Here is a 46,156-nt window from a genome sequence, read left to right as displayed (position 1 = left end):
CCGGTGATCAGCGTAATGCTATTTTTAGTATTACTGAAGATGCCCGCATCACGGGCAATGCCCATTTCTGCAATCTTAACCGGCCTAGCCGCTGTGTTTGTCTGGCAGATGGATACGACCTTTTTGGCAGCATCTGTCGTCGAAGGATTGCTTGCTGCATTGACACCATTGAGTATCATCTTTGGTGCCGTGTTCTTACTTAATACCCTGAAATATTCAGGCGCGATGGATACCATTCGCGCAGGTTTCACCAATATTAGTGCCGATGCCCGCGTCCAGGTCATCATTATCTGTTGGTTGTTTGGCTCATTCATCGAAGGCAGTGCGGGCTTTGGTACACCGGCGGCTATCGGCGCGCCTTTACTGGTGTTATTGGGTATTCCCCCTATTGCCGCTGCGGTTGTTGCCCTGATTGCTGACTCTGCGTCCGTATCCTTCGGCGCAATTGGTCTACCAGTACTGTTTGGTATGGAACAGGGTCTGACTTCTGGTGGCGTTAACATGGCGGCCGAACAGATTGCTCAGCATGGTGGCAGCTTTGCCGATTATGCTCAGTTTATTGCCATGCACATGATCACCATAGATCTAGTTACCGGTACCCTAATTCCTCTGGTCATGGTGTCTTTACTGACCGGCTTCTTCGGTCGTAACAAATCATTCGCCGAAGGCTTTGCCATCTGGAAGTTTGCGCTGTTTGCCGGACTGGCCTTCACGGTTCCGGCTTGGATCATTAACTTCGTCGCCGGTCCCGAGTTCCCATCGGTTATCGGTGCCCTTGTGGGTATGGCTATTGTTATCCCAGTTGCTAAAAAAGGCATTATGCTGCCTAAAACTCCCTGGAATGATTTTGCCGAAAACGACGGCCAGAAAGAATCTAAAGTGGCTTCTACGGCTAAGTTCTCACAAATTGCTGCCTGGACTCCCTATATCATCATGGCGGCCTTGTTGGTGCTGTCTCGTGTTATTGGCCCGCTAAAATCATGGTTGCTGAGTTTTAACGTCAAGTGGACCGGCTTGCTAGGTACCGAACTGGGTGCTGGGTTCAAGACACTGTATGCACCAGGCGCCTTCTTCATCGCCGTGTGTATCCTAGGTTTCTTCCTGTTCAAAATGAACAAGAAAGCCATCAAAGAGTCTATTACGGTATCGTGCCGCTCTATGATTCCAACCATCATTTCGCTAGGCGCTTCTGTGCCTATGGTGAAGATTTTCCTTAACTCCGGTGAAAATGCTGCGGGTCTGACATCTATGCCTGTTGCCCTAGCTGATACTTTGGCTGGCAGCATGGGAGCGGTATGGTCTTGGGTTGCCCCTATCGTCGGTATTTTCGGTGCCTTCTTATCAGGTAGCGCCACCTTCTCCAACATGATGTTCTCCGGCCTACAGTACAGCGTCGCCGACAGCATTGGCATGAACCACGCGATGGTACTCGCACTGCAGGGCATTGGCGCCAACGCCGGTAACATGATGTGTGTGATGAACGTCGTTGCCGCCGCTACGGTAGTCGGTATGGCGGGTCGTGAATCAGAAATTATTCGTAAGACAATGCCGGTAGCGCTAGGTTACGCCATGATCGCAGGCAGCATAGCCTTCGTGTGGGGCGGATTCTAAACATAATACTCAAATAATCAGAGCGCAAATTCCGGCTCTGATTGCTCTTAATAATAGCAAGTAAAGAGATATGTCCATGTCGATAAATTATAAAGCTGTAATAAGTGATTTACGTAAGCAACTAGGTGAAAAACCTGTGACGGATGAGTATGTTCGTCGATTCGCTTGGTCAACCGATGCCAGCTACTTCAGAATTGTTCCAGAAGTCGTTGTTCACGCCGAAAACATGGAACAAGTTAAGCACACTCTAGCCGTTGCCCGTGAGCATAATGCGCCGGTAACTTTCCGTGCAGCGGGTACCAGCTTGGCTGGTCAAGCTCTTGGTGAAGGGATTTTGCTTATTCTGGGCCATGATGGCTTCAGAAAGATTGAAGTCAGCGATGATGCTAAACAGATCACCCTTGGCTCCGCTGTCATAGGTTCCGATGCCAACGCAGCGTTAGCCCCGCTTAACCGTAAAATAGGCCCAGATCCAGCGACAATTGCCTCGGCCATGGTGGGTGGCATTGTCGCTAACAATGCCTCAGGCATGTGCTGCGGCACTGCACAAAATAGTTACCAGACTATAGCGTCAGCCAAGTTGCTGTTCGCCGACGGTACCGAGCTCGACACGGGTTGTAAAAAATCTAAAGTCGCCTTTGCCAAGTCTCATGGAAAAATGCTTGAAGATGTGTTTGAACTGGCACATAAGACGCGCCATAACATTGTACTTGCAGACAAAATTCGTAAAAAATATTCTATCAAAAATACTACAGGTTATGGCATTAATGCCTTAGTCGATTTCAGCGACCCATTTGACATTATCAACCACCTAATGGTCGGCATGGAAGGCACATTGGCCTTCATCAACGAAGTCACCTACCACACGGTCAATGAAGCCAAATTTAAAGCATCGGCGCTAGCCGTTTTTCATAATATGGAAGATGCAGCTCGCTCAATCCCATTGATCAATGGCGAAAGTGTCGCAGCGGCCGAGCTACTCGACTGGCCATCCATCAAGGCCGTTACGGGCAAACCTGGTATGCCAGATTGGTTATCCGACTTGCCACCGCTGTCAGCTATCCTGCTGATCGAATCCCGAGCCGATGATGCCGATACCTTAGATACCCACACCAAGGATGTGATTACCAAGCTCGAAGGATTTGAGTTTTTACGTCCGATCAGCTTTACCAGCGATGCTGCGATATATGGCGAGTACTGGGCTATGCGTAAAGGCTTATTCCCTATCGTTGCCGGTGAACGTCCCAAAGGCACGTCGGTTATTATCGAAGACGTGGCGTTCGAGCTTGAACACTTAGCCACGGCCGCAAGTGATATTACCGCACTAATGCACAAATTCGGCTATCCCGAAGGCTGCATCTATGGCCATGCATTGGCCGGTAACTTCCACTTCATCATTACGCCAACGTTCTCTACTCAGGATGATATTGACAATTTCCATGCCTTTATGGATGAAATTGCCGACATGGTGATCAACAAGTACGACGGTTCGATGAAAGCCGAACATGGCACCGGTCGCGCTGTCGCGCCTTATGTTGAGATGGAGTGGGGACAAGATGCCTATGCGCTGATGAAGAACATCAAGCAGCTATTCGATCCCCAAGGGATCCTGAACCCTGGAGTCATCTTAAACGATGATCCCAAAGTCCACGTCAAGAACATCAAGCCTTGCCCGGTAGTCGATGACTTTGTCGACAAATGTCTTGAGTGTGGTTTCTGTGAGAAAACCTGCCCAACATCGGCACTGAACCTTACTCCGCGTCAGCGTATTGCAACCTTACGCGAGATTGCTCGTCTGGAGCAAAGCGGTGATCAGCAGGCCGCCGATACCATGCGTGCAGCCGCTAAGTACGATGTTATCGATACTTGCGCCGCTTGTCAGATGTGTACTATCGCCTGCCCTGTAGATAATAAAATGGGGCAACTGGTACGTAAATTGAGAACCCCATCCATCAGCAGTGGCCAACAAAAGTTCCTCGATTTTCAAGCTAAGCACTTTGGCTTGGTCAACGGCGTGATCAGTACTGGTTTCGATATGTTGGGCGTTATCCACAAGATCACTGGCGACGGCATCACCGGCACTATGATGAAGGCCGGACGATTGCTCAGCAGTGAGGTTCCCTACTGGAATCCTTCTTTCGCTAAAGGCGGCAAACTCCCCAAAGTTTCTGCCCCTAAGCCTGGACAGGAAACGGTAGTTTACTTCCCTGCTTGTGGTGGTCGCACCTTCGGCCCTACACCGGTCGATACCGATAAGCGACCGCTGCCGGAAGTAGTGGTCACGTTACTCGAACGAGCGGGTTATAACGTTATCACTCCAGAGAAGACACGAGATCTGTGCTGTGGGCAGATGTGGGAGTCTAAGGGAGACTTTAAAAATGCCGATGCTAAACGTCTCGAATTAATTCACGCTGTTTCAGCCATGACACAAGGCGGAAAGCTGCCAGTGATCGTCGATGCGTTGTCATGTACTAAGCGAACTTTAGGTGGCGATGCGGCTTTAATAGAGAAAGTAGAGATAGTTGATCTGGTTGAGTTTATGCATGACCAATTGTTGCCTAAACTGACCATTGAGAAGAAATCTCATGCTGCATTGCATCTTGGTTGTAGTGCTAAAACGATGAAGGTTGAACCTAAGATGACTGCAATAGCGGATGCCTGTTGTCATCAGGTTATTCGTCCAGCGGGGATCGAATGCTGTGGTTATTCAGGTGAAAAAGGTCTCTATAAGCCTGAGATAAATGCCAGTGCTCTGCGTAATATTAAGAAGCTGATCCCGGTTGATGTGAAAGAGGGGTATTACGCTAACCGTATGTGTGAAGTCGGTCTTACTCAGCACAGCGGCATCTCTTATCGTCATCTGGCCTATCTGCTAGAAGAGTGTACTCGTGGCTAAACGTCACTAAACTGCACTTATCAATAAGGGGCTGAAATCAGCCCCTTTTTTTATCTATTTTAGCTAGAGATATAACACATTGATGCGTTACTTTTTCAATAAGCTTGCACACCGTTTAACGAAGTCTGATGAGGTAACAATCCCTTCAACCTCACCTTGAGCCCCAACCACTAGACAAAAGGATTGGAGCCCATTAAGTATGGTTGAACAGCTCAAGATATTTTTTCTTATGCTCAAAAATTATCTTAGCTATAGTCACCCATTAATAGTTGATAGTGTACTCAAGCGCTAAACGGCGGCCGTAACCAGAGAACTGATTACGATATTGCTCCCAAACAACCTCTTTGTTCATTTGTGACACTAACGGCTGGTAATCTTCATTTAACAGATTATCAATACCCAAGGTTAAACGCCCGTAGTCAGTATCAAATGTAGTGACCAAATCGACCAAGGTGTAGCCATCATAAGGCGATTCGTAATAGCTGTAACCCGCATCACTCTCAGGGCTGTTCTTATCCCTATCGCCGACGTAATTAGCCTGTAAACGCAGAGACGCCATATCGTTAAAGCGATAGTCGCCATAAATAGATGCTTTAATCGGAGTGATTCTGGTGCCATTCATCCAATAATCAACGCCTGTTTCACTATTAGTACGTTTCCCTTCAGACATAGACACACTAGTGCCTAACTTAACGGCTTGGCTAATCTTATAGTCCAATGTCGCTTCAAATCCCCAAACCTTTTCATCAGCCACAATAACGGCTGCTACTTTCTTCAACAATTCAGCATTAACATTATAGTCGTATGCGTAACCATCTGTAATATCTGAGTAGAAGAAAGACAGGCTCGCTTGCAGTGAATCAGCACCGTAGCGCAAACCGGTTTCATAGTAATTGGTTTGAGTTGCCGGAATATCATCTGCAAACTCACTAACACTATCAACCGGCATATCTCTGAGCATACGCATATCAGCGTGAGAATAACCCTGCGAGAAACTCGCAAAGAGATCTGTGTTATCAGCGACCCGATATACTAAGCCTAGATTGACCAGTGGTTTATCATATTTTAACGTATCACCCTGTTTCTCTGACAATACCCCTTTTTTATAACGCTGGTAATCTGGTACCTCTATTTCAAAATTTTCATACCGCAAACCAATTTGTAAGGTGAGGTCATCAGTGAGTTGATTCCAGTATTGCGCAAATGGGCTTAACTTGGTTTCAGTTAAATCGCAAACAGAGCAGATATACTGCGACTGTTTTTCAAGATTACCACCTACATCTTGACCCACGATCACATCTCGCATTCTGCCTTGTTCTGTATTATCTCGCCCATATTCAACACCATAAGCCAACCGGCTAGTGTCATTGATGGTCCACTGCAGCGCGGCTTTAAATCCACTGCGCTTAGACACAATTTCAGAGTCCGACTCATAGCCAACATTCACTTTGCTGTAGTAAGTAGACAGACTTAATTGCTGGTTAAGGACATCGTCATTGCCATAGGTAAGCTGAATCGTGCTGAGCTTGGTTTTAGGATTAGAGCCGGTATATGGCGCGCTTTTGTCAATTTCAACTAAGCCATTTTCATCATTAACAGTGCGCTTATAGTGCAGTTTATTCTCAATATTGTAGTGATGTGCGAGCAGTGCAAAACGACCGTTATCCATCTCTTGCTCTAATTTGAATAGCACATCATATTCATCAGCATCGCCCATGCCACCTTGGCTATTAGGTGCTCCTGGCAGTTGGTTACCATTCGAATCATACAAATTGCCGCGGTCTTTACCAGACAAATTCAGCAAATAGCCTAAATCAAAGTCAGTGGTACCCGAAAAGCTCTGTGACACACTGTAGCCTGCATCAGACAATTCATCCGAAAAAGCTTCAACGCCAACTCGCGTCTGCATTTCAAAATTAACAGTAGGCTTCTTAGTAATCACATTGATAATGGCTCCGGCTTCACCGTTGCCATACATGGCGCTTGCCCCCTTGATCACCTCAATGCTCTGAATGACATCGACTGAGATTGACTGTAGATCACGCCCACCGGCGCGCAACGTCGTTGAAATCAACACACCATCAATCATCACTATCGCTTTACCACCACGAAAGTTTTGGCCAAAGGTCGACATCGTTTCAGTACTCGGGGAAAAACCTGGAACCAGATTAGAGATCATTTCAGAAAGGTTACGCGCGACGACACGTTGAAGATCGAGATCCTCCTCTGAGACAATAAAAACTGAATTGGGAGTATCACTTAACTTTTGCGCAAATGGGGAAGCGGTTATCAGAATATGCTCTACGCCATCATCTTCCACTGTCGGCAGTGTATTTTCCTTTGCTTGAGTCGATGTCACTGCCAAAGCACTTAATACCGCCAATCCTAAAATACTTAATTTCACTTGTCTTTCCATATGCGAATGAGAGCGACTATTATTTACATTTAAATAGAAAAAGCAACTTACTTACACAACCTTTACACACCTACCCTGCACTTGCATCCCCCAGCCTTGGCTAAAATAAATACATTACAACGAACTTAATCCTTCAATTGGATTACGCTTCCTTAGTGTTAGTCGCTAAATTTAGTCGATTTGCTTCAAGTAACCATGAAGCACCGCATAACCCGCGTTACAAAATGCAGTCTCTAAGATAAAAATCATTGTTTTCTCAGCTGATTTGGCATTATATAAACAACACTCCAAATGCATGTCCTTAGACTCAAAGAGAGACCGATGAAGAATATTATTTGCGATATCGATGGTGTGTTACTGCATGACAATAAATTAATCCCCGGCAGTGATACCTTTATTCATCGAGTATTAGAACAAGGTAATCCTCTGGTTGTGTTGACAAACTACCCCGTCCAAACTGGCAAGGACTTACAAAACAGATTAGGGGCAGCAGGCATTAACATTCCCGAAGAGTGCTTTTACACCTCGGCGATGGCGACAGCTGATTTTCTCAAACATCAAACAGGCACTAAAGCCTTTGTGATTGGCGAAGGTGCGCTGACTCATGAACTATATAAAGCCGGCTTTACCATCACCGATATAAATCCTGATTTTGTCATCGTGGGCGAGACGCGCTCATATAACTGGGAGATGATCCATAAAGCAGCCAAATTTATCAGCGCTGGGGCGCGATTTATTGCCACCAATCCAGACACTCATGGCCCCGCTTTTAGCCCTGCATGTGGTGCTCTTTGCGCACCGATAGAGCGTATTACCGGCAAGATGCCCTTTTATGTAGGTAAGCCAAGCTCATGGATTATCCGCTCAGCACTCAACCATATTGATGGCCATTCTGAAGATACCATTATCATTGGCGATAACATGCGCACCGATATACTCGCGGGTTTTCAAGCTGGACTCGAAACCATATTAGTCACCAGTGGCGTGAGCTCTTTGGAAGATATAGAGAAAGAGCCCTTTAGGCCAAATCATGTCTTTAGCTGCGCTGGTGATATTGACGTGGTTTAAACTAAAACTCCGGATAACGTTAGCGGAAAAAACTGAGTTACCCCTATATCGCCAAGTTCAATGCTATCAAACATGACGATGGTTATTTACTTGGCGATATTAATAACCAAAATGCAATATTAAGTAACACTTTCAAGCCCTCGCCCTCTTGTCATCATGGGCTACTTTCCGCCATTATTGTCACCTAAAGTTCTCAACAAACAACCAAATACAACAAAAAAGTCTAAAACAACAATAATAGGACCTATTAATGCGCACTATACTCCCAGTCTGTGCACTCGCCTTACTCAGCGCGTGCAGCCAACATACGACAGACGTAGTCACCCCAGAAAAAGTCTCTTTTGATGAATCTCGTTTCCGCCAAGATATAAAAGTGCTCGCTTCAGATAAATTTGAAGGACGTGCGCCAACCACCAAGGGCGAACAGCTAACACTGGACTACCTTAGCAAGGCGTTTGCTGAAATGGGCTTAGCTAAACCCAATGGCAAAGATTACCTTCAAGCAGTGCCAATGGTGACCTATACCGCATCTGAGCAGCAGTCTATCCGTTTCGGTGATATGCAATTGCAGCATCGTCAAGATGTGGTTGTAGGCAGCCGTCATGATATCAGTAAGGTTGATATCGCCAATGCGCCGCTAGTCTTTGTTGGTTATGGGATCAACGCTCCAGAGTATCAATGGAACGATTACCAAGATCTTGACATGACGGGCAAAATTGCAGTGATTTTAGTCAATGATCCAGGATTTGCTCTACCAACATCTGGAAAGTTCAACGGTAAAGCAATGACCTACTACGGTCGCTGGACCTATAAGTACGAAGAAGCCAGCCGCCAAGGTGCTCTAGGTGCCATTATCATTCATGATACCGAGCCAGCCTCTTACCCTTGGTCAGTGGTTGAAAACAGTTGGACTGGTGCACAGCAAGATCTTGTTCGTACTCAAGAAGAGCAAGATAAGTGGATTGAAGTTGAAGGTTGGATGACGCTTGATGTCGCCACTCAGTTATTCGAAAAAGCCGGTCTTTCTCTTAGCACTGTGTCGGATCGCGCCGCGAGCAGTGCCATTAACATACCACTTAACCAAACGGCCTCTATCGCGTTCGAGAATAAAGCAGAATACGCCAACAGCTATAATGTGGTTGCTACCCTTGCAGGAAAAAGCCGTCCAGATGAGCAGATCCTATTCACCGCTCACTGGGATCATCTCGGCCTTGACCCAACAAAAGACGGCGATCAGATCTACAACGGTGCACTCGACAATGCCTCTGGCACAGCCGGTATATTAGAAATTGCACGTCAATTTGCCAAGCAAGATAAGAATGGTAACCCACTTGCCCGTTCAGTCACCTTTGTGGCAACAACAGGGGAAGAGCAAGGCTTACTCGGTTCTCGTTATTATGCATCAAATCCGGTATACCCATTGGATAAAACCGTTGCCGTGTTTAACTTAGACAGCACCAACATTTATGGTCGCACTGCAGATTACACCATCGTCGGTAAAGGTAAGTCGGAGTTAGAGAATTATCTGATTACGGCGGTTACAGCACAAAATCGTACTGCAACCAGTGAAAAGCACCCTGAATCGGGTGGATTCTTCCGTTCTGATCATTTCAGTTTTGCAAAGCAAGGCGTACCCGCCGTCTTCGCTGGTGGCGGCAGTGAACCCATTGATGAGGCCACAGCACAGTACAAAACAATGATGAAGCAAAAGATGAAAGGCTGTTATCACAATCTCTGTGACGAGTACCGCGAAGACTGGGACTTAAGTGGCGCGTTAGAAGATTTAGCCATCTACTACCATGCAGCAACAGTATTGGGTAATAATAGCGACTGGCCGGGCTATTTTAACGGCACAGAGTTTCATTCACTCAGACCGGCAAAAGCTGAATAGAATTAATCACAGCCTGAGTCACGACTAATTATGGTAATTAACGCTCGATAGCTATCCGCTTTCGAGCGTTTTTTATACATTTCCTTGTACTTATTGATCAGGGGCTGTTGATCTTTCGAGCTTGTTTTTTGTTCGTCTCTCTCCCGTAAAGAATGATGATTTTAGTACAAGGCTTGAGCGATGATGCTTAGCAGTCTAAGCGAAAAGCGCGTAACCCATTCTAGTCATAAAAGAATAAAAGCATTGAAACGAACCCTAAGGGCCACGCTTCTTGGCTATTTTTACGCTGTTGTAAGCTATTTGTGGAGAATGACTAAACGACATAGCCTCCGCCTTGTTAAAATAGCCAATAAACGGCGGCAAAAACAACCGTGAAAGATCTACAGCCCCTAGTTCGCGACGGTCATTAAACCAAGTTAGTCGAGATTTTGCGCCAGACGTCACTTAATTAACCGAAGCACGCTAATTATTGTCATTATCTGCTGTGCATTATCATATATTGAGTAGAAGCCAGACCACGCACAGCAAAATGAGCATTAGTCAGTAAATAACGCTAATTTTTAAACTTTCTTCATTTTATTAATTAAAAAGCTACATATAATAATGCCTAATAGCGTGTTTTATAGATAAAACATCAAAAACTAATTTGTACTTATTCATTTTCAATGGCAGAGTAATACTCAATTGAGATTAAGACTGACATTTTTTGGAGTGACCTATGTGTTCAATTTTCGCTATTTTAGATATTCAATCTGACGCAGTGCCACTGCGTCAAGTTGCACTTGAAATGTCAAAACTGTTACGCCATCGTGGACCGGACTGGTCTGGAATTTACAGCAGTGATAAGGCTATTCTGGCCCATGAACGTTTAGCCATTGTCGATATTGAACATGGCGCGCAGCCATTACTAAGCCAAGATGAAAGTATTGTTCTGGCAGTAAATGGTGAGATCTATAACCACAAAGAGCTTAAAGCAGAACTTGGCGATAAGTATAGCTACCAAACAAACTCTGACTGTGAAGTCATTCTGGCTTTATACCAGGAATACGGCACTGAGTTTTTAGATAAACTCAACGGTATATTTGCCTTCGTTTTATACGACAAAGCTAAAGATACTTATTTAATCGGTCGCGACCATATGGGCATTATTCCGCTGTATACCGGTCGAGATAGCGAAGGCAACTTTTATGTGGCTTCAGAAATGAAAGCGCTGATGCCTGTATGTAAAACAGTTGAAACCTTTACACCGGGTCACTATCTATCAAGTGAAATAGGCGAGCAGACTCAATACTACCAGCGTGATTGGCGTGATTTTGCCGCGGTTCAAAGCAACCCAGCCAGCAGTGAAGAGGTGCGAGATGCACTCGAAGCTGCCGTTAAACGTCAATTGATGTCTGACGTGCCTTACGGCGTATTACTTTCTGGTGGCTTAGACTCATCAGTCATTTCAGCGATTACCCAGACATTTGCTAAACGACGCATTGAAGATGATGGCGAAACCAGCGCATGGTGGCCACAGTTGCACTCTTTTGCCGTAGGCCTTGCGGGCGCTCCCGATCTGATTGCTGCAAAAAAAGTAGCGGATGCCATTGGTACTATTCACCATGAAATCACCTTTACTTTCCAAGACGGCATCGATGCGATTAAAGATGTGATTTATCATCTTGAAACCTATGATGTGACCACGATTCGTTCCGCAACACCTATGTACCTAATGGCTCGTAAGATTAAAGCCATGGGCATTAAAATGGTGTTATCTGGAGAAGGGGCTGATGAGTTATTTGGTGGCTACCTGTACTTCCATAAAGCCCCCAATGCACAAGCCTTCCATGAAGAATTAGTGCGTAAGCTCGATAAGTTGCACCTGTTTGATTGCTTACGCGCAAACAAAGCCATGGCGGCATGGGGATTAGAAGCGCGCGTCCCTTTCTTAGACAAAGAGTTTATGGACGTAGCAATGCGTATTAACCCAGAAGCTAAAATGTCAAAAGATGGCAAGATTGAAAAGCACATTTTACGTAAGGCGTTTGAGCATAAGTTACCAAAAGAGGTGACTTGGCGCCAAAAGGAACAGTTCAGTGATGGCGTTGGTTACTCTTGGATAGACGGCCTAAAAGAGCATGCGGCAGTTAAAGTTGATGATCTGCAGCTGGCAAATGCAAAATTTAGGTTCCCATACAACACACCTGAAACGAAAGAAGCCTACTTCTATCGCACCTTCTTTGAAGAGTTGTTCCCGCTTGCCAGCGCAGCTGAAACAGTACCCGGTGGAAAGTCGGTAGCATGCTCGACCCCAGAAGCATTGGCGTGGGATGAAAGTCTACAAGGGATCATCGACCCATCAGGACGAGCTGTGCAATCTGTCCACGACAGTGCTTACTAAGCCAAACTGATAATGGTCTCAGTAAAAAGCCACTCGATTGAGTGGCTTTTCTTTGCTTAAGAAAAAGCTAAAAGTGATTTAGTTAATCACTTTTAAATAATGCTGTTTGTTAATGTCGACGATTTCCATAGTAACGCTGCTAACCACATTGGTGATCAGCGAAATAGACTCAAATACCCGTTCAAGCAATAACGCTTTTTGCTCGTCGGTGCGCCCAGGCATAATGGCCATATGAATATGAACAAAGGTATTGGCTTCATCTTCGCCTATTCGAAAATGCTCAACGCCATGAGCGCGGGTTTTAATCGCCTGCGGTTCAAATAAACCGGTATCAATCAAAGCTTGATGTGTGGCTTCAACTAATGCTTCTACCGATATGATGTGCTTTAACGGTTTAGCGTATTCAATGACACAATGTGGCATGTTCAGCCCTTCTTATTTTAAGTTTGCTTTACTATTCAGACCATACAGCAAATTCATTACCATTAGGATCAAGAAAGTGAAACCGACGCCCGCCTGGAAATGAAAAAATGTCCTTACTCACTTGTCCACCAGCCGCGGTCACATTTTGCATTGATAGGCCTAGATCATTTGAATAGAGCACCACTAATGGTGAGCCTTTGCTTAAAGTGAAATTTTGCTTCGAAAGGTAAAATCCACCGGTGATCCCTGCGTTCAAAAAACAGCTATATTCAGGTCCGTAATCAACAAACTCCCAAGCAAACACTTGGCTAAAAAAGTCTTTGGTTGCCTGAATATTACTCACGGGCATTTCCAAATAGTTAATCGTATTATGCTGGCTCATCAGTTGCTCCCTGTAACGAAAAAACTTATATGGCTAAAACCATATCACGTTCAGCCTTAAGGCTATATAGCCAAACGACCTCAAAATGCAGGATTCAGTATGCCGAAAAGTAACTGGGTTCTAGGTCGTTTATTGCCACTTACATTGACCACATTCTCTCCCGGTGTGGTGGTCTTCATGTCATAGCAATACTGGCTATTGCCATTCAGTATTTATTCTTATCAATAAAGAATGCAGAAAAATATAGCTTGGTGTAAAAAACAGGCCACAAAAAAGGGAGCCTAAGCTCCCTTTCATAATCTATGACTTGCCATCAACCCAAGTTAAATTAACTTTGAAGCAACGCTGCAGCTAAGCCGATTAAACCACCGAAAATACCGCCCCAAACAACGAGCCAACCTAGGTGCTTCTTAATCATATCTTGCACTATCTCTTTTACGAGTTGAGGTGTTAACTCATTTAAACGCTGCGTGACAATCTCTTCGACTTTAACGCGCATGTCATCAATCATGTTGCTCTGCTCTAGCTCAGCTTTTAATAATTCATAAAACTGGTCTGATTGTGATATATCACTCAGCGACGCTTTCATTTTTTCAATAAATGGCTCACGCAGTGGTTGTATTGCCTCCGTCCCGCCAAACATCGCTAACATTCCCCCGAATGAAGACTGTGAAATAGTGCTAACCAGTGCGTCAAATGCAGGCGAAAGATCGAGTTTTTCAATGACGGGTGCCAAATTTATGTGCTTCTCAGCATCGCCTTGCTGTGACAAAAATCGTTCAATATTTTCTTCGGTAAAAAACTGCTTCATCATTAGATGAGAGATACCCTCTTTAAACTCTTCAAAACGCGAAGGCACCACGCCAGAACCATAAAGGCCAGGCACTTTCTCAAAAAGCATATAAACAGCAAGCCAGTTAGTCACCGCACCAGACAATGCAAACAGCCCTACCGTCAATAAAATAGGCGAAGCTAGAAGGTAGCCGGCGAGCACTGCTATCGCAGCGATTAAATTGGTAACAACACTTTTATTCAAGCTAATTCCCCATGAGCATGATTGAAAACGGGCTATGTTACCTCCCGTTAAAGACACTAAGCAACACAATAATGTGTTCGTTACTCCAATTCGCGGCAGACAACGCAGAGTAAGCCATTGTTGGATAGCATGGTCTTGGATTGACTTGCTTCATTCATCAGTCTCTTTAGAAGGTAAGATTACCGATATCGCTCAATGACAGTGAGCTGCCACCTTCTAGGAGGCTAATAGGGACTATAAACCGCAGTGAAATAGCCGCCACCTCGGTTTATTTCCCCCTTACGGCAATGTTGAGGCTACACTTATTTCAGCAATACCTATCAAGGAACACTGATGATCCCCACATCAAACAGTTCAGGCTCATTGAGTTGGCATGAATTAACCGCCAGCAGCAGTAAAGAAGCAATGGTATTTTATAGTCAAGTCTTTGGTTGGCAATTTAAGACCATTGTTGTTGCCGATGCGCCTTACCATATCATTATCAATAATGGCGTCGATATCGGCGGCATAGCGCAAAGCCCTGCACCGGCAATGCCAAGTAATTGGACTGGTTATATCACAGTGAAAAATGTCGATGAGGTCGCTGACAAAGCCCATGAACTCGGCGCAAATATTTTATTTGGCCCAGAAGATATTATTGGTATTGGGCGTTTTTGTTGGTTAAAAGACCCACAAGGGGCCATTATCGCCGCTATTAGCTACATTGATGCCGATAAATGATCAACACCAGATTCAAATCAAGCTCGTTTAACCGTGCGTAAATCTTTATATTCAAATGGTAATACGTGAATTTTTGCGTATTCAAATCCATCTAAAAATGCTTGCTGCTGCGCTTTAACCACGGCTTCAGGTTCCCCGCAAAGAAACACTCTGTTATGACGATTAATGGGGTGCTCCTTGGCAGCAAGCTCAAAGGGTTGTATTTGCAGGCAACGTTTATCAACCAAATCAACCGGGGCCGTAGCGGTAATACATGCACGATAGTGGACATTCTTGTGCGCCAACATCAAAGATAAGCATTTTTTATGCAGGTAAAGTTCCTCTACTGTGCGAGCACCATGATAGAGATAGATATCAGCTTGATGCGACATGTCTAGTGCCTGCTCAACAATGCCCATCACGGCTCCGATACCTGCGCCATGGCCGATTAAGATAAGCTTATCCTGATGATATTCCGCTTTATAAATACATTGGCCTAAAGGCCCTTGAATGAGGAGTTGCTCACCGATACTGGCGGTACTAAATAGCCAGCCGCTAAATTGACCGTTATATTTTCGGGTAATATGCAGCTCGATAACATTGTCGTCAAACACCTTAGCAATGGCGTAACTGCGTGTCAGTCCATCAAATCGTCTGAGATTGATATATTGCCCAGCATAACAATCAAGGTTTTCAGACAATTTAATCACCACTTTCATCACACTTTCGGTCATGAAAATGCGCTCAACCAATTGCGCAGACACAAACAAATCTTGCTCAATCACAGTTTTGAGTTTGAGTCCTTCTGTGGGTTGGCACTGACAAGTACAAAGGTAATGATTGGCTTTGAGCCGAGCACTTAAGCCACGTTGCGAACCAGGGGACAGTTCTCCCCCCACATGCTGCACCAAGCACGTTTTACAAGCGCCTTTTTTACAGGAATAGTTTATTGAGTTACCACTACGTATTAGGGTCTCTAGTACTGATTCATCTTCTGCGGAATCAAAAGCTTGGCCATCTAAAAAGAAAGTTGTCATTGGCGAACGTTTATTCTCAATTAATAATGAAAAATATTATGATCTCTGGCGCACTTCCTTAATAATGTAGCTAAAATTATGGAAGCCCACTTTTGCTTTGTAACGGTCTTGTGGCTAATCAGCACAAACCGAGTACCAACCATCAGCAGCAGAAACCAGTGCTCATTCATCTAAACGAAGTTAAGGTCAGTATGTCTATTGCCTCAAAAACACTCATTGGATTTAGAGATAAATACCGCCAACGACCACGCTACCAGCGCCTGCTCGCGATCGCGGTTACCCTTTATCTTATTTTTACCGCTATTTTAGGGTTATTAATACCCTATATTGCCGTTAAACAAGTGCCGAAGCAATTATCAAATATGCTACAGCGCACCGTTACATTAAGCGATGTCAGCATAAACCCTTTCACTTTGAAAGTGGCTATCGATCAATTTCAAATACAAGAGGCTAAGACTAACCTAAACAGCAATGAATTTGTTGGATTTGAACAGCTTACTTTTGAATTTCGTTTTTGGCATTCTATTTTCAATGCCGCTTTTAGCATTGCCGATGTCACACTATTAAAACCTTCTATTCGTGTTGAACGACTCAAAGCTGATAACGCTCTGACATTCAACTTCAGTGATATTATCGATACTCTGGCACAAAATAGCGCATCAACCCCAGAGCCGACGTCAGCACCATCGACCGGCCTGCCACACTTTATGGTCAAGAACTTGGCTATCGTTAATGCTAACTTGCGCTTTATCGACAACATCACACAAGGGCAGCTACTCTACCCGCAAGTAAATCTAAATATTAAGTCCTTTGATTCTCAAAATGCCCTTTCCGCGGTAATGCAAAATAAAGAGGGTGAGAAGAGCAATCACTATGCAATCCATCTTGTAGGCAATAACGGCGGAGAAATTACGACGCAGGGTATTGTTCAATTAGAACCGCTATCCATTGTCGGTGATATTCAATTAACGAATATCCAACTGCCGCAGTTTTGGTCATTTGTTGATAAACTATTTATAGCCAACCTAGCCACCGGTAAACTCAGTGTCGATAGCCAATATCGCCTTGAGGAAAAGAGTGACTACTTTCAAGTTACGGCTAACAATGGCGTGGTGAAGCTCGAAGATATTACCCTCAAAAATAGCAATGACATCGTTGCAAGCTTGCCCATTTTTGCAGTTGAAGGTATTAACTTTGATTTACATGAGCAAAAAGTAACCGTCGATAAGATACGCTCTCAAGGCTTGCTTGTTAACACCACGCTCGACAAAAAAGGCAGCAACCTACAAAGACTATTACAGCCAAAACTCGCAGAAATATCAACGGCGACGAAGCAGCAAACAACACCAACTAATATCGATAACACCACAGAGAGCTTGCCTTGGAAAGCGGTTTTAAATGGCGTTGAGCTAGAGAATTACCAGGTTAATCTTACCGAGAAAATAGTCACCCAAGGAACGCTTTGGCAGATCACTGACATCAAGTTACTCACCGAAAAAATTAATGCCGATCTATCAACGCCTATCGACTACCAACTCTCGCTTAATATTAATCAACAAGGTTCACTTTCATCAACGGGTAGTATTGATATTCGACAGCAAAAATCGATTAATCAATTAACACTGTCAAAGCTAAGCTTAAATCAGTTCCAGAACTATCTTAGCCCTTACCTCAATATTGATTTAAAACAGGGCAAACTCTCTACCCAAGGGACGCTAGCGTTAAACAATGAAGCAGAGCAACTTAGTTATAATGGTGCGATCAACATTAACGATCTGCTCGTTAAAGATACCGTGCAAAAAAAGACACTGCTAAAATGGAAAAGTGTCGATATAAATCAATTTGGCTTCGATAAAGCCGCCAATAGCATTGAAATTGATCATATAGCACTAAAGCAGCCCTATGGCCGTATCATTATCGCTGAAGATAAAAGCACCAACTTTGGCGAATTAATGGTGAGCAACAATAACCAAGTGGCTGCGAGTGATGAGTCAAAAGAGGCGCAAGCAGAACAAAAAACATCAGCACCGATAACGAGCACAAATAGCGATGAAACGCCCACTGCTATGGCGATTAGCATTAACAAAATTAGTATTGAAGACGGCTCTACTTTCTTCGCTGATAGCTCACTAACGCCTAATTTTGCCGCCAGCATCGAACAACTTAATGGGGAGATCACTAAGTTATCATCATCGAGTGAACAGGCTGCATCAGTTGACATAAAGGGTAAAATTGATCGCTATGCCCCCGTCACCTTAAAAGGCGATATCAACCCATTACTTGAACAACCTTTTTTAGATTTAGCACTCGGTTTCAAACATGTAGAGCTCACCTCCGTAAACCCATATTCGGGCACTTACGCAGGTTACTATATTGATAAAGGCCAATTATCGTTAGATCTTAATTACCGCCTCGAGAACAATCAATTAGTAGGTGACAACCACTTAGTGGTCGATCAACTTCAACTGGGTAAACCAAGTGACAGTAGTCTCGCGACAACGCTGCCTGTCACACTGGCAATTGCCCTATTGCAAGATAGGCATGGCGTTATTGATTTAGGCTTGCAAGTATCCGGTGATTTAGACGAGCCAAGTTTCAGTATCGGCAGTATTGTGATGACCGCATTTACTAACATCATCACTAAAGCCGTTACCGCGCCCTTTTCGCTTCTAGCTGGCTTATTAGGTGGCGAGGACGATGAACTCGATAAAGTGAACTTCGCTGCTGGTACCGCTGATCTCGACGAACAGGCCAAAAAGACCTTAGCCATGCTCGCCAAAGGCTTAGCCGATAGACCCATGCTAAAACTGAATGTTGAAGGCGCCGTTAATGTTGCTGAAGACAACCGTGCATTGGCCGAAGCACAATTGCGACAAAAACTAGCCCAGCTAGCTCAATTAGAAATCGAACAGATGCCAGCGGATTTAACCGCCAGTACCTACCCAACATCAGGCGCTTTATCTGATGCACTTAAATTACTTTATGAGACTGAAATTGCCAGTCCAGCCATTGATGTAAAAAAAGCTATAGAAGCCGATCATCAAGGCGATAATGCACTTACGGCTGAAGACTTGGCTATCCGTTGGCATATTGCGTTATACAATTTCAGCCTCGGTGACCAGCGGATCTCCAATGATGCATTAGGTGACTTGGCACAGCAACGAGCCAGCGCAGTGAAGAACTTCTTAGCAGACAATAAAACCGTGGCACCAGAAAGAGTCTTTTTGCTCGATAGCAAAGTCAATTTAAATACGGGCGCCAGCCAAGCGTTACTGACATTAACGGCGAACTAAAACGGCTGTAGATTTAAGCACATCCCACACGATATAAGGCACCTTAACTTAGGTGCCTTTTTATTACGTTTATTTAGTTAACACACCGCTAAACCTCGGCTTAATCGACTCACTCCCATAGATAACCCTTTCTTAATTTATTTCGCTAAGGTAATGTTTTAAGCTGTGTTTAATGCTGTGTTTAATGCAGTGATTTTTAATAGCACTTTATTTGAATGTCGCTTTAATGGAATCGTTATCATCAATCTCGCCCTTATCAGCCAGCCCACAGCGGCCAATGCACAATTAGCCATCAGTAAGCTCCTCTCGATACTAAAGACTACTACGCCGAAAATTGGTTATATCGCTTCAGCGCCGGATCCACAACGGGAATATTTCAGACAAACCCAACAAATCTACTCAGCCCTTAACGCTGAGATGGATGTTTATTTGGAACTTGAATCCGAGTTTTCCCAGCAAGCGCTTGATGCACTATTAACTTGTGACCTGATCCATCTTTCAGGCGGCGATACCCAGCGATTTTTACTGGCGATAAAACAGCGGCAGCTCATTGCACCTCTCACAAAATTTGCAATGAATGGCGGCGCAATAGTGGGGGTAAGCGCAGGCGCTATGTTGTTAACGCCCTCAATCGACAGCGCAGTACTTTGTGGTGATCACATTACAGCGTCACCAGAAGCACTGAGTGCATTAAACCTCGTTCCTTTCCAATTCGTGCCGCATTTTGAAACCACTCAATTGAGTGATGACTCATTTAACCAACAGCTTAACTCACTCAACCAATCAGTTTACTTGTGTGGTGACAATGACGCACTATTACTGACTGGCAATAAATTAACACTCTATGGCTCACCTCAGCTGGTTAAAAAATAGTGTTATACCAACGATTTCTAATCAAGGCTGTTATCCCTGTATCGCATGGGGTAAAATCCCCGCGAATCAAAACACATTAAGGGCAGTAAATGTTTGTTATTCGTTGGGTGCTAGGCCGGATCATTTTGTTTTTTAACTTTATTTTTACTCCAAAAAAGCTCAAGCGTCCTATCGCTGAACAGCAAAAAGTGGATGATGCCACTAAAAGCATGACCATCTACGAGTACAAAGCTTGTCCTTTCTGTGTGAAAGTGCGTCGCTCATTGCGCCGTCAAGGTCTTAACATTGTGACCCTTGATGCGAAGCAAGAACCACATAAAAGCACTTTGCTTACCGAAGGTGGTAAGTTGCAGGTACCTTGCATGAAAGTTGAAGAAGCTGGCCAAGCCACTTGGATGTATGAGTCATCAGAGATCATCGGCTTCTTAGATAAGAAATTTGCTTAAGCAGCAAATTATTGAACACAGCAAAAGGCAGCATTAATATGCTGCCTTTTTTGTCTAAGTAATATGACTTTTTAGCTATAGCTGCTCATCTTTACTTCAAACTGTCTTTCTCATTTTCGCTTATGAAATAGGGCGGATAACCACACCCGGTGGGAGTAGTAGGCATGGCTACCCTAAATTAGTGATTAAAATTTATAATCAACACCCAGCATAACGGCATCAAGCTTATAGGCGTCATGTGATGAAATGCGTGTAGCTTCAAGGCTCACACCAAGGCTATCGGTAATAGAATATCTAACACCGGCACCAAAACTAGCGCTACTCTCAGAACTATTTTTATCATCCAATATCATTCCTGGTAAATTTGCAGAAGTCGCACCTGCTAAACCATATACTGTGAATGACTCACTTACAGGAAGTTGTGCTTTGGCATAAACAGACGTAAAGCTATTCAGTTCGATATCAGAAGAACTTGAATTGACACCACCGTAACGGACTTCAGCACCGAAATAATCATTAAAATCATAACCAGCCTTGATAGAACCTACGTTTGTAGTTGTTGCTTTATCCATGAGCTGGTTACTCTGTTGACCAGAACCTGCATTCGCCCCTAAATAAAAGCCTGTTGCATTCGCTGCCATTGGCGCTACAAGTGATACTGCTAAAGTCGTTGCTAAAGCGAAAAGTTTCATGTTTTTCATCGTCATTTCCTAATTAGTAAAGTTATTTTCAATCCAAGGTTCTCCTTGGTTGAGGTAATAATCTCATCGTTTAGAAAATATCATGAGTTAGAATCTATAGAGTAATCGAATACGTTGTCGTTAATAGGAGCAGAGGCACCCACTAATACTATGGGTGATCTATTGAAGTTAAGCGTGGAGATTGGGCGGCTCTGCTCATTAGTCCCATAGGAAAGTGGCAAGTGGCAAGTGGGTCATTATGATGCTGGGAGCCTCATTGACCACGGCATTCCTGAACCCATTCACATGAGACGCACAGCTTTTTTGCTCGACTCTTTTTATTAGAAAATGGCCGAGGTGCCACGATGTTGGCCAAGCATAGCTTGATTAAATTCAATAATCCGAACTTGTGCAACTTGTTATACACAGTCCCACTCCGCAAAGTCTCGACTTAATATTTGTGTCTCCGATAGCTTCGACTTATTACTAGGCATAAAGGTGTCTCTAGCCCCTGCACCTAAAGCAGCCTCACGAAATGCTCGAATTTCTACATTTGTATAGCCACCCTCTACAGACTCTAGGAGATGCACAACAGCAATAGGGGCTTGAAGCAAAAAGCGTCGCGGAGCTAGTTCTTTAGCAATACTTTTAAAGCAATCTTCAATTTCCATGAAGTTACCCATAAGGGTCCGAGGATGATTAAGGGCACTACAAGCCCTCGTTATGGATTTACCATCTTCAAGCGAAGTGACAGTAACTTCGCCTTTTTTGACTTGATAATACAAATGACGTTTAATCCAAAACACGAATAGTCCCTCTAAGTGTATAACGGCTGTTAACAGGCAGAATTTAGCTGGCAAAATAGCGACAAAGGAGCAAAACCCAACTGTATTTTGTCCTAATTAGCAGCTTGCTAGTTATTTTATTTAATCAACCCTACTAGCTGACTCTTTGTTAATGAACCACTTTTTCTAATTGTCTCATCGCCATTTCTAAATACTATGACTGTTGGTAAGCCTCTTACTGCGTATAACTTGCTTAGGGTTGAGTTTAATGACACATCGACTTTAACAACGCACACTTTCCCTGCATATTCTTGTGCTAACTTACTAATAGTATTATCCATTAGTAGGCAAGGTCCGCACCACTCAGCCCAAAAATCTACTAACACCGTACCTTGTTGAGAGACTATTTTTTGAAGCTCATCGTCAGAAGTTATATTAATTGGATCTCCTAAAGCTAATTCTTTTTTATTGAGCTTTTTGGATATAGCAGAAATTGGCCATTTACCTATTGCTATAAAATTAGTAATAATCAAGGCTAAAAGAAGCACTATCCAGCCTAATACCTTAACCGGAAATAACAAGGTTGAAGAGTTCTCAATGAAATTCTCTATGCTATTTAGTTTACCTGTTATTTGATTGCCGAGACTCAACTGATATTCCTTATAGTGCTAACGCCGCGTTCACCGGCTAATCCGGTGCAACGCTTTGTAATGTGCTGCTTTGGCAGCCTTATATTTCAAGTCTATTTCACTGGTGTCGGATCAGGGAATTTCCAGCTGCCATCTATAACAGCTTCTTTGGGTTGATACATACGCACGATGTAGTTCCAGCCATCAGTCACTGGAATACAGTTAATGCGACCATCCTCACAACCGCCGAAGTGAACAGTGGCTCCACCATCTTTATTTGGTTTTGCAGTTAAGTTGTTAAGCGAGTTGATGCCCAGCTCGTTTTTTTCCATAAATCCCTTGGCATTGTAAACCGTGATGGAGGCAAACCCGTCAACGGGTACATCTTTAATAGTCAAAGCATAATTAGTTTTACCATCATTTTGTTCAGGAACCACATTGACATAAATGGCATCTTTTTTAGGGTTTCCCCCCCACCCCATTGCCGTTCCCATTAGATGGTGAATTGGGTTAAGTTTTGATTTATCGCCCAGCATTCCTGAAGTATCACTTAACGTAGCGGCTAATACATTAATAGCGTCTCTAACTTTAGTCAGAGACGCTTCATCCCATTCTGGAATATCAAGTGAACCAGCGTTTTCCTGCTTAACCGTTATCTGATCCTGAATCGCATTTGCCAGTTTGATGTCATTTTCATCATTGGCATTAACAAGGGTTCGAAATACGACCGTTAGATAACGTGTACCAATTTCTTTTTGTGTAAAAGTATACGAACCAGCTTTATAAATAGCAGCAGGGATAGAATGGTCCTGGTTAACTAGCATCAATGACTGCCAACGGTCAGTTTTTGGTTTAGTGATCGTGACCGGTGTTGTTAAATCAAAAATCCCAATAGAATAGAGGGTATCTTGATTCATCCGAATAACATCTTGTTTATCTAAGGGTGTCGGCTGACGTATATGGAACATTTTACCGAATCCGCCAGCAGCTTCGTAGCGCTTCATTGTCATGTCGGTCTCAGCTCGGACAAAATTATCGACAGTCACAGTTTCACTTGCACACACGTTTGTAACTGAGCTAAAAACACCCGCAGCTAATGTACCAAAAATCCAACTTTTAATTCTCATTGTAATACCTATATTAGTTGTTTTTTAATGTTAACAAACTAAATTACAATCCCCGTAAAAGCGCGGATAAATTCAGGATGTGGCACATAACATGTGCATAAACGCTTGCGCGTTTATCAGGTTCAGCCAGTCAAAACGTGTATCAATAACCATCTAATTTATAACTGTTTTTAACGTTCATTCCAAATACAGTTTCTGGTAAAACGAGAATAGAGGATTAACTTGCCTCGTATCTGCTGCAAAGCGCGCATGCACGCTTTTAGTGACTTGAATTTACGCTGCTTTTATTTGTACTCAATAGCAACTCGAGCACTGAACCCGCATAATTTTATGCGATATTCGAAAAAACCTAATAATACTGTATAGCACAACATGCCGGCGCCAGCTCGTTTTAGAGAGAAGTGAGTGACCTTTGGGCTTATGTGGTTCCAATGACCAGTGATCAGCGTATGTGCAGATACTCCTGAGGCTCGCTGTAAACTCACCGAAACGTCCATTTTTCGACGGTTTCAGCCGCAACATAACCGTAATTACCCTCTGTTAATCATCCCTTTCAGCACGATATCGTGGTAACTCACGAGTCCGACAATTTTACCCTGTTCTACCACTGGTGCTTTAGTAATACCGAAGCGATCAAATAAGCGAGCGCAATAGCGAACGTCCATATTACCGTTAACAGCCAGTACCGGTTTTACCATGATTTCGTAGATATTAACCCGTTCAGGCGCCTTATCTTTCGCGAGTACCTTTTTGGCGATATCACTCATCAACACCATGCCATATTCGTCGTCATCGTAGCGCTTATTAACGAACAACACATTCACCTTATGTGATACGGCTTGCTCAATGGCCTCTGCAACGGTTTGTAACCCATCTACCATCGCATAATCTTGGCACATCACATCATGGTTTCTTACTGGGGTTGGTTTATTCATATCTGGTCCTCAATATCATGGCTCAATTGTTGTACTTGGTGCGCAACACCAACGGCATCTTCTACATCAATTTGAATAGCGATGCCTTTTCCGGAGTCGTTATCAAAACCTCCAACTTTATTGACTGTTTCTAGAATTGCTCGGCTAAGGTGCTCTTCCACCAGCAACAACACCACATCGCGCTGAATATCGAGTGACAAGCCCATAAAGGTTTTTTGCTTCTTGAGCCCTTCGCCACGAGCATGATTAATCACAGTAGCACCGGTGGCGCCTTTGCTTCTTGCTGCATCAAGTATGTCGTCGGTACAGGCATCGTCAATAAAGACAATAATGAGTTTAAAGCGCATTATTTCGCTCCTTTTGAGCTCTATTTTTGTATTCAACCAGTTGGGCATAAGCCATCACGCTGATTATCGGAAATAAGCTGGCAAAAGCAATTAAGCCAAAACCATCAATCAGCGGGTTACGACCATCGACGTTGGTCGCTAGCCCTAACCCCAGTGCAGCCACCAGAGGCACGGTAACGGTGGAGGTTGTTACGCCGCCAGAGTCATACGCCAGTGGCACAATCATTTTTGGAGCGTAAAAAGTCTGGATCACCACGATAATATAGCCTCCTAAGATATAGTAGTGAATGGGATCGCCAACCACAATTCGAAAGCAACCAAGGCTGATCCCAAAGGCGACACCAATGGCTACGGAGATCCGTAACCCCTGAATACTAATAGTGCCGCCAGAGACTTCATTGGCTTTAATGGCCACCGCAATGAGCGAGGGCTCAGCAATCGTGGTACTAAAACCAATGGCTGCAGCAAAGATATAAACCCAGTAGTAATCTTGCCATGCGTTGATGGTAATAGAGGGGTCGTCGGCATGGATGAACGCGGGTGAGGTCAGTTGTTCTGCCATTGCCTCGCCGATGGGAAATAGCGCCAGTTCTAAACCGACTAAGAAAAAGCTCAAGCCTAGAATAACGTAAACGAAACCCGCGGCGACTTTGCGCCAGTTGGCAATAGGACGTTTTAACACCCCCAGCTGGAAGCCAAATAGAATAATTGCGATGGGCACGACATCACGCGCGGTTAACATCAAGGTGTTAAGTACCTTTAACAGCATCTCCATTACAGCACCACCATTCCGTAAATAAGTACGAATATCATCGGCATTAAACTGGCGAAAGCGATTAAACCGAAGCCATCTAACATCGGGTTGCGCCCTTTAATGACACTGGCTAACCCAACGCCGAGCGCGGTAACTAAGGGCACTGTGATGGTTGAGGTGGTCACGCCGCCAGAATCATAGGCGATGCCAATAATGCTCTCTGGTGCAAATGAGGTCAGCAGCATCACCAAGATATAGCCAGCAATAATAATGTAATGAATTGGCCAGCCTTTTAAAATTCGCACCACGCCTAATAGGATTGCAAGCCCCACCGATAAAGCGACGGTGAGTCTAAGCCCCATAGCATAACTGTCCATTGAAGCTTCACTCTTAACAATGGCGCCTGCCTCTGCGGCAACCTCAGCTGCTTCATTAGCGACCGCGGTTAAGGCGGGTTCGGCCAGTGTGGTACCAAACCCTAGCGAAAATGAGAACACTACCAGCCAAAATACGCTGCCCTTTCTCGCCAATGCTTGCGCTAGAGACTCACCTATCGGAAACAGCCCCATTTCAAGGCCAAACACAAAAAAAGTTAATCCAACAACGATGAAAATAAGACCGATTAGAATAGAGAACAGATTATCTGGCGCTTGATGCAACACAAATATCTCAAAAAAACTGACCACCAAAATGATTGGGATAAGATCTTTAAAGCTATTTAGCATTGCTTTTAACAACTGAAGAATTGAAGCCATACTCACTCCTTTGGGGCTACAACTTCAGTCTGCCAAAACCGTCACAAAGCACAACAAATGATTAACATTATTGTCAGTATATGTGAGCCAAGTCATGGTGTTAACTACCACGGGGTGGGTTACATCACCACAAAAGTACGCTAGGGGGAGTTTAACGCCGCGCTAACAGATGAGAGTGACTATTATTAGCAATCTTTATTGCGTTCTAACGTACACTCTACTCGCTGAAGGCACCTGTATATGACAAAGATAATAAATCAGGATATGGTGAAATCACTCACACTTATAAAACTAATAGTCAGGGGGAGATTGATGACAATAGCAGGTTTACAACAAGGCGGTTGCCTTTGCGGCGCAATACGATATCAGTTAACGGCAACACCATTTTCCGCTGATTTTTGCCATTGTCGTCAATGCCAAAAGAGCACGGGTTCTGTATTAGGTGCGTGGATGGACTTTAATATCGATGAGGTGAGCTGGTTAGTGGGTTCGGTAACCGAATTTACATCATCAGAGTTTGTAAGGCGGGGTTTTTGTCATCATTGTGGTTCGCAATTAACCTTTAGAGATACTCGTCATCCCAGCTATCTAACATTGTCTATCGTATCACTGGATGAACCAAATGCTGTTCAGCCCAGCTACCATATTCACACTGACAGCCAGCTAAAGTGGTTAGCCTTAAATGACACTTGCGTTAGATACCCTCAATCGAGAAGCTAAACGAGCCCCCTCACTAAAGGCCGTTATTGCATGCCCAAATACATTTTTCCAGTCGTCAGTGATGATGCATCACACAGCCAATGGTGTTGGTATATAACAAATATAGTGTTGCCTATACACCAACCAAACATCTGTAGAAGTATCACCAACTCTATAAATTGTACCCAGATGTGGACACTGACGTTGATAAACCATCGAGTATTGATTGCAAACGTGACAATTAACACTGCTGACAAGTGTAGTAAGATACACCGTCATCAGTAAATACCGCCTCCAAGCCCTCTAATACAAAAGTAGCCTAATGTAAAAACAGCTAAAGCCCCTGCTAACTTGCTTAAATATACGTTATGCTGACCAATAGAAACCAATTATTAACATAAAAACAATAATGAAAAAATACCCTCTACTGTTAATTTTATTACTTTCAGCCTGCAGCTTTACTAGCGAAATAGTGCCGGAAGAGTTCGCAGGTCAACTCACTGATTCATTTAAAACAGATATCAAAAGTAATGGCTTAAAACTATTCACCTATCGCGCTAAGCTCGTTCAAGATAATAATGCTCAGCAAGCTCCTCTGCCTCATGAACAGCGAGCATCACAAAAGAAACGCGCTAAAAAACGTTATCAAGGACCGGATTTAACGGCCTGGACTCAGAAAATTGAACACGGTCTTGGCCAGACAATTGAGATGACCGGATATTGCAGAGAAGGTTATATCGAGATCAGCCGTTCCATTCAGTATGACCGTGGCAGTATTCGAGGCGAATGCAAAGAAGGGGCCACAGAGAAGGATATCGCCAGATTTGATTCTTAACACAGCGATAACAAGGGCCTTAAAAGAGACCCTTGTTATCCGTACTATGCCCTTAGCTCATTATCTTTAGCGCTAAAACTCACTTTGCCAAAGTCCTCTAATATTGCGTAACAAGCAGGTACCATAAATAGCACCAGCGCGGTCGAGGCAAAAATACCAAACACCATTGAGATGACTAATGGCTGCAATACTTGCGCCTGAATACTCGTTTCAAGTAGCAGCGGTAACATACCCGCTGCAGTGGTCAGTGACGTAATAAACACGGCTCTAAAGCGCTCCTTACTGGCACTCACTACCGCCTCATGCACAGATTGCCCTTCATCCACATGAAAACGAATATATTGCACTAGTAATATCGAGTCATTAACCACCACTCCGGACAACGCAATAAATCCCATTATCGAAGGCATACTCATGGAAAACCCAAGCAGTAAATGTCCCCAGAAAACACCGATAAGGCCTAACGGTATAACCGCCATCACCACTAACGGCTCAAGGTAGCTCTTAAACTGTAAACTCAAGATAGCAAATACCCCCAATAGCCCCAGAATAAAGCCGGACACCATTGAGTTTCGAGTCGTGGAACTTTCTTTGACTTCACCTTCAAAACTGACCCGCACTCCTGGGTAACGCGTTAATAGCTTGGGTAATAGTTCCTCTTTAAATGCGGTGTTAATTTCTCCCCCATTGGCTAGATGAGTATCCACTTCACCAGTGATCGTCACAAAGCGCATACCGTCTAAACGTGAAATTTTGACGTAATTACGTTGCCAAGTGAAATCTGCCACGGCTGACAGCGGTACCTGTTCGCCAGACGTATTGAGAGTAATAGGAAAGTTAGCCAGGTTTTCAAGTTTTGCAGCGTCGCCTTTATCGAGTTGCACATCTATCTGAATACTCTCTGGACCCACTTGAATGTAATCTGCTGTTTGATGAAAATAAGCGCCCCTCAATTGGCTCGCTAACATCATGCCGTTGACACCAAATGCCTCTGCACCGGGCTTTAAGGTCATTAAAATTTCAGACTTACCAGGACGCATACTGTCCATGACACCCGATACACCGTTAAAACCACTAATGTATTGCTGCACATCAATTGACGCTGATTTAAGCTGCTGCAAATTATCACCTCGCAGACGTATGTCTATTGCGCGGCCCGCGGGTCCCATTTTCGGCTGTTTATACACAATGGCAATGGGATCAGCTAATTCGCCTACGCCTTGCTCCCATTCACGGATAAAGGTGTTTATCCGTGTTTGCCGCACCTCGGCGCTGAGCAGGTCGATCTTAACCGTCGCCACATGCGCGCCACTCTCGTTAGCATCACTATTGAAGTTAAACCGCTGCGTAATATGCTTAATTAACGGCTGACCATCTTCATTTTTGCTGTATTTCTCATTCAACACCTGTGCTGCGCTAACAATCTTGGCAACCACGAAGTCTGTTTGCGCTAATGTAGAACCCGGCGGCAAAATTATTCGCGCCTCCACCACATCACCATCAAGCTCAGGAAAGGCAATAAACTTAACCATTCCCCCCGCAGCTAACGATACTGATATCAGCAACAAACTAATAACTGCGCCCATAAAGGCATAGCGCCAAGCAATAACCCACTCCACAGCTGCGACTAAATTGACGGTTCTAAAATGCTCGAACCTGCGGTTAAACTCGGTTTTAAATCGACTGGTTTTACGCTCTTTCCCTTTCGCTGCATGGGCTAAGTGGTTCGGTAAAATCAAGAATGCTTCAACCAAACTCACCGTCAAAATAAGCAAAAGTGTTTGCGGGACCACTCTGAGCACTTTACCCATATCACCTTCCATAAAGGCGATGCTAGAAAAGATAAACACCGTGGTTAAAAATGATGAAACAACCCCCGGCAGTACTCGCTTAACGCCTTGGATCACCGCTTCCGTTTTATCTAACCCCCGTTCGATATGCGATGCCACCGATTCAGCAATAACAATGGCGTCATCCATCATAATGCCGATCGCCATTAAAAAAGCCACCAAGGTCATGATGTTAATCGTCAACCCCACTTGCGCCATAAAGAACAGACTCCCCATAAATGCCACAGGTAAGCCCATTGCGACCCAAAATGAATAGCGAAAGCTGAAAAACAACCACATACATAAAAAGACCAGTAACACCCCTTGCCAACCATTTTTGGTTAGCATGGTAAGACGGTCCCACAGTAAGGAGCTTAAGTCATTAGAGGTACTGATATTAACGCCACTGGGCGTGCGTAGTTTTTCGGCCTCTAAAAAGCCCATCACTTCCTCTTTCAAGCGCAGAGAGTCTTGTGATTTGTTCTTAAACACCGTAAGAATGGCCGCAGGTTCGCCATCAAAACGAACATGATCTTCATCTAACTCAAATCTGTCCGTCAGTTTGGCGACATCTCGTAAGCGCACCACGCCGCCCTCGGCATTAGAACGGATCACGATATTGGCCAGCTTATCCGCTTCAACTTCTCGTTGGTCGAACCTTATCAAGATGTTCTTACTTGCGGTCTCTAACGTCCCACTCGGTAGTTGCACATTTTGCTGTTCAATTTGAGCAGCGACATCGGCAACACTCATGCCTAAGCGCTTGAGTGCATCAAGCGAGATCTCGACTAATAGTTGATGTTGCGAAAAGCCAGCGATCTCAACTTGGCGAATGCTGGTATCAAGCTTTAAACGTCGCTTAAAATCCTCAGCATACGCTTTCAACTCTGGTTTGCTGGTTGATGCCGACAATGCAATATCGATGATCGGCTCATTAAAGTTAAGCTCTTCAACGATGGGGGGTTCTATCTCTGCGGGGAAGTCTTTGATTGATGCGATTTTTGTTTGAACATCAACCAGATTACGGCCTAAATCGGCATTATCATCGAGCTTGATGGTCATCTGCGCAACGCCTTCCAAAGCGTCACATTTAGTTTCAACAATGCTGCCTAGACTGTCGATCGCATCTTCCATGCGTAAACAAAGGTTTTCTTCAACGTCTTGCGGTGATGCGCCTGGTAACACCACTCGTGCACTGATGTAGTTCGGCGAAAATTCAGGGAACGTTTCACGCTTTAACTCAGGTAAGGCCTTTATACCCAAAATAATAAGCGCCAACATCAGTAGATGAGTTGCCGTAGGATGACGAACAAAAAAGGCAATCACAGCGCAGCTTCCTCGTTTGTGTTTGAAACCTCAGCATTGCTGTTATGACTGCGCAGCGCCATTCCGGTTACTGCGGGAATAATATCGGTCAATACCAGCTGCATATTGTCATTAAGATCGCCTTGCACCGCAGCATGTCCTTCTTGACGAAATAACACCTGCACGTCAATTATTTGCAAGCGGTTGTCGCTATCCATTAAATACAACTTGTCCCCATGCAAAGCCCGCTCAGACACCATCCAGTAGTCTTTTGCACTGCCTTTAATACGTGCGCTAACAAACATGCCGTGAACTAACGGCGGTGATTGGCCAATTTTGAGTTCGCGATATTGCTGCTTAACTTGTAAAACCACACTGACGGTGGCCAATGTTGGGTCAACAGTTTCGCCAATACGGCTTATTTTTGCTGGCCATTTAAAGACATAAGCAGCACTTTTAAGGGTGATTTCGGCGGTTAACCCGAGCGTTTCAGCATTGGGTAGCTGCTTATTCAAAGTTGTTGGCTTGTCGACGGTTTTCATTAATGTCATTAGATCGGCGAGCGATAACTGCGCCTCAACTTCCATGATCTCCGTTCCATTGATCCTTGCCAGTACTTGTTGTGGCGAAACAACTTGGTTGTTTTCCACATTAACCTCGGAAACTCGGCCTTCGAATGGCTGGCGAATTTCCGTTTTATCGAGCTGGCTTTGTGATTCATCTTCTCGCGCAACGGCTTGTAATAATTGTGCTTGTAGCACATCAGTTTCGTTTGGCATTAGATTAAGGTTGTTGTTTAAATCTTGGATTTTTTGCTTTTGAACCAGCACATTCTGGCGCTCACCATCGAGTTCAGATTGAGAGATCAAATTTTGCTTTCTTAAGGTCTCTTTACGTTGCAGATCGGATTTGACCAAATCATAGCGATTGGTTTCAATTTCGAGTGACAACTTAAGGTTCTCCAGCTGTAACCCTTTACCGATCAGTTGACCTTCTAATGCTTTTCTATCGGCTTGTGCTTGCGCTAAACGAATTTGATAATCGAGCGGATCTATCGATAATAGCAAAGTCCCTTCGGGGATCATTTTCCCGACGGCTAAATCTGGATGCTTGTAAATAATTTTACCGCCAACTTCAGGCAACAATTGCCATTGCACCTTTGGCGCTACACGGCCAAACGCATCGACTTGAGCGACAACAGAACTTTTGTGCAGGGCAATAACGTCTACCAACTTACTTTGCTCTGACTGCTCCTCTAGAGGAGGATGGCCCTTAAACATAATCACTGAAAATAACGTTACAACACCTACGGCTACAGCTGGGAAAAAGTACCAACGTTTACCCTTAATTATATCCATCAGTCTTGATCTCCAAATAAACCTTTCTCGAGTAACTTAATATTGTGTTTTGCTAATCTTTGATAAAAATCGTCATCTAATTCAAATCCATGCAGCTCGGCCATTGATTGTGGGATCACAAAGGGGAAGATCATTAAGCTCATCATCGACATCTTAACCAACATGGGATCGGTATCACTGCACTTGTGTAACAGCGGCTTCGGCATTGGCGTTAGATTAGCTAATGGCGTGAACAGCTTAAAAATGACTCCTTTGGCTTCATGTGAATGTTCTGAACTCATTAGCCTGAACAGAAAACGGGGGAAATCGGGAGTCTCTGTCATCGTTTGATAAAAATTGTCTAAGATATCTGACATTTTTAGCGGATTATCACCCTGGTTAATCGTTTTACTACGTTGTAACACTGGCGAGATAAATTCGGCAATCATAACTTCAAAGAGGCCAAGCTTATTACCGAAATAGTAGCGGATCATCGCCATATTAACCCCTGCTTCTTCAGCGATTTGGCGAATACTCACTTTGTCATAATCTGAAGCAATAAAGCAGATACGCGCAGCGCGGATAAGGCTGTCGCGTACTTGGGTAGCAGGTTCGCTTTTTTGATCTGTCATGAATGGTCTACTTAGTGTTATTCACTTGAATAATGCTAAGTCTACTTGCTCGATGTTGATATTGCATGATTTATCGTTATTCAAAAACCCTGCTTATGAATAGACATTGGACCCGCTGAGATGAGTCTAAGCAGATTGAAATGGTTTAAGTTATGGCTATAGCAATTTAAAGTTAATTTGATAAAGCGCTTGGATTTCTGGATAGATCTCTCTAATTAAGGTCTTTAACTCTACCAGAGTCATATTTTCCTGCTGAGCATGCAACAAGTTTAAGTCGTCAAACTTAACCCAAGCAACGCTTAGAATGTGTAGCTGACCGTAACAAGTTGCGGTTTCTAAATTGGCCACATTAACGGTTTGGCCAGCTTCAAAGTGAGACTCACTTTTATCTCTTAAAGTGATTGTCTTACGACCTGCCAGAATATCATTCTCAAAACGTTGGAAAAAAGTGATCGTTTGCATTTTATCTCTACTCAAATGTGTCAGTTAATTTAAGGCTAGTGATCTCGTCCCACTCTGGAGATTAAATGCGGAAGCAAGAGCGGAACCGTATGCCAAAGCCGAGAATAACAATTACTGCGACTTGATGCCTTGAACTCTGTCACTTCTAGGCATGCAAAATTGTGCATTTAAAGTTTGTTTGGCGATTACGCTAATAACACTAGGCCCGCAACTGCTGCATAGTGCCGAAATACGTCGTGATATCAAGGCAAAGCTCATATGTAATCGTCGCTAATAAAGAGTGAGTTCTAGACCAATATAACGGCCTTTTATCCGCTACAAAATGTCCCTAACTGTATTAGCGAGCCATTTTAAGCACATATTTGTCTGTTTGAATATCTACAAATTAACGACATACTTAAGGAATTGAGGTTGGTACTGTGGCGTAGCGGTCAGCTTTAGGGTAAAATCCGCTTCCGATTTCAAGCTTGGCGCACAATGCGCTAAAATTGTCTTAGATTGACGTATCGTAGAGAACACATGAACAAAAAACAGAAAATGATCAAAATGACGGCGAAGCGTGCCAAGGCTCGTTTAAATAAGCACACTCCTCCTACGATCAAAAAATACGTATCTAAGGCTGAACGTGCTGAGAATTTAGCTAAGCTTGAAGCTGAAGAATTAGCAGCACAGAGCGCTACCGCGACTGAAGTATCTATCGATACTAGTGAAACGGATGCCACACCAACCAGCTAATTAGGTTTGTGTTATTGAGCTTACTTGGTTGATGGGCCCTTGCCTTTCACACCAATAAGCTCAGCGATTTCATTACTTGCTTCACAATCCTGCTCTTCTGTCACCATTGCCATATTTGCACATGAAGAAGACAACGGACTTTGGCTACTTAAACTTAATTCCTCATCAAACTCACTTATCACTTCAGCAGTCTGCGGCACGTCACTCGTTTTAGTCTGTCCTTCGGTAAGACCTCTTACTTTATCCACTAAACGATAAGCCATTAACACACCAAGCACACCAAAGATAATCGAGCCTATAGCTTGGCCCACAAGTACTCCGTAAACTCCACCCCACTTAGCCCCGAAATACACAAATGGGATAGTCCCAATCGTTGCTTTACCAACATTAAATAACGTCGAATACTTAGCTTTACCTAAGTTATTAAATGAAGCGTTTGCGACAAACAATACCCCCGAAAAAATGAAAAATATCGCAATATAACTACAAAAGAATAAAATCAATTCTGCGGCATCACCTTTCATGTCGAACACGTTGACGATTTGATTACGGCTTAAAAATAGCAATACTGAGACCACCACGACATAGGCGCTACAGAACTGAATCGCACGGGTCAATGACTCCTTCACCCGTCCAAACTCCTGAGCACCATAATTTTGTCCTACAATCGGTCCCACAGCACCCGATAAGGCAAAAATCATCCCGAATGAAACCGGTATTAACCTGCCTAATACCGCCCAACCCGCAACATAACTGTCACCAAAATCAGCAATCGCACGTGTCACAACAGCATTACCAATCGGTGTTGCAACGTTGGTGAGCATTGCGGGTCCCGCTATCGCAAAAATAGGCTTTAAGTCGGCAATAAAATGCTCCTTATTAAAGCGACCAAATAAATTATGCTTAACCATTACCCCTCTTGCTGCCACCAGGAGTACCGCCAAGCGGGCTAAAACAGAAGCCACTGCGGCACCTTCTATTCCCATAGCAAACATAAAGATAAAAATAGGGTCAAAGATCGCGTTAACGCCACCGCCGACTAACGTTGATATCATCGATAATTTTGCATCACCAACGGCTCTTAAGGCGCTACCTAGCGCCATTGCCAAGCAAATTAGCGGTAATGAAGGCACTAATATATAGAGGTAATCAGCTGCTAGTTCCGCGGTTTTACCGGTTGCGCCCACAAGGCTCAGCAGCTCGGGAATAAAAAGAAAGACACTGATAGCCACGACGATACTGATCAACAAAGTGACCACTGCGCTATTAAGTAACAAACGCTTGGCCTTTTTCATCTCTTTAGCGCCAATAGAGCGTGACACTAGAGCGCCCAGAGCAATGGATAACCCGATACCAATAGAGGTCGTAAAAAATGAAATGGTGCCTGCATAGCCCACGGCGGCGGCAAGCTCTTGTTCACCCAATAAACTCAAGAAAAACATATCCAGCAAATCGACCACAAACAGCGCAGATATGCCAACGGCAGCCGTTGAACTCATCGTCAAAATATGCCGCAGAATCGATCCTTGTACAAACTTGGCTACTGCCATAAAACCTCTTAGCCTGTGGCTAATTTAGATGCATCTTTAATGTTGGGGCAGCTTTATTTATGTGTATTGGCTGAACTCGCTTCACTCAAACAACGCTAAATATCCGTTTCAAGTTCGCTACCACACTTATCACAATACAATGCACTGTTGTCATGCCCCACTTTCAAACAATTACTGCAACGGCGTAAATCTTTACTTCTCCCTATCTCTTGAGAGATCTCCGCGGTGAGAATACCCGTAGGAATAGCAATAATGGAGTAACCCAACAGCATCGTAAATGCGGCAATTGCCTGCCCTAAGTTAGTACCAGGGGTAATGTCGCCATAGCCAACCGTGGTAATGGTGACGATGGTCCAGTAGATAGATTTTGGAATTGAAGTAAAGCCATTATTAGGGCCTTCAACAACATACATGATTGAACTTAACACCACGACGATTAAACTGACTGAGAAGAAAAACAGAAAGACTTTACGGCTCGATTGTATCATTGCTCGTAACAGTATATTACCTTCACTTAAATAGCGTAAAAGCTTGAATACTCTAAATATTCTAAATAGTCTTAAGACTCTGATCACCATGGTGAAATTGGCACCAGGGAATACTAACGCTAAATAAGTCGGTAGTATAGATAACAGGTCCACTACCCCATAAAAGCTTTTAGCGTAACTTAGCGGACTGGCTGAACAATATAAACGCAGTAAATATTCCACTGTAAAAATGAGGGTAAAGCCCCACTCTAAGACAACAATTATCTCGCCATATTTTTGATGGATATGTCCAACGGTATCAAGAAAAACCAACATCACGCTAAGGATAATACAGACGATTAAACTGATATCGAAAAAGCGGCCTGCGGGGGTATCAGTTCCAAAAATTATTCGACGAAGTTTAAGCTTAAATAAGCTTTCTGAATCCGTTTCATTTACCATTTTGACCGCTGTTCCTTGCTATACATTGCTCTAAACTCATTCGACTTAAACCGAATTATCAAGGCATTAAAATAGATGATACGAATAGTGTGACACGCAAACCGCAAGAGCTCAAAAATAATCTTATCCGTATACATCAACAATCAAGGTTTTTGAGGTAACATAAGTCATATATTCACAAGCTAAGGGCGTTATGCTCAGGGTTGTACATGCGTTTTATCTGTTTTTCCATGCTTAAAGTAACACTGCTGTTGTGTAGCCTAATCCCAAGCCTCTCATTCGCTAGCGACAAAGCCGATTTAGTCGTCGTCACCAAATCAACAGCAAGCTTATCATTATTAAGCCAAGGCAAGATTTTCAAATCCTATCGAATAGCAATGGGCGATAACCCCGTAGGACATAAACTGACCGAAGGCGATCAACGCACCCCTGAAGGCCGTTATTTACTCGATTACAAAAAGTCAGACAGCGCCTACTATCGTTCAATTCATATCTCCTACCCTAATGATGAAGACAAATTACGCGCTGATGCTTTAGGAATTCAGCCAGGAGGACAGATAATGATCCATGGTGAGAACCCCCATTCAAACCTGAGTCCAAAAGAGGCACAAAATTACAATTGGACCGATGGCTGCATCGCTGTGACCAATGCTGAAATGGATGAGTTATGGCGTGCGATTGACGCGGGTACTCCAATCGAAATCTGGCCTTAGCCGTAGCCTACAAGGCTGAATAATTATCTTTCATCGACTCAGTCAGGCGTTTATCAGGAAACCTTTGTTATGACATACGAGCAATTAAGCCAAAGTTGGCCGAGCTTCAGCCAATCAATTACCGCCTTTATCGGTGAACTGGGTCTAGACACACTTAATCTAGAGTGCGACCACAGCGCTTTACGCGTCAATACAGCTGAAGCTGCCGATGAGCTACGAAGCCAATTTGCAAGACACGGTAACATCATCTCTGACAACATGATCAATGGCAGACCCATCTTGATTATTGAGCTTGATGCGCCACTCATGCTAAATGATATAGAGATCCATTGCGTTGAACTGCCCTATCCTGGTGAAAAAACATACCCACAACAGGGTTGGGAACATGTCGAGCTAGTATTTAAGTGCGATGCCATTGATTGTGAGTCATTAAGCCAACAGCTCGTTAGTGCCGTGCCAACACTTGCGCCTATCATTGCCGGTACAACCGATATTAAGGTGAAGCAGAGTTCGCCAAAGGGCGATAAAGAGCGACTCGCTAACCCGACTATCGCCTTTAAGAAGAATGGTCTGTGCGTAAAGGTTCACCCCCACGGAATAAAAGCGGTGATAGCGTCTGAAGCCTAGTATTATAAAAACAGCAATCTTTTAGGTTGCTGTTTTTACGTTACTTTATTAGTGTGGCTTTTGTTTCGCCAGCTGTAAATAACTCAAAATAGCCAGCAATGTAAAGAACACTGGGTCGCTCCAGCCGAGACCAACAAAGATCCCCGAAACTCCAGCATAGACAGTGATCATCACCCCTAACAGGTTAGTTATAAACAGTGCCTTAAATAGCTTATTAGCGGTTTGGCCTACTTCTATATCTCTTAGTAATAAGCAAATCACCGCTATACCGCCTAGAAATATACTCGTATGTTGAGACAAGAAATAAGCATATCGGTCATTTATTTCAACCCCGTACATCGGCCACATCAAAGCAGGAATAAAAAATAAAGCCAATGCAAAGATCACATAAATCGTGCCGTTCACGGTTAAAAATGTTCGGTTATTCATCATCTTCTCTCTATTAATTGCCTAAGCAATAGGTCCTTTATTTATGTTTGAAAGTAAGGGATTTACCGCTAAAACCAGCCCTCTAATATTTTCAATACCCATCTTATTTAAGCGAACTGAATGCATTTCTAGATAAGCACGGGCTGTGGTTTCATCTTCGAACAAATAGATCCCACCACCAAGTTTATCTTGTTGGTTTTCTGTCCAGATTTTCCAGATCATGCCGGCTTCATTGTTAATCGACTCAGCAAGATCTGTCAGCATTGCTGCCATTTCGTCACCAAAGGGTCCTGTATAATCAAAGTCAACTTGTAATAATGTGTTCATAATTTATCTCCAAAGATCGAGTTAATGGCAAAATTGGCGAGCGATGTAATAGCTCCAAGTTCAGATGAATGAAGTTTTACTCCTCTCCGCCTTAAGAGAGGTGTCATAATACCTATAAAAATTGGACATAAAAGTTCATAATACTGCCAGTTGATGTAGCTAAATTAGACATATGAGATTAAAGACAACCTTAGATCAGTGGTTAACATTATTTGAAATTGATAAAGCGGGTAGCATTCAAGCGGCTGCGGCGACATTGAATAAAAGCCATACCACGTTAATTTATTCGGTGAGAAAACTAGAAGATCAATTGGGAGTGCCGTTACTCAAAGTAGAGGGACGCAGGTCTATACTCACTGATGATGGAAAATCATTGCTTCGAAGAGCGCAATCTATGCTTGAACAAGCCAAAGCTCTTGAGGAGATAAGTACTCAACTCGCCCAAGGGACCGAGTCAGAATTAACAGTTGCTATCGATCATCTATGTGATCGCCGATGGCTATACGCACCGATGGCTGAATTCTTTAAGCAAAACCACACAACATCAATTCAAGTGGTAGAAACATCATTGTCAAAAACACAAGAGATGGTCACTAACGAAAGTGCCGATATTTCTATTATCACTTTGCCTATAACTAACCACCCGTCAGAAACATTTGGGATGGCTAGCATGTTACCCGTTGTGGCCAAAAGCCACCCGTTAGCCGAGAAGCTTAACCCCTGTTTAGCAGATCTCAGTGCCACTAGGCAGATTGTGATCCGAGACTTAGGCCATCACGCTAAGCAAGATGTCGGCTGGCTAAAGTCGAACCAGCGCATTACCGTCGATAATTTTGATCATGCGTGGCAAGCAACAAAGCAAGGCTTAGGCTATTGCCGTTTACCTCGACACATAATCGAAAAACATAATGATAATGATATAAAGATCCTTAGGGTTGAGCATTCAAATCAATACCAAGTTCCCTTGCACCTGACTTTACCTAAAGGTGCTAAAACAGGCCCCGCTGCTCAAGAGTTGTATCAACTCATGCTTGCTTCTGCAAGTCATAGATCTTAAACATTACTATTGCCGAACTTTATCCATTTCCCTATGAAATAACTCAACACAAAGCTAAAAGGTCAGCAGTAACTGACCTTTTTATTCATAAAAAAATAGCGGCGTTAGTCTTTCAGTTGGCCATTTTTTTCCCACTTAACAACCTTACTCACTTTTTTACCATATTCGTATTCAACTTCGCTCTTCTTTTTGCCATTGTCATAATATTTGACTACGGTGCCATGTTTCTCATCATGTAAGTAATTCTTTTCCTCTTTGAGGCTACCGTTGCTGTACCACTCTTGCTCTTTCCCTTGCTTTTCACCCAACTTATATTCGGTTTTGCTCTCTAATGAACCATTGTTAGCATACTCAACTTTTACGCCATCTTTTTTATCATTGAGGTAACCAATAGCTTCTTTTAACTCACCACTTTTATACCACTCACGTTTCAAGCCATTTTTGTGGCCGTCACTATAGTGAGTCTGGCTTACTTTTAAATCACTCGACTTTTTTGAATACTGAGTGAATTCACCATGCTTTATATCACCACGGTAATACCCTATTTCCTCAGCATAACCATTCTTAAAAAATGCACGGTATTCACCACTCTTATTACCATCCTTATAGCTATATTCGGTCTCAACTGTGCCACTACTGTAATACTTTGTGCTCAAGCCAGATTTTAGACCATTACGATAATTAACTTTTTTCTTAAGCTTTCCGTTGCTACGTTTTTGATTATAAGTGCCTGTAAGCAACATATCCGTGTTTTCTTGGTAAACCATTCCAGCGCGAATATCGATACTATCTACATTGAGCGCCGATGCACTAAAGCTCAAACATAAAAGGGGCACTAAAAGATACTTCATCATAATCCTCATTCCATTATTAAGGGGTAAACCTTTGAATTACATTGCTGTTTTATTAAGTAGCATCTCCATAACATTCAAGAGATTCTATTTAACAGATAATAATACCAATCTCTTTATCAAAAAAAAACACCTCAGTATCATCGAGTACAATGCAATACAGGCTAAGAATACGAGAGTTCACTGCTTACGACAGTAAAGCCGTTATTGTTATCTAAGCTCGAATGGGCAAGCAATGTCCAATATAGATATGGTTCCGCAATATGTTGTTAATGAGAGCCTAGCTGTGACAGCACCAAATGTTATTATCCTTTTGATTAATAATGAATAAGTATATTACATCTTGCCATACCTGTCGTAAGTTCCCGTAGAATATCTGTACTGCATTAATGATATTGAAATGAGAATAACCATCATCTCAATCACAGCCTTGTTCAGCTATCCTACGGGAGTTCGAAAACGAATATGGTGAAATCGTTCAGGTATATGTAACGCGCCTTATCTCAACTCTAGCGCTATGACTTACTGTTTATAGACGCATTATTAGCGCTTGCTGCAGATAGCTCAACCTCGCCATCTGTCCTTGATCCACAAGTTCTAGCGACTTTATCTTAAAAGGTGCTTTTAACCCCGACGCCTTAATGACACTCGCATCAAGATTTAGGGTTATTTGAGATGACTTAGAGGTTAACCAATTGGCTGATTGCGTCGTCAGAATAAGCTTGTCATTGCCAAGTTCGTCCGTACCTGTCAGTGCAGCATTTATACCAAATCGGCCCTCGTGCTCTACTGCAACATCAAATATCAACAGCTTTGGCACTTGATCTTGCCACTGACTTTCTACAGAGCTATTGAGCTTCGCCGTCGGTACAAATTGCTTAAAAGCCGTTTTTACCGTTCTAAAAACGGCTTGGCCATTCACTTGGGTTTGAATGTTTACTTGGATTTCACTCAAGCCTAAATTACTCTCTGGCATCTTAGATGCTGTCGGTAACTTAGCCTGCCATTGACCATTGACCAGCTTCAAATCTAAAGTCTGAATTTTTCCATCTGCATGCTTCAAACTTGCTTGCGGCTGTAGCTCCGACTGGCTATTACTTAAACTAAGAGACAGCGGCATACTTGATACGTCACTTGCTACACGGTTAATACTCGATAACGTTAGCTGATAGGGAGATCCCTTCTCTTTCACATTCACTAAATATTGGCCACCTTGATCAAGCGATTGCACTACCCTTAGCTTATATATCCCAGCTGTGGCATTTTTTGATAATGTGAGTGCACTTGAATTATCATCTAGCCCTGCAGTAGCCAATGCATCTGCATCCGTTAATGACTTGATATACGATACAGACTTGTCAGTTTTAGCACCCACTTTTTGTAGCTGAATCTGCTCTGGTGATATCGACTGGCTTTTAATGATACTTCCAGAGCGATTATCCGCTCTTGGGGCAACTCTGATAATGCTTGACGGCTGGCTTATGGCTAGTTTAACCCCTTTATTGAGTTCTGCCCCCGACACCGTCATCCAAAACTCATCACTTTGACTACTGGAAGTCGACGAGGGTAATAGTAACGCTTGCTCACTAGGATTGACGTTAACGAAACTAATTGAATCCCGGCTACTATTGATTGCATCTAAAACTGGGCTCTGAACCTCGCCAATAATAAGATCTCCTACTTGTGGCGTAGCGAGCGTAAACAGCTTAGTACTTACTTCCATACTCTGCTTTGACTCTGTGGCTTGCGGTTCATCACTCTGACAGCCGGCAAAAAGAACCCCTGCGGTGATTGTCACCAAAGCACTTGTTAATATATTCATTGGTGGCTCCTATATATGATCGCGAATTAGACGATGAAGGTTAAAACAAGCACGTCGACTTTGTTGGTGGCTTAACGGCTCTTTTCCTGCTGTGCGTTGTTTGTCAGTAAACCAAACCGTTCCTGCGGCACTTTGAGAGCTACATTCTAAAAAGCCATCAGAGCAATCATCCAACCAGTTTTGAGTCGTTTCTAATGCAACTTGATACTGGTAGCCAGCACAATAACTGTCACCATCCCAAATAGCAGAATCTACATCAGAACCAACCACCACCTCAAAGGGGCGACTTAAACTAGGTCGTCCTGAGGTTCCATGCAACCAAGTGTTGTTGTAGTACTGCATCCAACTAACTTGTTGCTGCTTGACTGCATCACTGCCATAACCTAACAACCAACCTAGAGAGGTTTCAAAAACATTGCCTTGATTTACCGCATCCGCCAATGGCGTACCTCCACTTGAGGGAGCGAGTGCCACCACGCGCTCGGTAACATTAATAATCTTGGGATAACGACTGTCCCAAGTTGGATTTGAAAGAATCCAACGCACAACATTGCCACCATTAGAGTGGGTGATCATCGTCAGCGAATCGATCTGTTTAGTGTTGATAAAGCTCGACAACTGTTCAGCTAAGCAACCAGCCGCAGATTCTTGCCACATGTATTGGTCAAAATCACAATTTACAACAACATAATTGTCCGGTTCAGTTATCCCCTGCCTAACGGTATCGACAAATTCTCGACTCCAATAATCAGAAAGAGCATCAGTTTGATGTCCGGTTCCATGTATAAATGCGATCCCTGTTGCACTATGTGCAAAAGGGCTGATAGCGACCAACACCAGTAAGGTTAAGGTGAATTGATTAAAGATCTTCATTTTTTATCTCTATTGTTATTGTCTGAATAGTCTTTTACGAGGTCAGACATCTGACCTCTTTAGCCAACCTAACGACTAGAAATTAAGGTATCAAGAAAAACTTCAGGTACGGAAGTACTAGTTAACTTGATGATTTAGAAATGAATGTTTTAAACAAAATATGAAGTGCAGCCTCCTAGATTTAGTAGGCGCTTAATTAGTGGGTTCTCTGTTTGAATTGACGTTAGAATTGAATGTGAATTATTTTAAAGTAGATTACATATGTAGTGACTAATATCGTTTCTGGAACAAAAACAACACTTTCCCCTCTGTAATTTATATATATAGGCATTTAATAGAGATCAAATTCGCCCCATTATCACAATGGGGCGATGGTAGTTAAAGTGTCAACAAATAATCCAAACCACCGGTGATCGCCGCAACCTGAGCGATAATACAGTTCTCATCATCCACCAGTGGACTATCTGGGTACACTTCTGTCGTTGATACATATGTTGCACCGCTTAAGCCAGCACACAGCCCCAATGCCTTGGTGGCATAATTAATTACACCAAACTGTGCCAGTTCAACACCAATCAGCTTGCCACTGTCATCAGCTGGAGCAATATGAGTCACTTGTTCGACTGCAGCAATCATCGCCTTTTGAAAAGCTGGTTGTGGGTTAATGGTGTCACCGACGAGATAAAACCCATCAGGGATACTCCAATTATCATGCACTACGGCATCTCGTGCGGCTAACGCCGGTCTAAACTCGCTATTATCAGTATCTGTCGTTTCATGCAAATCAATATGAGCAAAAATGTCTGCATTAATTGATGCCAAGTAGTTCAGTACAGCCGCAGACTCTTCTGCTGGGCTGTCTTGATAAAATGAGCGATTTGGATCTATAGCACCTGGGTTCCAGCGGTTAATAGTCTCGTAACCCCAAGGGCTAACACAGGGAATGAGTACGATATTAAAATGTTCAGCGTAAGCTTGCGCTTTTGTCTCCATAAAACGAATAGCCCCTTGCACACCGCTCGTCTCGTAACCATGTACGCCGCCGGTGACCAAAATAATCGGTTTTGTCGGCTGCCAGTTATGACTCTTTAGCGCATACAAAGGATATTTAGCCTCATCACACGACAGCGCACCATATTGCTCTAGGGTGAATTGTTCCCCTAGTGCCAGCACTTTACTCAGTACTTGCTCTTGATATGAGCGCTTTACTGACTGCATAGCAAGCCAAGCTAACTTATCAGCATCGCTCCATTTCTGTCCGGTTGAGCCTATAGGGTAGTGTTGTGAAGAGTTCATTAATTTTCCTTTTATTTGCGCGACAATACATTAATTTTTTAAGGTCTTTATATTGTATTGAGAGCTGCGAAGCATAAACATCACCCCTTTGAATTTCAATCATCATTTAATTTATTCAAGGCATTAATGTGATTGCAAAAGAATTATGCAGCTGAGCGCTAGTTTACAGACTATTGTGGAAGCAAAGGCATGAACGTTATGGTGAGAGCTAGGCATGGCGAACTGGCCGTTTTTGATATCGACGAACAGTCCTCTCCTTGCTCTGACGTTGCGAAGCACCGCGACGTTAACCATGCACTGCTTAATTGGTATTACAAAGCTGAGCCTTTAGTTGAGTAACACGCATTTTTAACTAAACGTATTAATGAAAAAGCGCCATTGCAAGGGCGCTTTTCTGTTAACTGATGTTGTAACTGAACCGCTGAATACGGGATCGACTATTGAATTCAATGAGGGTCAATAATAAGTAAAAAACAAATCATAAATTACCGCATCATCTTCCTCTGACTCAAATTTTGCGATGAGGTTAAAATGTTCCCGCAAGATATCAATTGCATCATTGTTATCGATAGCGTCTTCATATAAAGCTAACATTCCTTGTTTATCCTGAGGCAGTTGCAGCGATTTTACAGACAATGAAAATGAATCGCTTTTACTGTCTGTAAAAAACGGTTCACTAATATGAGCTTGGCTGAGCTCAATATCATCAAATTGTAAAAGAACATGATTACCGACTAGCCACCACTGCTTCTCATCACTCGCTATATTTATTTTATTGGTTTGCGGGATCTGCTTAAGCAAGTTTGGTAGCGTCATCAGCTCTACATTATTAGGTTGCAAGTGCTTATACAGCCATTGCTCTTGTTCCGATGTCAATTGAGGAAGTGCTTGCTTTTTCGCCTCATATTCATTATCCGTTAACGTGAAGTGAGTGAGTAAAGTCACTGGTTTGTCTTTTGTTGTAGGGTGAAAATCATCAAATTGTAATATAAGGCGTTGTTGCTTTTGAGTAATAACTATTTGATCTGAACTCTCTTTAATATCGTACAGCGAGAGCGAATCTCTTACTTGCTCAATTGGGCTATTGTGCGCAGCGATGATCCCCTCTAGTTGCCACTCAATATCATCAAAACCATCTCTATAGCCGATACTATTTTGGCCTGCACTATTTAATAACGAAAGCTCTGAGCTAACAGATTTCAACCTATCAGCTGAATAAGTAAACCAAAGGTTACGTCCGTAGCCCCATATTTGTTCGTGGTTTAAAAGTGTGAGAGTTATACTTGGAGGACCCAACTTTTCGGCTGTTTGGGCTGTGCTCGCTCCCAACTTTATGTCATACACACCCGTTGCAAAAGAGATATTAGCAGCTGGTAAAACCA

The 46,156-nt window shown here is 43.4% G+C and carries 41 protein-coding genes and 1 pseudogene; 16 read left to right on the top strand and 26 right to left on the bottom strand.

Annotated features, from left to right (window positions below):
• Positions 1-1,611, top strand: a 1,611-nt coding sequence (locus tag CXF82_RS04870) for an L-lactate permease (protein ID WP_102043756.1), incomplete at its 5' end; no start/stop codon positions are given.
• Positions 1,612-1,687: 76 nt separating this feature from the next.
• Complete coding sequence (locus CXF82_RS04865) at positions 1,688-4,507, top strand: FAD-binding and (Fe-S)-binding domain-containing protein (RefSeq protein WP_102043753.1); 2,820 nt, start codon at positions 1,688-1,690, stop codon at positions 4,505-4,507.
• Between the two features lie 262 nt (positions 4,508-4,769).
• Here CXF82_RS04865 and CXF82_RS04855 read toward each other — a convergent pair whose 3' ends face one another.
• Positions 4,770-6,911 carry a TonB-dependent receptor gene (locus tag CXF82_RS04855; RefSeq protein WP_180961170.1) on the bottom strand — a complete coding sequence of 714 codons (2,142 nt, stop codon included), beginning with the start codon at positions 6,909-6,911 and terminating at the stop codon, positions 4,770-4,772.
• Between the two features lie 333 nt (positions 6,912-7,244).
• Here CXF82_RS04855 and CXF82_RS04850 point away from each other — a divergent pair, with 333 nt between their 5' ends.
• The 3 genes from CXF82_RS04850 (at position 7,245) to asnB (ending at position 12,265) form a co-directional block, all read left to right on the top strand.
• Entirely contained in the window at positions 7,245-7,991 is a 747-nt protein-coding gene (locus tag CXF82_RS04850) for an HAD-IIA family hydrolase (protein ID WP_101089676.1), read from the top strand.
• Positions 7,992-8,241: 250 nt separating this feature from the next.
• The gene (locus CXF82_RS04845; protein ID WP_102043751.1) at positions 8,242-9,882 is read left to right on the top strand and encodes a M28 family metallopeptidase; all 1,641 of its coding nucleotides are present in this window, start codon (positions 8,242-8,244) and stop codon (positions 9,880-9,882) included.
• A 718-nt stretch (positions 9,883-10,600) separates the two neighbouring features.
• The gene (gene asnB, locus CXF82_RS04840) at positions 10,601-12,265 is read left to right on the top strand and encodes an asparagine synthase B (protein ID WP_101089674.1); all 1,665 of its coding nucleotides are present in this window, start codon (positions 10,601-10,603) and stop codon (positions 12,263-12,265) included.
• 78 nt (positions 12,266-12,343) lie between these two features.
• Here the strand turns inward: asnB and CXF82_RS04835 are convergent, their stop codons facing one another.
• The 3 genes from CXF82_RS04835 to CXF82_RS04825 all read right to left on the bottom strand — a co-directional run bounded on the left by CXF82_RS04835 (position 12,344) and on the right by CXF82_RS04825 (position 14,106).
• Positions 12,344-12,688 carry a 5-carboxymethyl-2-hydroxymuconate Delta-isomerase gene (locus CXF82_RS04835; protein ID WP_101089673.1) on the bottom strand — a complete coding sequence of 115 codons (345 nt, stop codon included), beginning with the start codon at positions 12,686-12,688 and terminating at the stop codon, positions 12,344-12,346.
• A 31-nt stretch (positions 12,689-12,719) separates the two neighbouring features.
• Positions 12,720-13,070 (bottom strand): VOC family protein, encoded by a 351-nt coding sequence (locus tag CXF82_RS04830; protein WP_101089672.1) that lies wholly within the window; start codon positions 13,068-13,070, stop codon positions 12,720-12,722.
• 328 nt (positions 13,071-13,398) lie between these two features.
• Positions 13,399-14,106, bottom strand: a complete 708-nt coding sequence (locus tag CXF82_RS04825; RefSeq protein ID WP_101089671.1) for a DUF445 family protein — start codon at positions 14,104-14,106, stop codon at positions 13,399-13,401.
• A 333-nt stretch (positions 14,107-14,439) separates the two neighbouring features.
• Between CXF82_RS04825 and CXF82_RS04820 the strand changes: the two genes are divergently transcribed.
• Complete coding sequence (locus tag CXF82_RS04820; RefSeq protein ID WP_102043750.1) at positions 14,440-14,826, top strand: VOC family protein; 387 nt, start codon at positions 14,440-14,442, stop codon at positions 14,824-14,826.
• A 17-nt stretch (positions 14,827-14,843) separates the two neighbouring features.
• On the opposite strand, the gene CXF82_RS04815 is transcribed toward CXF82_RS04820, so the two are convergent.
• Positions 14,844-15,842 carry a 2Fe-2S iron-sulfur cluster-binding protein gene (locus CXF82_RS04815; RefSeq protein WP_102043749.1) on the bottom strand — a complete coding sequence of 333 codons (999 nt, stop codon included), beginning with the start codon at positions 15,840-15,842 and terminating at the stop codon, positions 14,844-14,846.
• Positions 15,843-15,934: 92 nt separating this feature from the next.
• Between CXF82_RS04815 and CXF82_RS04810 the strand changes: the two genes are divergently transcribed.
• From CXF82_RS04810 to CXF82_RS04800, 3 genes are all read left to right on the top strand, one after another.
• Positions 15,935-19,135, top strand: a complete 3,201-nt coding sequence (locus CXF82_RS04810; protein WP_308304377.1) for a DUF748 domain-containing protein — start codon at positions 15,935-15,937, stop codon at positions 19,133-19,135.
• A 165-nt stretch (positions 19,136-19,300) separates the two neighbouring features.
• Positions 19,301-20,008 carry a Type 1 glutamine amidotransferase-like domain-containing protein gene (locus CXF82_RS04805; protein ID WP_257982732.1) on the top strand — a complete coding sequence of 236 codons (708 nt, stop codon included), beginning with the start codon at positions 19,301-19,303 and terminating at the stop codon, positions 20,006-20,008.
• 89 nt (positions 20,009-20,097) lie between these two features.
• The gene (locus tag CXF82_RS04800; RefSeq protein ID WP_101089668.1) at positions 20,098-20,454 is read left to right on the top strand and encodes a glutathione S-transferase N-terminal domain-containing protein; all 357 of its coding nucleotides are present in this window, start codon (positions 20,098-20,100) and stop codon (positions 20,452-20,454) included.
• Positions 20,455-20,639: 185 nt separating this feature from the next.
• Here CXF82_RS04800 and CXF82_RS04795 read toward each other — a convergent pair whose 3' ends face one another.
• From CXF82_RS04795 to CXF82_RS04760, 8 genes are all read right to left on the bottom strand, one after another.
• On the bottom strand, positions 20,640-21,155 hold the full coding sequence (locus CXF82_RS04795) for a porin family protein (RefSeq protein ID WP_180961169.1): 516 nt from the start codon (positions 21,153-21,155) through the stop codon (positions 20,640-20,642).
• A 398-nt stretch (positions 21,156-21,553) separates the two neighbouring features.
• Positions 21,554-21,940, bottom strand: coding sequence for a hypothetical protein (locus CXF82_RS04790; RefSeq protein ID WP_101089666.1), 387 nt, complete (start codon positions 21,938-21,940; stop codon positions 21,554-21,556).
• 116 nt (positions 21,941-22,056) lie between these two features.
• The gene (locus CXF82_RS04785; protein WP_101089665.1) at positions 22,057-22,569 is read right to left on the bottom strand and encodes a thioredoxin family protein; all 513 of its coding nucleotides are present in this window, start codon (positions 22,567-22,569) and stop codon (positions 22,057-22,059) included.
• Between the two features lie 92 nt (positions 22,570-22,661).
• Positions 22,662-23,675 (bottom strand): DUF1214 domain-containing protein, encoded by a 1,014-nt coding sequence (locus CXF82_RS04780; RefSeq protein WP_102043747.1) that lies wholly within the window; start codon positions 23,673-23,675, stop codon positions 22,662-22,664.
• A 530-nt stretch (positions 23,676-24,205) separates the two neighbouring features.
• Positions 24,206-24,610, bottom strand: coding sequence for a CBS domain-containing protein (locus CXF82_RS04775; RefSeq protein ID WP_101089663.1), 405 nt, complete (start codon positions 24,608-24,610; stop codon positions 24,206-24,208).
• On the bottom strand, positions 24,607-24,957 hold the full coding sequence (locus CXF82_RS04770; protein WP_101089662.1) for a P-II family nitrogen regulator: 351 nt from the start codon (positions 24,955-24,957) through the stop codon (positions 24,607-24,609). Before CXF82_RS04770 ends, CXF82_RS04775 begins: the two co-directional genes overlap by 4 nt.
• Positions 24,947-25,732, bottom strand: a complete 786-nt coding sequence (locus tag CXF82_RS04765) for a DUF1538 domain-containing protein (RefSeq protein ID WP_101089661.1) — start codon at positions 25,730-25,732, stop codon at positions 24,947-24,949. The genes CXF82_RS04770 and CXF82_RS04765 overlap by 11 nt, the downstream gene beginning before the upstream one ends.
• On the bottom strand, positions 25,732-26,466 hold the full coding sequence (locus tag CXF82_RS04760) for a DUF1538 domain-containing protein (RefSeq protein ID WP_101089660.1): 735 nt from the start codon (positions 26,464-26,466) through the stop codon (positions 25,732-25,734). Before CXF82_RS04760 ends, CXF82_RS04765 begins: the two co-directional genes overlap by 1 nt.
• 312 nt (positions 26,467-26,778) lie before the next feature.
• Between CXF82_RS04760 and CXF82_RS04755 the strand changes: the two genes are divergently transcribed.
• Complete coding sequence (locus CXF82_RS04755) at positions 26,779-27,186, top strand: GFA family protein (protein ID WP_101089659.1); 408 nt, start codon at positions 26,779-26,781, stop codon at positions 27,184-27,186.
• A 388-nt stretch (positions 27,187-27,574) separates the two neighbouring features.
• Positions 27,575-28,000, top strand: coding sequence for a hypothetical protein (locus tag CXF82_RS04750; protein ID WP_101089658.1), 426 nt, complete (start codon positions 27,575-27,577; stop codon positions 27,998-28,000).
• 44 nt (positions 28,001-28,044) lie between these two features.
• Here CXF82_RS04750 and CXF82_RS04745 read toward each other — a convergent pair whose 3' ends face one another.
• The 4 genes from CXF82_RS04745 to yqfB all read right to left on the bottom strand — a co-directional run bounded on the left by CXF82_RS04745 (position 28,045) and on the right by yqfB (position 33,565).
• On the bottom strand, positions 28,045-31,155 hold the full coding sequence (locus CXF82_RS04745) for an efflux RND transporter permease subunit (protein WP_101089657.1): 3,111 nt from the start codon (positions 31,153-31,155) through the stop codon (positions 28,045-28,047).
• The gene (locus CXF82_RS04740; RefSeq protein ID WP_102043746.1) at positions 31,152-32,492 is read right to left on the bottom strand and encodes an efflux RND transporter periplasmic adaptor subunit; all 1,341 of its coding nucleotides are present in this window, start codon (positions 32,490-32,492) and stop codon (positions 31,152-31,154) included. The genes CXF82_RS04745 and CXF82_RS04740 overlap by 4 nt, the downstream gene beginning before the upstream one ends.
• Positions 32,492-33,103, bottom strand: coding sequence for a TetR/AcrR family transcriptional regulator (locus CXF82_RS04735; protein ID WP_101089655.1), 612 nt, complete (start codon positions 33,101-33,103; stop codon positions 32,492-32,494). Before CXF82_RS04735 ends, CXF82_RS04740 begins: the two co-directional genes overlap by 1 nt.
• Positions 33,104-33,259: 156 nt before the next feature.
• Positions 33,260-33,565 (bottom strand): N(4)-acetylcytidine aminohydrolase, encoded by a 306-nt coding sequence (yqfB, locus tag CXF82_RS04730; RefSeq protein ID WP_101089654.1) that lies wholly within the window; start codon positions 33,563-33,565, stop codon positions 33,260-33,262.
• 519 nt (positions 33,566-34,084) lie between these two features.
• On the opposite strand from yqfB, the gene CXF82_RS04725 reads away from it, so the two are divergent.
• Entirely contained in the window at positions 34,085-34,300 is a 216-nt protein-coding gene (locus CXF82_RS04725) for a DUF2986 domain-containing protein (RefSeq protein ID WP_101089653.1), read from the top strand.
• Positions 34,301-34,320: 20 nt separating this feature from the next.
• Here the strand turns inward: CXF82_RS04725 and CXF82_RS04720 are convergent, their stop codons facing one another.
• Together CXF82_RS04720 and CXF82_RS04715 are read right to left on the bottom strand one after the other, a co-directional pair.
• Positions 34,321-35,850 carry an MATE family efflux transporter gene (locus CXF82_RS04720; protein ID WP_102039677.1) on the bottom strand — a complete coding sequence of 510 codons (1,530 nt, stop codon included), beginning with the start codon at positions 35,848-35,850 and terminating at the stop codon, positions 34,321-34,323.
• A gap of 95 nt (positions 35,851-35,945) precedes the next feature.
• Positions 35,946-36,779 carry an ion transporter gene (locus CXF82_RS04715; RefSeq protein WP_102039678.1) on the bottom strand — a complete coding sequence of 278 codons (834 nt, stop codon included), beginning with the start codon at positions 36,777-36,779 and terminating at the stop codon, positions 35,946-35,948.
• Between the two features lie 230 nt (positions 36,780-37,009).
• On the opposite strand from CXF82_RS04715, the gene CXF82_RS04710 reads away from it, so the two are divergent.
• Positions 37,010-37,492 carry a L,D-transpeptidase family protein gene (locus CXF82_RS04710; RefSeq protein WP_232775184.1) on the top strand — a complete coding sequence of 161 codons (483 nt, stop codon included), beginning with the start codon at positions 37,010-37,012 and terminating at the stop codon, positions 37,490-37,492.
• A gap of 69 nt (positions 37,493-37,561) precedes the next feature.
• On the top strand, positions 37,562-38,119 hold the full coding sequence (locus tag CXF82_RS04705; RefSeq protein WP_102043745.1) for a VOC family protein: 558 nt from the start codon (positions 37,562-37,564) through the stop codon (positions 38,117-38,119).
• A gap of 48 nt (positions 38,120-38,167) precedes the next feature.
• Here the strand turns inward: CXF82_RS04705 and CXF82_RS04700 are convergent, their stop codons facing one another.
• Together CXF82_RS04700 and CXF82_RS04695 are read right to left on the bottom strand one after the other, a co-directional pair.
• The gene (locus CXF82_RS04700; protein ID WP_102043754.1) at positions 38,168-38,548 is read right to left on the bottom strand and encodes a hypothetical protein; all 381 of its coding nucleotides are present in this window, start codon (positions 38,546-38,548) and stop codon (positions 38,168-38,170) included.
• Between the two features lie 21 nt (positions 38,549-38,569).
• A complete protein-coding gene (locus tag CXF82_RS04695) occupies positions 38,570-38,875 on the bottom strand; it encodes a monooxygenase (RefSeq protein ID WP_102043744.1) in 306 nt (101 codons plus the stop codon).
• 172 nt (positions 38,876-39,047) lie between these two features.
• Here CXF82_RS04695 and CXF82_RS04690 point away from each other — a divergent pair, with 172 nt between their 5' ends.
• The gene (locus CXF82_RS04690) at positions 39,048-39,932 is read left to right on the top strand and encodes a LysR family transcriptional regulator (RefSeq protein ID WP_101089647.1); all 885 of its coding nucleotides are present in this window, start codon (positions 39,048-39,050) and stop codon (positions 39,930-39,932) included.
• A gap of 104 nt (positions 39,933-40,036) precedes the next feature.
• Here CXF82_RS04690 and CXF82_RS04685 read toward each other — a convergent pair whose 3' ends face one another.
• The 4 genes from CXF82_RS04685 to CXF82_RS04670 form a co-directional block, all read right to left on the bottom strand.
• The gene (locus CXF82_RS04685; RefSeq protein ID WP_102043743.1) at positions 40,037-40,786 is read right to left on the bottom strand and encodes a toxin-antitoxin system YwqK family antitoxin; all 750 of its coding nucleotides are present in this window, start codon (positions 40,784-40,786) and stop codon (positions 40,037-40,039) included.
• A gap of 526 nt (positions 40,787-41,312) precedes the next feature.
• Complete coding sequence (locus CXF82_RS04680; RefSeq protein WP_101089645.1) at positions 41,313-42,605, bottom strand: DUF4785 domain-containing protein; 1,293 nt, start codon at positions 42,603-42,605, stop codon at positions 41,313-41,315.
• Between the two features lie 9 nt (positions 42,606-42,614).
• Positions 42,615-43,478 carry a hypothetical protein gene (locus CXF82_RS04675; protein WP_101089644.1) on the bottom strand — a complete coding sequence of 288 codons (864 nt, stop codon included), beginning with the start codon at positions 43,476-43,478 and terminating at the stop codon, positions 42,615-42,617.
• Between the two features lie 378 nt (positions 43,479-43,856).
• A complete protein-coding gene (locus CXF82_RS04670) occupies positions 43,857-44,774 on the bottom strand; it encodes a M14 family metallopeptidase (RefSeq protein ID WP_102043742.1) in 918 nt (305 codons plus the stop codon).
• A 189-nt stretch (positions 44,775-44,963) separates the two neighbouring features.
• Between CXF82_RS04670 and CXF82_RS22260 the strand changes: the two genes are divergently transcribed.
• Complete coding sequence (locus tag CXF82_RS22260; protein WP_157822882.1) at positions 44,964-45,113, top strand: hypothetical protein; 150 nt, start codon at positions 44,964-44,966, stop codon at positions 45,111-45,113.
• Between the two features lie 117 nt (positions 45,114-45,230).
• Here CXF82_RS22260 and CXF82_RS04665 read toward each other — a convergent pair.
• Positions 45,231-46,156: pseudogene (locus tag CXF82_RS04665) on the bottom strand (hypothetical protein); the annotation flags it as partial.

It is taken from the genome of Shewanella sp. GutDb-MelDb (assembly GCF_002836075.1).
Taxonomy (GTDB): Bacteria; Pseudomonadota; Gammaproteobacteria; order Enterobacterales; family Shewanellaceae; genus Shewanella.
This window is presented reverse-complemented; position numbering and strand designations above follow the sequence as displayed.

Bases quoted from the DNA above. Each gene is read 5' to 3' on its own strand.
- CXF82_RS04865 (WP_102043753.1), top strand. From the start codon at position 1,688: ATGTCGATAAATTATAAAGCTGTAATAAGTGATTTACGTAAGCAACTA.
- CXF82_RS04850 (WP_101089676.1), top strand. From the start codon at position 7,245: ATGAAGAATATTATTTGCGATATCGATGGTGTGTTACTGCATGACAAT.
- CXF82_RS04845 (WP_102043751.1), top strand. From the start codon at position 8,242: ATGCGCACTATACTCCCAGTCTGTGCACTCGCCTTACTCAGCGCGTGC.
- asnB (WP_101089674.1), top strand. From the start codon at position 10,601: ATGTGTTCAATTTTCGCTATTTTAGATATTCAATCTGACGCAGTGCCA.
- CXF82_RS04835 (WP_101089673.1), bottom strand. From the start codon at position 12,688: ATGCCACATTGTGTCATTGAATACGCTAAACCGTTAAAGCACATCATA.
- CXF82_RS04830 (WP_101089672.1), bottom strand. From the start codon at position 13,070: ATGAGCCAGCATAATACGATTAACTATTTGGAAATGCCCGTGAGTAAT.
- CXF82_RS04820 (WP_102043750.1), top strand. From the start codon at position 14,440: ATGATCCCCACATCAAACAGTTCAGGCTCATTGAGTTGGCATGAATTA.
- CXF82_RS04815 (WP_102043749.1), bottom strand. From the start codon at position 15,842: ATGACAACTTTCTTTTTAGATGGCCAAGCTTTTGATTCCGCAGAAGAT.
- CXF82_RS04800 (WP_101089668.1), top strand. From the start codon at position 20,098: ATGTTTGTTATTCGTTGGGTGCTAGGCCGGATCATTTTGTTTTTTAAC.
- CXF82_RS04795 (WP_180961169.1), bottom strand. From the start codon at position 21,155: ATGAAAAACATGAAACTTTTCGCTTTAGCAACGACTTTAGCAGTATCA.
- CXF82_RS04780 (WP_102043747.1), bottom strand. From the start codon at position 23,675: ATGAGAATTAAAAGTTGGATTTTTGGTACATTAGCTGCGGGTGTTTTT.
- CXF82_RS04775 (WP_101089663.1), bottom strand. From the start codon at position 24,610: ATGAATAAACCAACCCCAGTAAGAAACCATGATGTGATGTGCCAAGAT.
- CXF82_RS04770 (WP_101089662.1), bottom strand. From the start codon at position 24,957: ATGCGCTTTAAACTCATTATTGTCTTTATTGACGATGCCTGTACCGAC.
- CXF82_RS04765 (WP_101089661.1), bottom strand. From the start codon at position 25,732: ATGGAGATGCTGTTAAAGGTACTTAACACCTTGATGTTAACCGCGCGT.
- CXF82_RS04760 (WP_101089660.1), bottom strand. From the start codon at position 26,466: ATGGCTTCAATTCTTCAGTTGTTAAAAGCAATGCTAAATAGCTTTAAA.
- CXF82_RS04755 (WP_101089659.1), top strand. From the start codon at position 26,779: ATGACAATAGCAGGTTTACAACAAGGCGGTTGCCTTTGCGGCGCAATA.
- CXF82_RS04750 (WP_101089658.1), top strand. From the start codon at position 27,575: ATGAAAAAATACCCTCTACTGTTAATTTTATTACTTTCAGCCTGCAGC.
- CXF82_RS04740 (WP_102043746.1), bottom strand. From the start codon at position 32,492: ATGGATATAATTAAGGGTAAACGTTGGTACTTTTTCCCAGCTGTAGCC.
- CXF82_RS04735 (WP_101089655.1), bottom strand. From the start codon at position 33,103: ATGACAGATCAAAAAAGCGAACCTGCTACCCAAGTACGCGACAGCCTT.
- yqfB (WP_101089654.1), bottom strand. From the start codon at position 33,565: ATGCAAACGATCACTTTTTTCCAACGTTTTGAGAATGATATTCTGGCA.
- CXF82_RS04725 (WP_101089653.1), top strand. From the start codon at position 34,085: ATGAACAAAAAACAGAAAATGATCAAAATGACGGCGAAGCGTGCCAAG.
- CXF82_RS04720 (WP_102039677.1), bottom strand. From the start codon at position 35,850: ATGGCAGTAGCCAAGTTTGTACAAGGATCGATTCTGCGGCATATTTTG.
- CXF82_RS04715 (WP_102039678.1), bottom strand. From the start codon at position 36,779: ATGGTAAATGAAACGGATTCAGAAAGCTTATTTAAGCTTAAACTTCGT.
- CXF82_RS04710 (WP_232775184.1), top strand. From the start codon at position 37,010: ATGCTTAAAGTAACACTGCTGTTGTGTAGCCTAATCCCAAGCCTCTCA.
- CXF82_RS04705 (WP_102043745.1), top strand. From the start codon at position 37,562: ATGACATACGAGCAATTAAGCCAAAGTTGGCCGAGCTTCAGCCAATCA.
- CXF82_RS04700 (WP_102043754.1), bottom strand. From the start codon at position 38,548: ATGAATAACCGAACATTTTTAACCGTGAACGGCACGATTTATGTGATC.
- CXF82_RS04695 (WP_102043744.1), bottom strand. From the start codon at position 38,875: ATGAACACATTATTACAAGTTGACTTTGATTATACAGGACCCTTTGGT.
- CXF82_RS04690 (WP_101089647.1), top strand. From the start codon at position 39,048: ATGAGATTAAAGACAACCTTAGATCAGTGGTTAACATTATTTGAAATT.
- CXF82_RS04685 (WP_102043743.1), bottom strand. From the start codon at position 40,786: ATGATGAAGTATCTTTTAGTGCCCCTTTTATGTTTGAGCTTTAGTGCA.
- CXF82_RS04680 (WP_101089645.1), bottom strand. From the start codon at position 42,605: ATGAATATATTAACAAGTGCTTTGGTGACAATCACCGCAGGGGTTCTT.
- CXF82_RS04675 (WP_101089644.1), bottom strand. From the start codon at position 43,478: ATGAAGATCTTTAATCAATTCACCTTAACCTTACTGGTGTTGGTCGCT.
- CXF82_RS04670 (WP_102043742.1), bottom strand. From the start codon at position 44,774: ATGAACTCTTCACAACACTACCCTATAGGCTCAACCGGACAGAAATGG.
- CXF82_RS22260 (WP_157822882.1), top strand. From the start codon at position 44,964: ATGAACGTTATGGTGAGAGCTAGGCATGGCGAACTGGCCGTTTTTGAT.